This is a genomic window from Halomonas sp. KHS3, from assembly GCF_000830495.1.
Taxonomy (GTDB): Bacteria; Pseudomonadota; Gammaproteobacteria; order Pseudomonadales; family Halomonadaceae; genus Vreelandella; species Vreelandella titanicae.
Window position 1 is genome coordinate 345,358 of the sequence record NZ_JWHY01000001.1, and the last position, 56,967, is coordinate 402,324.

At 55.3% G+C, this 56,967-nt stretch carries 55 protein-coding genes (2 of these 55 cut by a window edge); 20 read left to right on the forward strand and 35 right to left on the reverse strand.

Features of this window, described 5'->3' with window-relative positions; genetic code table 11:
* Positions 1–64, forward strand: partial view of a copper chaperone PCu(A)C gene (locus RO22_RS01635; RefSeq protein ID WP_041157424.1) — the 3' end only. Its footprint begins 431 nt before the window's first position; only the last 64 of its 495 coding nucleotides appear in the window; its start codon lies beyond the left edge, outside the window; its stop codon occupies positions 62–64.
* 92 nt (positions 65–156) lie between these two features.
* Here RO22_RS01635 and RO22_RS01640 read toward each other — a convergent pair whose 3' ends face one another.
* From RO22_RS01640 to RO22_RS01670, 7 genes are all read right to left on the reverse strand, one after another.
* A complete protein-coding gene (locus RO22_RS01640) occupies positions 157–507 on the reverse strand; it encodes a hypothetical protein (RefSeq protein WP_022521112.1) in 351 nt (116 codons plus the stop codon).
* Between the two features lie 477 nt (positions 508–984).
* Complete coding sequence (locus RO22_RS01645; protein ID WP_022521111.1) at positions 985–1,287, reverse strand: hypothetical protein; 303 nt, start codon at positions 1,285–1,287, stop codon at positions 985–987.
* Positions 1,288–1,938: 651 nt separating this feature from the next.
* Positions 1,939–2,253, reverse strand: a complete 315-nt coding sequence (locus RO22_RS01650) for a hypothetical protein (RefSeq protein ID WP_041157425.1) — start codon at positions 2,251–2,253, stop codon at positions 1,939–1,941.
* Positions 2,254–2,564: 311 nt separating this feature from the next.
* The gene (gene phoR / locus RO22_RS01655) at positions 2,565–3,851 is read right to left on the reverse strand and encodes a phosphate regulon sensor histidine kinase PhoR (protein ID WP_022521109.1); all 1,287 of its coding nucleotides are present in this window, start codon (positions 3,849–3,851) and stop codon (positions 2,565–2,567) included.
* 2 nt (positions 3,852–3,853) lie between these two features.
* Entirely contained in the window at positions 3,854–4,543 is a 690-nt protein-coding gene (gene phoB / locus RO22_RS01660) for a phosphate regulon transcriptional regulator PhoB (protein WP_009286297.1), read from the reverse strand.
* A gap of 125 nt (positions 4,544–4,668) precedes the next feature.
* Positions 4,669–5,559: a 4-hydroxybenzoate octaprenyltransferase gene (ubiA, locus tag RO22_RS01665; protein ID WP_009286298.1), complete on the reverse strand. Its 891-nt coding sequence runs from the start codon at positions 5,557–5,559 to the stop codon at positions 4,669–4,671.
* Between the two features lie 35 nt (positions 5,560–5,594).
* Positions 5,595–6,170, reverse strand: a complete 576-nt coding sequence (locus RO22_RS01670; RefSeq protein WP_022521107.1) for a chorismate--pyruvate lyase family protein — start codon at positions 6,168–6,170, stop codon at positions 5,595–5,597.
* Positions 6,171–6,307: 137 nt separating this feature from the next.
* On the opposite strand from RO22_RS01670, the gene RO22_RS01675 reads away from it, so the two are divergent.
* The 4 genes from RO22_RS01675 (at position 6,308) to RO22_RS01690 (ending at position 9,268) form a co-directional block, all read left to right on the forward strand.
* Complete coding sequence (locus tag RO22_RS01675; RefSeq protein WP_027958721.1) at positions 6,308–7,498, forward strand: NAD(P)/FAD-dependent oxidoreductase; 1,191 nt, start codon at positions 6,308–6,310, stop codon at positions 7,496–7,498.
* Between the two features lie 108 nt (positions 7,499–7,606).
* Entirely contained in the window at positions 7,607–7,879 is a 273-nt protein-coding gene (locus RO22_RS01680) for an HU family DNA-binding protein (RefSeq protein ID WP_007112276.1), read from the forward strand.
* On the forward strand, positions 7,879–8,235 hold the full coding sequence (locus tag RO22_RS01685; RefSeq protein ID WP_022521104.1) for a hypothetical protein: 357 nt from the start codon (positions 7,879–7,881) through the stop codon (positions 8,233–8,235). Before RO22_RS01680 ends, RO22_RS01685 begins: the two co-directional genes overlap by 1 nt.
* A gap of 121 nt (positions 8,236–8,356) precedes the next feature.
* Positions 8,357–9,268, forward strand: a complete 912-nt coding sequence (locus RO22_RS01690; RefSeq protein ID WP_235270460.1) for a LysR family transcriptional regulator — start codon at positions 8,357–8,359, stop codon at positions 9,266–9,268.
* Here the strand turns inward: RO22_RS01690 and RO22_RS01695 are convergent.
* From RO22_RS01695 to RO22_RS01715, 5 genes are all read right to left on the reverse strand, one after another.
* Complete coding sequence (locus RO22_RS01695) at positions 9,247–10,797, reverse strand: aldehyde dehydrogenase family protein (protein WP_022521102.1); 1,551 nt, start codon at positions 10,795–10,797, stop codon at positions 9,247–9,249. The two genes, RO22_RS01690 and RO22_RS01695, sit on opposite strands and share 22 nt — an antisense overlap.
* Positions 10,797–11,699: an NAD(P)-dependent oxidoreductase gene (locus tag RO22_RS01700; RefSeq protein WP_041157426.1), complete on the reverse strand. Its 903-nt coding sequence runs from the start codon at positions 11,697–11,699 to the stop codon at positions 10,797–10,799. The genes RO22_RS01695 and RO22_RS01700 overlap by 1 nt, the downstream gene beginning before the upstream one ends.
* Before the next feature lie 101 nt (positions 11,700–11,800).
* The gene (locus RO22_RS01705) at positions 11,801–12,958 is read right to left on the reverse strand and encodes a M20 aminoacylase family protein (RefSeq protein WP_041157427.1); all 1,158 of its coding nucleotides are present in this window, start codon (positions 12,956–12,958) and stop codon (positions 11,801–11,803) included.
* 10 nt (positions 12,959–12,968) lie between these two features.
* The gene (locus RO22_RS01710; protein WP_041157428.1) at positions 12,969–13,463 is read right to left on the reverse strand and encodes an ABC transporter ATP-binding protein; all 495 of its coding nucleotides are present in this window, start codon (positions 13,461–13,463) and stop codon (positions 12,969–12,971) included.
* Positions 13,450–14,268 (reverse strand): DUF3100 domain-containing protein, encoded by an 819-nt coding sequence (locus RO22_RS01715; protein ID WP_041157429.1) that lies wholly within the window; start codon positions 14,266–14,268, stop codon positions 13,450–13,452. The genes RO22_RS01710 and RO22_RS01715 overlap by 14 nt, the downstream gene beginning before the upstream one ends.
* A gap of 171 nt (positions 14,269–14,439) precedes the next feature.
* Between RO22_RS01715 and yccS the strand changes: the two genes are divergently transcribed.
* Complete coding sequence (gene yccS / locus RO22_RS01720; protein ID WP_041157430.1) at positions 14,440–16,644, forward strand: YccS family putative transporter; 2,205 nt, start codon at positions 14,440–14,442, stop codon at positions 16,642–16,644.
* 9 nt (positions 16,645–16,653) lie between these two features.
* Here the strand turns inward: yccS and recG are convergent, their stop codons facing one another.
* Entirely contained in the window at positions 16,654–18,732 is a 2,079-nt protein-coding gene (recG, locus tag RO22_RS01725) for an ATP-dependent DNA helicase RecG (protein WP_041157431.1), read from the reverse strand.
* Entirely contained in the window at positions 18,729–19,658 is a 930-nt protein-coding gene (locus RO22_RS01730) for a hydrogen peroxide-inducible genes activator (RefSeq protein ID WP_022521096.1), read from the reverse strand. The genes recG and RO22_RS01730 overlap by 4 nt, the downstream gene beginning before the upstream one ends.
* A gap of 217 nt (positions 19,659–19,875) precedes the next feature.
* On the opposite strand from RO22_RS01730, the gene RO22_RS01735 reads away from it, so the two are divergent.
* Positions 19,876–20,757, forward strand: coding sequence for an SDR family oxidoreductase (locus tag RO22_RS01735; protein WP_041157432.1), 882 nt, complete (start codon positions 19,876–19,878; stop codon positions 20,755–20,757).
* Here RO22_RS01735 and RO22_RS01740 read toward each other — a convergent pair.
* The 4 genes from RO22_RS01740 to gmk all read right to left on the reverse strand — a co-directional run bounded on the left by RO22_RS01740 (position 20,754) and on the right by gmk (position 24,426).
* A complete protein-coding gene (locus tag RO22_RS01740) occupies positions 20,754–21,143 on the reverse strand; it encodes a RidA family protein (protein ID WP_022521094.1) in 390 nt (129 codons plus the stop codon). The genes RO22_RS01735 and RO22_RS01740 overlap by 4 nt on opposite strands.
* Positions 21,144–21,240: 97 nt before the next feature.
* A complete protein-coding gene (locus RO22_RS01745; RefSeq protein WP_041157433.1) occupies positions 21,241–23,385 on the reverse strand; it encodes a RelA/SpoT family protein in 2,145 nt (714 codons plus the stop codon).
* Positions 23,386–23,417: 32 nt separating this feature from the next.
* Entirely contained in the window at positions 23,418–23,675 is a 258-nt protein-coding gene (rpoZ, locus tag RO22_RS01750) for a DNA-directed RNA polymerase subunit omega (protein WP_007112267.1), read from the reverse strand.
* Between the two features lie 118 nt (positions 23,676–23,793).
* Entirely contained in the window at positions 23,794–24,426 is a 633-nt protein-coding gene (gene gmk, locus RO22_RS01755) for a guanylate kinase (RefSeq protein WP_022521092.1), read from the reverse strand.
* A 148-nt stretch (positions 24,427–24,574) separates the two neighbouring features.
* Here gmk and RO22_RS01760 point away from each other — a divergent pair, with 148 nt between their 5' ends.
* A complete protein-coding gene (locus RO22_RS01760) occupies positions 24,575–25,270 on the forward strand; it encodes an extensin family protein (RefSeq protein WP_022521091.1) in 696 nt (231 codons plus the stop codon).
* Between the two features lie 15 nt (positions 25,271–25,285).
* Here RO22_RS01760 and RO22_RS01765 read toward each other — a convergent pair whose 3' ends face one another.
* The 4 genes from RO22_RS01765 to RO22_RS01780 form a co-directional block, all read right to left on the reverse strand.
* Positions 25,286–25,537, reverse strand: coding sequence for a hypothetical protein (locus RO22_RS01765; RefSeq protein WP_027958727.1), 252 nt, complete (start codon positions 25,535–25,537; stop codon positions 25,286–25,288).
* Positions 25,538–25,658: 121 nt separating this feature from the next.
* Positions 25,659–26,870: an MFS transporter gene (locus RO22_RS01770; protein ID WP_022521089.1), complete on the reverse strand. Its 1,212-nt coding sequence runs from the start codon at positions 26,868–26,870 to the stop codon at positions 25,659–25,661.
* Positions 26,871–27,028: 158 nt separating this feature from the next.
* Positions 27,029–27,349, reverse strand: a complete 321-nt coding sequence (locus tag RO22_RS01775; RefSeq protein ID WP_022521088.1) for a helix-turn-helix transcriptional regulator — start codon at positions 27,347–27,349, stop codon at positions 27,029–27,031.
* The gene (locus tag RO22_RS01780; protein ID WP_411905951.1) at positions 27,346–28,692 is read right to left on the reverse strand and encodes a type II toxin-antitoxin system HipA family toxin; all 1,347 of its coding nucleotides are present in this window, start codon (positions 28,690–28,692) and stop codon (positions 27,346–27,348) included. Before RO22_RS01780 ends, RO22_RS01775 begins: the two co-directional genes overlap by 4 nt.
* A gap of 147 nt (positions 28,693–28,839) precedes the next feature.
* On the opposite strand from RO22_RS01780, the gene RO22_RS01785 reads away from it, so the two are divergent.
* On the forward strand, positions 28,840–29,466 hold the full coding sequence (locus RO22_RS01785; protein ID WP_027958729.1) for a DNA-3-methyladenine glycosylase family protein: 627 nt from the start codon (positions 28,840–28,842) through the stop codon (positions 29,464–29,466).
* Between the two features lie 3 nt (positions 29,467–29,469).
* Here RO22_RS01785 and RO22_RS01790 read toward each other — a convergent pair whose 3' ends face one another.
* From RO22_RS01790 to RO22_RS01805, 5 genes are all read right to left on the reverse strand, one after another.
* A complete protein-coding gene (locus RO22_RS01790) occupies positions 29,470–30,345 on the reverse strand; it encodes a pirin family protein (RefSeq protein WP_041157434.1) in 876 nt (291 codons plus the stop codon).
* Positions 30,346–30,591: 246 nt separating this feature from the next.
* The gene (locus tag RO22_RS01795; RefSeq protein WP_041157435.1) at positions 30,592–31,632 is read right to left on the reverse strand and encodes a zinc-dependent alcohol dehydrogenase family protein; all 1,041 of its coding nucleotides are present in this window, start codon (positions 31,630–31,632) and stop codon (positions 30,592–30,594) included.
* A 61-nt stretch (positions 31,633–31,693) separates the two neighbouring features.
* The gene (locus tag RO22_RS23995) at positions 31,694–31,849 is read right to left on the reverse strand and encodes a hypothetical protein (protein ID WP_235270461.1); all 156 of its coding nucleotides are present in this window, start codon (positions 31,847–31,849) and stop codon (positions 31,694–31,696) included.
* A gap of 422 nt (positions 31,850–32,271) precedes the next feature.
* Entirely contained in the window at positions 32,272–33,150 is an 879-nt protein-coding gene (locus RO22_RS01800) for a YicC/YloC family endoribonuclease (RefSeq protein ID WP_041157436.1), read from the reverse strand.
* Positions 33,151–33,255: 105 nt separating this feature from the next.
* Positions 33,256–34,272, reverse strand: a complete 1,017-nt coding sequence (locus RO22_RS01805) for a substrate-binding domain-containing protein (RefSeq protein ID WP_041157437.1) — start codon at positions 34,270–34,272, stop codon at positions 33,256–33,258.
* Positions 34,273–34,572: 300 nt separating this feature from the next.
* Here RO22_RS01805 and RO22_RS01810 point away from each other — a divergent pair, with 300 nt between their 5' ends.
* From RO22_RS01810 to RO22_RS01830, 5 genes are all read left to right on the forward strand, one after another.
* Entirely contained in the window at positions 34,573–35,556 is a 984-nt protein-coding gene (locus RO22_RS01810; RefSeq protein ID WP_039857817.1) for a substrate-binding domain-containing protein, read from the forward strand.
* A gap of 76 nt (positions 35,557–35,632) precedes the next feature.
* On the forward strand, positions 35,633–37,120 hold the full coding sequence (locus RO22_RS01815; protein WP_041157506.1) for a sugar ABC transporter ATP-binding protein: 1,488 nt from the start codon (positions 35,633–35,635) through the stop codon (positions 37,118–37,120).
* The gene (locus tag RO22_RS01820) at positions 37,113–38,111 is read left to right on the forward strand and encodes an ABC transporter permease (protein WP_041157438.1); all 999 of its coding nucleotides are present in this window, start codon (positions 37,113–37,115) and stop codon (positions 38,109–38,111) included. Before RO22_RS01815 ends, RO22_RS01820 begins: the two co-directional genes overlap by 8 nt.
* Positions 38,108–39,100: an ABC transporter permease gene (locus tag RO22_RS01825; protein ID WP_041157439.1), complete on the forward strand. Its 993-nt coding sequence runs from the start codon at positions 38,108–38,110 to the stop codon at positions 39,098–39,100. Before RO22_RS01820 ends, RO22_RS01825 begins: the two co-directional genes overlap by 4 nt.
* 13 nt (positions 39,101–39,113) lie before the next feature.
* Positions 39,114–40,670: an FGGY family pentulose kinase gene (locus RO22_RS01830; RefSeq protein WP_041157440.1), complete on the forward strand. Its 1,557-nt coding sequence runs from the start codon at positions 39,114–39,116 to the stop codon at positions 40,668–40,670.
* 122 nt (positions 40,671–40,792) lie between these two features.
* Here the strand turns inward: RO22_RS01830 and RO22_RS01835 are convergent, their stop codons facing one another.
* On the reverse strand, positions 40,793–41,677 hold the full coding sequence (locus RO22_RS01835) for a D-alanyl-D-alanine carboxypeptidase family protein (RefSeq protein ID WP_041157441.1): 885 nt from the start codon (positions 41,675–41,677) through the stop codon (positions 40,793–40,795).
* A 705-nt stretch (positions 41,678–42,382) separates the two neighbouring features.
* Here RO22_RS01835 and rph point away from each other — a divergent pair.
* Positions 42,383–43,105, forward strand: coding sequence for a ribonuclease PH (rph, locus tag RO22_RS01845; RefSeq protein ID WP_170834128.1), 723 nt, complete (start codon positions 42,383–42,385; stop codon positions 43,103–43,105).
* Between the two features lie 127 nt (positions 43,106–43,232).
* Here rph and RO22_RS01850 read toward each other — a convergent pair whose 3' ends face one another.
* Positions 43,233–44,000, reverse strand: coding sequence for an exodeoxyribonuclease III (locus tag RO22_RS01850; RefSeq protein WP_009286323.1), 768 nt, complete (start codon positions 43,998–44,000; stop codon positions 43,233–43,235).
* 141 nt (positions 44,001–44,141) lie between these two features.
* Here RO22_RS01850 and pyrE point away from each other — a divergent pair, with 141 nt between their 5' ends.
* The gene (gene pyrE / locus RO22_RS01855) at positions 44,142–44,807 is read left to right on the forward strand and encodes an orotate phosphoribosyltransferase (RefSeq protein ID WP_039857831.1); all 666 of its coding nucleotides are present in this window, start codon (positions 44,142–44,144) and stop codon (positions 44,805–44,807) included.
* Here pyrE and RO22_RS01860 read toward each other — a convergent pair whose 3' ends face one another.
* A complete protein-coding gene (locus tag RO22_RS01860; protein ID WP_022521067.1) occupies positions 44,808–45,278 on the reverse strand; it encodes a tRNA (cytidine(34)-2'-O)-methyltransferase in 471 nt (156 codons plus the stop codon). It abuts the gene before it with no gap.
* Positions 45,279–45,400: 122 nt separating this feature from the next.
* Here RO22_RS01860 and rep point away from each other — a divergent pair, with 122 nt between their 5' ends.
* The gene (gene rep, locus RO22_RS01865; RefSeq protein ID WP_041157443.1) at positions 45,401–47,470 is read left to right on the forward strand and encodes a DNA helicase Rep; all 2,070 of its coding nucleotides are present in this window, start codon (positions 45,401–45,403) and stop codon (positions 47,468–47,470) included.
* 106 nt (positions 47,471–47,576) lie between these two features.
* Here rep and RO22_RS01870 read toward each other — a convergent pair whose 3' ends face one another.
* Both RO22_RS01870 and RO22_RS01875 read right to left on the reverse strand, forming a co-directional pair.
* Positions 47,577–48,452, reverse strand: a complete 876-nt coding sequence (locus RO22_RS01870) for a c-type cytochrome (RefSeq protein WP_041157444.1) — start codon at positions 48,450–48,452, stop codon at positions 47,577–47,579.
* Between the two features lie 184 nt (positions 48,453–48,636).
* Positions 48,637–49,587, reverse strand: a complete 951-nt coding sequence (locus RO22_RS01875; protein ID WP_022521065.1) for a GNAT family N-acetyltransferase — start codon at positions 49,585–49,587, stop codon at positions 48,637–48,639.
* A 169-nt stretch (positions 49,588–49,756) separates the two neighbouring features.
* Here RO22_RS01875 and RO22_RS01880 point away from each other — a divergent pair, with 169 nt between their 5' ends.
* The 3 genes from RO22_RS01880 to RO22_RS01890 all read left to right on the forward strand — a co-directional run bounded on the left by RO22_RS01880 (position 49,757) and on the right by RO22_RS01890 (position 52,550).
* Positions 49,757–50,437, forward strand: coding sequence for a response regulator transcription factor (locus RO22_RS01880; RefSeq protein ID WP_041157445.1), 681 nt, complete (start codon positions 49,757–49,759; stop codon positions 50,435–50,437).
* Complete coding sequence (locus RO22_RS01885) at positions 50,434–51,819, forward strand: ATP-binding protein (RefSeq protein WP_022521063.1); 1,386 nt, start codon at positions 50,434–50,436, stop codon at positions 51,817–51,819. Before RO22_RS01880 ends, RO22_RS01885 begins: the two co-directional genes overlap by 4 nt.
* 131 nt (positions 51,820–51,950) lie before the next feature.
* On the forward strand, positions 51,951–52,550 hold the full coding sequence (locus tag RO22_RS01890; protein WP_022521062.1) for a CBS domain-containing protein: 600 nt from the start codon (positions 51,951–51,953) through the stop codon (positions 52,548–52,550).
* Between the two features lie 89 nt (positions 52,551–52,639).
* Here RO22_RS01890 and nhaD read toward each other — a convergent pair whose 3' ends face one another.
* From nhaD to glmU, 3 genes are all read right to left on the reverse strand, one after another.
* Positions 52,640–54,106 (reverse strand): sodium:proton antiporter NhaD, encoded by a 1,467-nt coding sequence (nhaD, locus tag RO22_RS01895; protein ID WP_022521061.1) that lies wholly within the window; start codon positions 54,104–54,106, stop codon positions 52,640–52,642.
* 157 nt (positions 54,107–54,263) lie between these two features.
* Positions 54,264–56,090: a glutamine--fructose-6-phosphate transaminase (isomerizing) gene (gene glmS / locus RO22_RS01900; RefSeq protein WP_041157446.1), complete on the reverse strand. Its 1,827-nt coding sequence runs from the start codon at positions 56,088–56,090 to the stop codon at positions 54,264–54,266.
* Positions 56,091–56,279: 189 nt separating this feature from the next.
* Positions 56,280–56,967, reverse strand: partial view of a bifunctional UDP-N-acetylglucosamine diphosphorylase/glucosamine-1-phosphate N-acetyltransferase GlmU gene (gene glmU / locus RO22_RS01905; RefSeq protein WP_041157447.1) — the 3' portion only. Its footprint extends 683 nt past the window's final position; only the last 688 of its 1,371 coding nucleotides appear in the window; the start codon falls outside the window, past its right edge; it ends in the stop codon at positions 56,280–56,282.

Here is a 56,967-nt window from a genome sequence, read left to right on the forward strand (position 1 = left end):
CATCGAGGTCTGGATACAGAGCGCCCAAGACGGTAGCGAAGCTGCTGATGGGCATCACCACTGATGTCGTTGGCTTTTAACACATAGCAAAAACCCCACCGAAGCGGGGTTTTTAGCGAGTAACGCTTACATTAGCAGTTACACTTATCCTATTATTTACCAGTCGGTGCTATCACCTTCATCCCGGTTGAGTTCTCCAGGAGTGTAACCCTCTTGGCGAGAAGTAGGCCCTTTTTCAGCCGTAGAAGGACGGCTACTGGAAGGCGAAAAGTCCAAGCTATCAGCTTCGTCACGGTTCAAGTCGCCCGCAGAGACATGAGATGGTTTGGAAGCTGCATGCGACTCAGGTTTGTTAATGACATCCTGACCAGCGGTGCGGTCTTGGTTCAGTTCAATAGATGAGTGCGCCATCGCCATGGGGCTCGCGACCAAACCAAAAGCAATACCTACTATGGCGACTTTTTGGCTCATTTCTTTTAACAGCAAGATGTTCTCCTCATTATCCATGGATTCCGTTCATCGATGATTAGAACGGCTATTACGCTTTGCGTTGCATATTAGGCGTCAAAAAAGTTAGCTCACCCTTTACGGTCAAAATGATTGTGAGACCGGATGCCTGAGACATAACCCACCGGCAGGCTGATGATGGGCAGTGTATAAATAGCGACGCAATGAAATTAGGCTCCGCTAGAAAGCCGTACCTTAAACTAAAACAAGAATAGTGTGGGAGAGGTGTTGGATGCCACAAAAAATCAGACCCCGCATCAGCAGGGTCTAAGGACACAAGACTTTGACAATGACTAGCGCTAGCTTCCTTTCCTTTTGCGGGGCTGCTCCAACCTTGGAATTTAACCCTGACCAACGCTCTGATTGTCGTTTGATTCATTCCTTGAATCGATATGCATCAGTATCGGTGTGACACGCTTTCGCGTGTTTAGCTCACGTGTTAATCGTAATATATTTCTTCAGAATTGCAAATTTTTGTTACCAAACGTTTCCATCACCTACGTCTTGGGTCAAATCTTTTGCTGTGTACTCCGCTTGAGCGCTAGTGTGATGCGACTCTGCCTTGATGACTCGAGGGCGGTCGCCTTCGTCATACATCAAATCAGAGGGGCTAAATTTAGCCTGACCTGAGGTATGATGTGATTGAGCTTGAATAGGCTCATCGTCAACGGTCAAATCTTGATTTGCTTCGATGGACATATGGGCAAAGGCAAGCGGGCTTGCCAGCAAACCAAAAGAGAGACCTACGACGGCTGCTTTTTTAACAAAATCGTTAAACATACTATTTACTCCTGGTGACCGTTTGATACCGCTGAAGTGAAGTGAGAAGGGCTCTCTGGCCAGATCTCACTGCGGCTAGCTTCACTACCTCTAGATAGCATATGTAATGCCAACTCTCTTATAAAAATAAAATACTTATATAAATCAATAATTTAAAATAAATACATTGCGCACAATTATACGCCGCTAAAAACAAAAGCACGCTAATTACATGTGCACTAATGACACATGCGCAAAACTGTCTGTGCCTTTATGACACACTCAGCAAAATAAAAGGCTCGATGCCAACAAAGCGCTACGGCATCAATTCATAAAAAACAAAACATGGCATTGGATAGAGAGGCGCAAAGAAAGATCGGCGGAAAAGATAGGGGAGAAAGTAGCGGGGGAATAAGCGAGATAAAAAGTAGGCAGCAAAAATTAGGCCCCGCATTGCGGGGCCCGATATCAGAATTGGCTATAGGTAATAACTAACGCTAGCTTCCACTCCTTGTGCGGGGCTCCAACCTTGGAATTAACCCTGACTAGTGTTCTGATTGCCTACTGATTCATCCGTGAATCTTAAAAGCATTCTTGCTTTTGTAACATCCTGTTAATCGCTTATTCATTCTCTGAAAAAGCTTTTAATGATATCTAAAAGGTCATTGATAATTAGCTACCGCCATTTTCTTCTACAAGCTCATCCTTGTCATACTCAGCATCGTCTGAGTGACTGCTTGATTGCGGATCCATGTCGCTGGCACCATCACCTTCGTCATGGGTTAAATCGTCAGTCATGTCTGTTGTATCACTGCCAGTTGAACTACCGGTACCTTGGGAATCCATCGGTTGCTCCTCAGCGGTAATACCTTGGTTTTCGTCAATCGCCGAATTTTCATCAGTTTGTGCAAAAGCTAATGGGCTTGCCATCAGACCAAAAGATACACCTAAAATGCCAGCTTTCTTGAGAAAATCCTTGGACGTCATATCCTACCTCCGATCGCTGTTTAGTACCGCTTAATGAAGAAAGAAAGGCTTACTGAGAAGCCAGCAATTCCTGCGGTCATCTTCCTTCAATCTGTACTCTGCAGAAGGCATGCCAAAAAACTGAAGAATATAAATAAAAACAACAAAATCAAACTCTTACTTAAAAATAAGTTATGCCAAAAAGGCATCAACTGAGTCACGACACAACGCTTTGAGCTGTGTAAAAATGGCACATGGGTAAAGCTTTACCAACCTTGCATGCCAATATTGCACATTGTTACAAATATTATGCGATGGAATGACTTGCTAAATTAAACAAGACGCGAGGGGGGGAAGGCGCAGCGAAACAACGCACCCTTGCCGGGAAGGGACTCAATTTGTAGTTGCGCATCGTGGCGCAACAGCACGTGCTTAACGATCGCCAAGCCTAAACCTGTGCCGCCAGTCGCAGTGCTGCGCCCCTTATCAACCCGGTAAAAGCGTTCTGTTAGTCGGGGAATATGAACGGGATCAATCCCTTCACCGTTATCTTCCACATCGATATAGCCGCCACCAGTAGCGCTAGCTTTCCAGCGCAGGGTGATTTGGCTGCCAGCAGGCGTGTAGCGAACCGCATTAAAGGCAAGGTTAGAGACGGCGCTGCGAATCTCCTGTTCACTGCCTAACAGTCGGGCATCGCTCTCAAGGGCGACGGTAATGGTATGACGTTGATGCGATAGGGCCAGCGCATCATCACAAACGCTTTGCAGTAAAGGCTCGAGTGGCAGTGGATGATGATCTTGGCCGCCCTGGTCAATTTCCAAACGCGAGAGCAGCAATAAATCGTTGACCAGATTCTGCATCCGCTGGGTCTGTTCCTGCATTTGCTGAATACTACGTCCCAAGCGCGGCGGAAGCTGGTCGGAGATATCACTGTAGGTTTCCAAATAGCCGGAGAGAACGGTCAGCGGCGTACGTAACTCATGGGAAACGTTGGCGACAAAGTCGCGCCGCATCTGCTCAAGACGATGCAAGCGGGTGATATCGCGAGCCATCACTAAGCGTTCGTCGTCACCGTAGAGGGTAATTTGATACTGCAGGATTCGCCGTTCATCAATCGGTGAGGTGAGCGTTAACGGCTCACTGTAGTTACGCGAATTAAAATAGCTGATAAAGCCCGGGTCGCGCAGTAGGTTGGTAATGTGTTGACCACGATCATGGGCGGTTTGTAGCCCCAGCATGGCGGTGGCGGCGCTGTTCCACCACTCCAAATCACCGTGGCGATCAAGCATGACCACGCTATCACGCATTGCTTCAGACGACTCTTGAATACGTGCCAAAGTAGCCCGCAGACGGCTTTGGGTGATGCGCTGACTTTTTTGATAGCGGTATAAACGATCGAATAGCTCGCCCCACATCCCGCGAGCGGCAGGCGGTTCATCGTTAGGGTGGAGGGTGAGCCACAAATAGAGTTCGCGTAACTGTCGTAAGTGGTAAAACAGGCATCCCGCAAGCCCTGCTGCGAGCCCCAGCCCAGCCGAGCCCAACAGCCAGCCCAAGCAAGTGCCCAGCGTGGCCAGCCACGCTATTCGCCACAGCTCACGACTCCATAAACGCACATTTACACCCGTGCAGAGAAACGGTAACCGGTACCCCGAACCGTTTGGATCAGGTTTTGATGCACGTCACCCAGCGCTTTACGCAAGCGGCGGATATGCACATCGACCGTGCGCTCTTCAACGTAAACATTGCCGCCCCACACTTGGTCAAGCAGCTGGCTACGTGTGTAAGCGCGCTCTTGGTGAGTCATAAAAAACTGCAGCAAACGGTACTCGGTGGGGCCCATTTCCAGCGCTTTGCCGTGGGCACTTACCCGGTGGCTCACCGGATCAAGCAGCAGGCCGTTAATCTCAATCGGGTCTTCAACGCCACGTGGCGTCGCACGGCGCAGCACCGCTTTTAGCCGTGCCACCAATTCCCGGGGTGAAAAAGGCTTGGTGATATAGTCATCGGCACCGGCTTCAAGCCCTTGAATTTTATTATCCTCTTCGCCTTTCGCGGTGAGCATAATAATCGGGATTTCAGCGGTGGTTTCTTCACGCTTTAGGCGTCTCGCCAGCTCAATACCGCTAGTGCCGGGCATCATCCAGTCCAGCAGCAGTAAATCGGGTTGGTGGTCGACCACCATGGCATGGGCATCCTGGGCGTTATCCGCTTCGAGCACGCGATAGTCAGCCATTTCCAGCGCTACCGCGATCATCTCGCGAATCGACGCCTCATCATCGACAATCAGAACGGTCTTGGCGGTCATACCAGAGCCTCACGGTGTTCAAAGAAACTAGTTCAAAGAAAAACAGTTCAAAGATAAACAGATCAATGACATGTCAGTGACGATAACACCATGACTTGATGACAATTACATGACAATCGCCTCGATCAGCCAGCCGCAGGCCACCAACTTAGCGCGATACCGGCAAAAATCAGCAGTCCCGACCAGTGATTATTGAGAAACGCCTGGAAGCAGGCATCCCGCTCCTGGTCGCGAATTAAGCGCTGCTGATGCAGAAAAGTCGCTGCCATTGCCGCTAGCCCTAACCAGAAGAAACCACCTAAACCAACCCACCAGCCTACCCAAGCCAGCAACCCCAGGGTGGCTAGCTGGAGTAAGCCGATAATCAAACGATCCGCATTTCCAAACAGCACGGCCGTCGATTTAATGCCAATTTTTAAATCGTCGTCGCGATCGACCATGGCGTACTGGGTATCGTAGGCCACTGTCCAGCACACATTAGCGCAGAATAGCAGCCATGCTTCCAGCGGCACGTGGCCGAGCACGGCGCCAAAAGCCATCGGAATTGCCCAGGAAAAAGCCGCGCCCAGCACCACCTGAGGAAAGTGGGTATAGCGCTTCATAAACGGATAAATAATCGCCAGCAGCACCCCGCCCAGCGAGAGCAGCACCGTAAACCAGTTGGTCAGTAATACCAGAATAAACGCAGCGGCCACCAGGGCGATAAACAGCAGTTGAGCTTCGGTTTCGCTGATACGGCCCGTCGCTAGCGGACGTTGTTTTGTGCGTTTCACATGCCCATCGAAGTGGCGATCCGCATAGTCATTGACCACGCAGCCCGCAGCGCGCATCACATAAACGCCGGCCACAAAAATCAGCAGCACATTTCGCCCTGGTACACCTTCCGCAGCCACCCATAATGCCCACAGCGTCGGCCACATCAAAAGCCATGTGCCTATCGGCCGATTCAAGCGCATCAGCTGTAAAAAATCTGCCACGCGAGCCCATCCCTTCGGCCGCAACAGTGAACGATCCATGCTTACCTCACGAAGAATAAGATGCAGGCGCTAGCCTAGCGCGAAGGCAGGCCAAGATCATCCGCCATCGCCGTCAAAAAATACTCTTGCACTAATAATGACAGACTGCCGTGCTTACAGCCGTGATAAAAAACAGAGCGCCTTCCCCAGGCACAGCCTTCCTGTATGCCGTTGACGCTAGCAAACTGGGGGGAATGCGTCGTTACTTCCAATGGCCCACGCACTAAACCCGGCTGGCGAAATAGCCAACTACCTAGCGAGCGCTCGCCCAAGCACTCTAGCCGTTGGCCCTTTACCTGTGAGAGCGGGGCGACCGAGCGCGCCACCACCCATGGCGTTCCATCTAAGCACAGCGCCACTTCCCGCAGCCAGGCGTAACGCTTGGCACCAATGCCCAGCGCCTGAGCCTCATCCTGGCGCGGCCAACCAACCCCCTGGCGCAGCAGTCGTACTCGAAACGGCTTCTCGCCACCTGCGACCATTAAGCGGGCGGTTAACGAGTCGGTGGAGGCAACCCACTGCCACCAGGAAGCACTCATCGCCGGGCGCGCCGCATCAATCGGGCGCCAGCGGGAAAATAGAGGAGTTTGCCGAAAAGCAGCAGCCGTCACCGAGTTCTCCAGGGCAATTAACGGGTTGGCTAGTGTAACATGGGCACTGAAAGGCTTTTGTTTCAGCAACTTTTTTAACGACTCGGTTTAGCGCTTCTTTTTTCGCAATCTTATTTAGCAACTTTTTTGGTGTCTGCATGCCCGCCACCCAAACACAAAAAACGTCTTCTCACGCTGCGCTAGTGATTATTGGCACTGGAATGGCAGGGGTTGGCCTTGCCCGGGCGTTGCGCCGATTGGGCGACCAACGCTCAATCACGCTGGTGAGCGCTGACAGCGGCGATGATTACAGCAAGCCGTTGCTCTCCACCGGCTTCGCCAAGGGCCTCGCGCCCGAACAATTAGCCCAGCGCAGCGCTACTGACCTGGGCGAAGAGCTAAATGCCCAAATGGTTATCCACACCCAGGTAACCGCACTGGATGTGGATAACCAAACAATTCTGCTTGAAGACGGCATGGTGCTCGGCTACGACACACTGGTACTGGCCACTGGCGCTGCACCACGGGCGCCCTTCAGCATTGAGCCCAGCGTAGCCCCACGCTGCTTTACCATTAACGACCTGGATGACTACCGCCGCTTTCACACGGCGCTAGGCCATGGCCCTGCACGGATGGCGATTGTTGGCGCGGGGCTGGTCGGCTGTGAATTTGCCAACGACCTCCACGCTGGCGGCCATCGTGTCAGCCTCATTGCCCCAGAAGGAACCCTACTTCCTCGCTTGCTGCCACCGCCCTTAGGGAACGCCCTAGGCGATGCCTTTAGCGAAGCAGGTATCCATCTTCACCTTGCACGTTCGATTGATTCGATAGCGGCCGAAAGCGGCGAAGATATCGTATTACGTCTGGATAACGGCGACGCTGTCAGCGCTGATCTCGTGTTGATGGCAACCGGCCTTGCACCTCGCACAGCACTTGCCGAATCGGCTGGTTTAAACGTATCACCTGGCGGTATAGTCGTTGACCGCCAGTTGCGTACATCGCACCCCAATATCTACGCCCTAGGCGATGCAGCCTGCGTAGACGGTGTTAATGCCATGTACGTGCAGCCACTACAAGCCAGCGTTAAGGCGCTGGCGGCAACCCTTTCAGGCGCGCCCACGCCGGTTAGCTTCGGTGCTTGGCCGGTAGTGGTTAAAACGCCGCTGCTACCAGTGGTGGCCTACCCGCCAACGAACACGCCTGAGCACTGGCGAATTGAAGGCGAAGGCGGGGATATCAGTGCCTTGGCTGAAAATAAAGACGGTCGTTTGATTGGTTTTGCGTTGACAGGCGGCTGCGTGAGAAGGAAAGTGGAGCTTTCCAGAGCAGCACCTGCACTGCTAGGCTGATTTTCGTCGCGTTCACGACTAGGCTAGAGAAGTTAACCTAATCGGCTACGCACCCAACAACATGCATTTGTTTGATGTTTGATTTCTTTTAAAAAGGGGAGATTCCTTATGCGCAAACCTGAACTCGCTGCAGCCATCGCTGAAAGTGCCGACCTATCCAAAGATAAAGCTGGCCAAGTGCTGAACGTTATTCTGGATGAGATCACCAACAGCGTTGCTAAGGGCGAAGATGTCGCTTTGATTGGTTTTGGTACCTTCACGGTACGTGAGCGCGCAGCACGTACCGGCAAAAATCCGCAAACCGGTGCCCCGCTGCAGATTCCGGCCAGCAAAAACGTTGCCTTTAAGCCAGGCAAAGGACTTAAGGACGCCGTTTCTTAATGAAGCTCAAGCTGACGCTGTGGCTACTGGGCGTACTGCTCAAACGTGCCCTGCGCCGCAAGCCGCGCTTTCGTGAACAGTTAGAACGCATGCGCGGCCTGGACTGGGGGATTGCCACGGAAGATCTAAGTATTGCCCGCCACTACCGGATGACACCGAAAAGTATCAGTACCGGCAAAGGGCTGCCTGTGGACTTAGATCTTGAGCTACGCTTCCGTGATCAGAATACCGCCTTGAAAGTGCTCAAAAAGCCAACACAGCAGGCCTTTCTCGACGGCATGATAAACGGCGACGTGCGCTTAGTGGGTGATTCCGCCGATATGAATAAGCTGCAAAAACTACTCAAGTATTTGTAGCGGTTTACGATTGGCATAGGGTAACGGCTTAGATTAAATAAATTTAGGCTGAACAAGGTAGAGGTATAAAAGCTATCGATGGACATACCTCATCAACGCCTCGTTTACTTTCGCGTTACCCTTGAGTCTGGCTCCGTGCGCCGCGCAGCGGCGCGCAGCGGCGCGCTTGGATATTGCTCCCTCGGCGGTAAGCCGGCAAATTGCTTTGCTGGAAGAAGCCTTGGGAGCGACGCTTATGGAGCGTCAGCGCGACGGCATTTCGCCTACTCCGGTAGGCGAAATGCTGCTTGAGTACTGCGAGCGCCGCGGCGCCCTTGATGAAGGGTTTATTGCGTCACTTGAATCCTACCAACGCATGGAAACCGGCAAGATATCGCTTACCGTCGGAGAAGGGTTTGTCAGTGACCTAGTAGCCTCCCCACTGCATGAATTTACCCAACGCTATGCGGGCATTCAGCTCGATATCCATACCGCAGGCACCTCGGGCATTATTGACGCTGTTGTCGGCGATCACAGTCATATCGGCTTGATGTTCCATGAGCGTACCCATCCCCAGCTGCGTTTCTGGTCATCTACTCCTCAGCCACTCATGGCCATTCTGCCGCCCGACCACCCGTTAACCAGCCAAACGGCGCCGCTCACGCTTACCCAGCTTAGCGACCAGCCCATGGCCATGTGGGACACTACCCATGGGGTGCGTCAAATGGTTGACCAAGCCTTTCAGCAGTCGCGTATAGCCCCGCGCATGGCGATGAATACCAACTCAATGGTGATTCTGGCCCAATATGTGCGCAGCGGTATGGGGATTACACTGCTACCCGCCTTTGCCGTCGCCCACGATTTAGAGCTCGGCACGTTAGTGGCGCGCCCGGTAGATAATCCGCTTTTTCAGCGCTCCCAGGCCCACATGGTCACGCGGGTAGGCCGCCAACAGCCCAAGGCCAGCATTCTGCTGCTACGCCACCTGCAGCGCTGGATGCAGGCGTTTCGCGCCCCAGGCTCGGTAAGCGATCAACCAACACCACTGCCGTAACCGAACGCCACACTGGCTTCAGGGGCTGTTTCCACCCAGACGCTTTGCGGCACCGTATATTCGCGCAGGCCATCCAAGCCGCTGGAGCGACCGAAGCCGCTATCGCCAAAGCCACCAAACGGTGACATCACGCTGATCGCCTTATAGCTATTGATCCATACCGTACCAGCACGCAGTTGCCCAGCTACGCGATGCGCTCGCGCTACGTCCTGGCTCCAAACGGCGCCAGCCAAGCCAAAGCGGGTCTCGTTGGCGAGCTGAATGGCCTGATTTTCATTGTCAAAGGCCATGGCCACCAGCACCGGACCGAACACTTCTTGTTGAGCAATCTCCATATCCGGCGTGACATCGACCAGCACGGTAGGGGCGATAAAGTAGCCCTGAGCCTCGGTAGGTAATCCCTCTGGCCGTTTACCGCCCGTTAACAACGTTGCGCCAGCGGCTACCGCCGCGTCGATCATGCGTGTGACCTGCTCAAATTGGCGGTGATTCTGCAAAGGCCCCATGCGGGTCGCTTCATCGTTAGGCAGGCCCACCGAAATCTGTTCCGCCGCCCGCGCCAAACGGCTGGTGACTTGCTCAAACACCGGGCGCTCGATCAACAGCCGCGAGCCCGCCACACAGCTCTGGCCGGCGGCGGCAAAAATGGCCGCCTGGGCACCCGCGACAGCTTCATCCAGCTTGGCATCGGCAAACACAATATTGGCGGATTTGCCCCCCAGCTCTAACACGCTGGGCACCAACCTCCTCGCGCCCGCTTCAGCAATCATGCGACCACTCTGGGGAGAGCCCACGAACACCAGTTTGCTGATGGCAGGGTGGTCGGTCAGCGCTGCGCCGGTCGACTTGCCCAGCCCGTTGACGATATTGATCAGCCCTTTAGGAAGTCCGCCGCTTTCAAGTAGCTTGGCAATCACCACCGATGAAAAGGGCGTCAGTTCGGAAGGCTTTAGCACCACACCATTGCCCGCCGCAATGGCAGGGGCTAACTGCCAGGCACAGGTGAACATCGGGGCATTCCAGGGGGTAATCTGCCCCACCACGCCGTAAGGTACATGGCGCACATAGTTAAGATGCGAGGTAGGCACTGGAATCACTTCGCCATGCTGCTTGTCGCACCACCCCGCGTAGTACTCGAACATCTCGCGTACTTTGCCTACTTCAGCCCGGCAGTCACGAATCGGCTTACCGGCCACCACACTTTCCAGCTGAGCCAGCGCCTCTTCATGGCCCGCCAGGCCGCGTATGGCGGCATTCATGCGCCGTCCACGCTCGCTGGCGGTTAGCGCCATCCATTCGCGTTGGCCTCGCTGTGCCGCTTGGGTAGCACGCTTAATCAGTCCAGCACCCGCATCGCGATAGCTCACCAGCGTTTCGCCGGTGGCTGGATTGGTCAGGGTGATCACGTCCCCCTCTCCTGCCACTAAACCGCCATCAACCCAGTTGCTCAGCAGCGTGGTGGCCGTTAATCCAAAACCTTCGAGTAGCGTGGCAAGGTGATCTTGGGCATGTTGGCTAAGTGCGTTCATTACTGCTCCTCCGCCTGGCTGGCACGCGCTAATATCGGCGTGGTGATATGGTTAAAGTCATCGCTATCGGTTGGTTGTTCGGGGTTCGCGTGCCAGGCATCGACCACGGCTTGTAACAGCGGCGAGGGGATATCCAGTTGCTCAGCGGCATCCCGGGCCAAACGTAAATCCTTACGCATCAAACCGGTGGTAAAGCCTGAGTCGAAACGCTCACTCAACACCCACTCTGGGAAGTTCACCTCGCTGACCGCGCTGCGCCCCGAGCCACTGTTAAGGCCCGCCAAGCAGGCCGCGGGGTCAACGCCCGCCTTGACTGCCATAGCAACGGCTTCGGCGGTGGTTAACAAGTGCGCGGCACACAGGTAGTTATTGGCAAGCTTGACCACATGGCCGCTGCCCGGGCCGCCCACATGGGTACGCTTGGCCGACATGGCTTCCAGCATCGGCAATACCCGCTCAATGGTGGCGACATCGCCTCCTAACAGCATCCCTAGCTTGCCGCTGGCAGCGCCTTTCGGGCCGCCGCTGACCGGGGCATCCAACCATAGAAGGCCCGCTGCGGTTACTTTTTCGGCCAGTTCACGCGTCACGGCGGGGTCACTGGTGGAGGTATCGACAATCACGCTACCTTTCGGCGCAAGGTCAAGCAGGCCTGGCGATTGCTCGATCACCTCACGCACATGGGCAGAGGTGGGCAACGACAGCAGGTAAACGTCGCTAGCGGGTAATTCTTCGGGAGCCACAACGGTTAGTCCTTGAGCAGCAAGACACGATCGCGCTTGCTCAAATACATCGCTACCCGTTACTTCAAACCCTGCTGCTTTGAGGGTGAGCGCCATATTGCCGCCCATCTGCCCCAAACCAATGACGGTAATCGATAAAGGGGTGGTGACTAAAGACATAGTAAAGCTCCTTTAAACGTCATGAAGACGCTATGTTCCGGGTAGACGCTCCCCTACCCAGAGGGCATCAGAGAGCGAATAACGTGTATTAAGTCAGGAATTTAGACGAGTAACGCCCTTACCAGCTCCACCCAGTAGCGCGTGCCCAGCGGCAGCAAAGCGTCGTTAAAGTCATAGCGGGGGTTATGCAGCGAAGCGGACTCCTCGCCATTGCCCATCCAGATATAGGCACCTGGGCGCTCGGCCAGCAGGAACGAGAAATCCTCAGAGGCCATACTGGGCGGCGGGTTGCGCACCACATTGTCGCTGCCGAGTAAGCTTTCCAGCACCGAGGCGCAGTGCTGGGCATGTTCAGGGGTATTGATAGTGGCGGGATAGCAGCGCTGGTAATCCAGCTCAACGGTTAAGCCGTGAAACTCTGCCAAGCTGGCAATCGCCTGCTTAAAGCGTGCCTCCAAGTGCTCTTTAAGCGCCATATCAAAACAGCGCAGCGTGCCGCGAAGCGCCACCTGTTCGGGAATCACATTGAAGGTATCCCCCGCGTTAATACTGGTAATACTCAGCACGGCAGATTTGTCTGGCGGCGTTTCGCGGCTCACCAGCCCTTGCAGTTGGCTGATCAGTTGGCAGCTCGCCAACACCGTATCAGTACCTAAATGGGGCATCGCCGCATGGCAGCCCTTGCCAGTCAGCGTCAGGCTAAAGATATCGAAGGCGGCCATGACGTCGGTATCGTGCACCGCGGCTACGCCTACGGGCAGACCCGGCCAGTTATGCAAGCCGTACACGGCATCCATGGGAAAGCGCTCAAACAGGCCCTCTTCAACCATCACCCGCCCGCCGCCTGCGTTCTCTTCGGCGGGTTGAAAGATGAACACCACCCGGCCTTTGAAATCCGGCTGCTGCTTTAACGCCCAGGCAGCGCCCAACAGCATGGTGGTGTGTCCATCGTGGCCACAAGCGTGCATTTTGCCCGGCGTTTGCGACGCGTAGGCAAGCGCAGTCTCTTCACGAATATCCAAGGCGTCGATATCGGCCCGCAGGCCGATGGTTTTACCTTCACCTTGTTGACCATCCAACGCGGCTACCACACCCGTTCCGGCAATCCCGGTGGTTACCTCAAAGCCCCACTCAGTCAGCAGCTCGGCAATGCGTGCGCTGGTGCGGTGCTCTTCAAAAGCCGTTTCCGGGTGCTGGTGAAAATCATGGCGCCACGCTTTTAGTTCTGCGTGATCCGGTAAGTCTACTGAAGCAGTCATCGTCTTATCCTTAAAGCATCACATGGGCGACAACAGCAGAGCCAATAAAGGTACCGGTAAAGACCAGCAGGGCCACAATCACCAGCTTCCAGCCAGTCTGCTTGAACATGGCAAACTCACGACCGGTAAGCGCCAGCCCTGCGTAGGCCAATACCGGCGTGACCACTGCCAGGAAATCCACCTCGGCCAACCGTGCGATGATCCACCCATTACCCGGGAAGAACGGCAGCGTCGCGATAATACTCACCAGCGACACCCAGGCCACGCTGGGCAGGTAAAAAGGGCAAAACCGCCCAACCACCAAGCCGATAATGACCATGGCATACAGAATCAACATGCCGGGCAGCGCATCTAATAAAGGTGAACCGTTGACGATATTGCTAAACCACGCCGCCACACAGACTGCTGCCAGTACCAACGCGGTTTTACCCAGCTGATTTTCCGGGCGTAGCTCTTTTAACGCCTCAGCATCGAACTGATCGATTGGGCTCTCATGAGTTTTCATGGCTAACCTCCTGGCACGAGCCTTTTAAGCGCTTGTACATCCACTCGGTGATCGGTAGCGCGATAAATAGTGAGATATACAGACCGGTGGCGTAGGTAAGCAGGTTGCTTGCCCCGGCAAAGGCGAGTAGTTCGTCTTTGGATGCGGGTACCGCTTCGGCTAAAGCTGCTGAACACGCTGCCACCATACTGCCACTGCCCACCCCGCAGGCCATGGCCAAAGCACGAATATCGAGAATATCCAGCGAGGCGATATAGCCCGCCATTAAGGCGAAGTAGAGCGTACCGAACATGGTGCCCACTACGTAAACGCCCATAATGCCGATACCTTCAGGACTTCTCAGCCCGTAACGATCTGAAATAATGGCAATATTGGGCTCACGGGCGATAGAGTAAGTGGCACCGATCGCTTCACGTCCCATTTTGAGGACTAATACTGCAAAGGGGAGCGCTATGAGCATGGTGCCCAGATTACCCAATTCCTGGAGAATCAGTGCAGGGCCGGCGGCGATGATCTGCTCGATCGCTGGGCCAATGGTGGAACCGAATTTGGCGATAAACGGCAGGATGGCGATTAGAATAATCGGGCCAGCCGCATTGCTGACCGGCTTGGGAATGACTTTGCCCATTGCCGAAAAAAGATGAGGGTTGAACAGAACGCCAATCACAAAGGCATAGAGCAGCGGTAATAACAACAGTGTTCCAGGCCCGAGGGGGATGCGTACGATGCCGACCCACTCGGCAAACATCGACGTCACAATCACCGTAAGGTGAAGACGCCAGTCCAGCAGCAGTTTGATATCCATAGGAGTGTCCCTGTTTTTTTTAGAGTCACTCCGAGTATCGAAAGGTTACTGTTTCAATCATAGGGCTTTAGTGCGCTATTTTTTAGAACACCCAAACGTTGAGTGCTGAGTAGCGACATCCAACGCCTACGCATTTATACTAAAGTCTAACAACCATCTATAAGAGCTTTTATGCCCCTATCTTTGCCGCTACGGCGCCTTTGGACTCTCGATAAATTCGCCTACAGCCTGCGCGTTTTTATAGCGTTCAGCGGTGCGTTGCTATTTAGCGGCTTAATGGGCGATGTAGCGCTGGTCATTCCGCTTTTCCTCGGCATTATCGCCTGCGCGCTGTCTGAAACTGACGATAGCTGGCAAGGCCGTCTTCAAGCGCTGCTGGTAACGCTAGTGTGTTTTACGTCAGCGTCCTTTATCGTGCAGTGGCTATTTCCCTGGCCGTGGCTATTTGTAGTGGGCCTGGGGCTTTCGACCTTTTGCCTGATTATGCTCGGAGCAATCGGACAGCGTTATGCCACCATCGCTTCCGGCACGCTAATACTCTCGATCTACTCGATGATCAACATCGAGCAGCACGGCGGGGTGGATGAAGACGTGGCGGCGCGCCAACTGCTGCTGTTGGCTGGAGCGGTGTGGTATGGGCTAATTTCGGTGGTGTGGTGCGCACTGTTTTCGCGCCAACCGGTCAAGCAGAGCATGGCACGGGTGTACAAAGCGCTGGGTGAGTTTCTGATACTGAAATCGGCGCTGTTTGAACCGGTGCGCGGTGTCGATGTGGAAGCCCGCCGGGTGGCCTTGGCGCGCCAGAACGGCAAAGTCGTCGCTGCGCTCAATCAAGCCAAAGAGATGATTTTTAGGCGACTGGAAGGCCAGCGCGGCGACCAAAAACTCAACCGCTACCTACGCATCTACTTTATTGCCCAGGATATTCACGAACGCGCCAGCTCCACCCATTACCCCTACAGTGCGCTCAGCAAAGCCTTTTTCCACCATGATGTGCTGTTTCGCTGCCAGCGGCTACTGGATCAACAGGGGCGCTCCTGCCGTCAGCTAGCCAAATCGCTGCTACTCAATAGGCCGTTTGATCATCAGCAGAGCGAAGAGGCGCTGGCCGACCTGCACGCCTCGATTGAGAACCTGCGCGGCCGTGGCAAGCCCGAGTGGCGCCCACTGCTTTACCCATTGAGCGCGCTGGCAGAGAACCTGGCCACCCTGGAAAATCAACTCGCCAGCGCCCACAACCCCGGCGTCAGCGATGAGCGGCGCGACAGTTCGCTGTATGACCGCTCGCCGTCGAGTCTGCAGGAAGCGTGGAAGCGGGTGCGCCTAAACTTTACTCTCGGCTCCCCCACTTTTCGCCATGCAGTGCGGCTCTCCATTGCCCTCACGACCGGCTATGGGCTGATGCAGTGGATCGACCCCGAGCAGGGCTTTTGGATTCTGCTGACCACGCTGTTTGTTTGCCGACCCAACTTTGCCACCACGCGGCGGTTTTTGTCACAGCGGATTATGGGCACGATATTGGGCCTGACAGTAGGGTGGGCGTCGATCAGCCTCTTTCCGCACCCGCTGGTGCAGAGCATGATCGCCGTGGCCGCGGGGGTGTCCTTCTTCGCCAACCGCGAAAAGCACTATGTAATCGCTACTGCCTCTATCACCCTGCTCGTGCTGTGCAGCTTCAACCAGGTAGGCGACGGCTATAACCTGATCCTACCGCGGCTGCTCGATACCCTGCTTGGCTCACTCATCGCCGGCTTAGCGGTATTTTTTATTCTACCCGACTGGCAGGGTCGCAGGCTTTATCGCGAAGCCGCCAACGCGCTCAATAACCACCGCCGCTACCTGGAGGAGATTATCCACCAGTACGAGGAGGGCAAGCAGGATGACTTGGCCTATCGCCTGGCGCGGCGCAATGCCCATAACGCCGATGCAGCGCTCTCCACCCTGCTCACCAATATGCTCCATGAGCCGGGGCATTACAGGAAACTGGACGCGGACAACGGGCTGCGCTTTCTGGTGCTCTCCAATACCCTACTCAGCCACCTCTCTGCACTGGGCGCCCATCGCCACCAGTTGGCAGACGATGAAGACGATGCCACGCTAGTGCCGGTAGCAAAACGTATTGGTGAGCTGCTGGGACAAATCGCCGAGCGATTAAACCAGCGCCAGCCGGTTGAGCCACTAGCGGATCAAGCTGCCGAGTTATTAGCCCAGCTAGAAGAGAAAAGTGCGCTATCCGCAGATGAAAAAGCCGTCACGCTCTACCGCCCTATCCAAAGCCAGCTACGCCTTATTACCGAGCAGCTCGCCCCGCTGGGTGAAGCTGCGAATCGTCTGGTGGGAAGTGAAGAGCATACGCCAAGTACCGCTAGCGTCTAACCAAGCTAACTACACCTGCCCATAGCGCCCTGCCGCCTCGCCAAGCCAGCGGCGCACCAGGACAGCGGTAACCTCTGGGCTGCCCTGCAGCGTTTGGGCCATGGCCGTTACCCGCTCTAGCAGGTCGGCATCGCGCTCCAGGTCGGCGATTTTCATCTGCGCAAGGCCGGTTTGGCGGGTGCCGAGCACTTCACCGGGGCCGCGGATTTCCAGGTCTTTCTCGGCAATGCGGAAGCCGTCGGTGGTTTCGCGCATGACCGCCAAACGTTGGCGGGAGCTTTTCGACAGCGGCGGATGGTAGAGCAGCACACAGAAGCTTTCCGTGCTGCCACGCCCTACCCGGCCGCGTAGCTGGTGCAGTTGGGAAAGCCCCAGACGCTCGGGGTTTTCGATAATCATCAGGCTGGCATTGGGTACATCTACCCCCACCTCTATCACCGTGGTAGCCACCAGCAAATCCAGCTCCCCCGCTTTGAAGGCGGTCATCACCTCGGCTTTCTCGCTCGACTTCATGCGCCCGTGAACCAAGCCCACCGCCAACTCGGGCAACGCTATGGTTAGCTCATCGCGGGTAACCTCGGCCGCCTGGCACTGCAACGCCTCGGATTCATCAATCAGCGTGCACACCCAATACGCCTGACGACCTTCGCTGCAGGCCAGCCGAATACGCTCAACCACTTCAGGGCGGCGTTCGTCGGGCACTACCACGGTTTTTACTGGCGTACGGCCAGGGGGTAGCTCGTCGATCACCGAGACATCCAGATCCGCGTAGGCGCTCATGGCCAAAGTGCGGGGAATCGGCGTGGCGGTCATGATCAACTGGTGCGGGGTTAGCCCGCCCGCTTCGCCTTTCTCACGCAGCGCTAAGCGTTGATGCACGCCAAAGCGGTGCTGTTCGTCAATGATCGCCAGCCCTAAACACTGGAAGTGTACGTCGTCCTGAAACAGCGCGTGGGTGCCCACCACCATCCGCGCACGCCCGTCGGCAATCGCCGCCTTGGCATCCAACCGTGCTTTGCCTTTGAGCTTGCCCGCCAGCCACGCCACTTCGATGCCCAATGGTTCAAACCAAGCTTTAAACGAGCGGTAGTGCTGCTCGGCGAGGATCTCGGTCGGCGCCATGATCGCCGCCTGGCAGTTGCCCGCCAGAGCGCTCAGCGCGGCCATGGCGGCGACCACGGTTTTTCCCGAGCCAACATCGCCCTGGATCAGCCGCAGCATCGGCGCTGGGCGACTTAAATCGTGGCTAATCTCCTCCAACACGCGGCGCTGGGCGCCGGTCAGTGCAAACGGCAGTTGGGCCAAAAAGCGTGCCTGTAGGCTGCGCCCAGAGGGAAGTGTGGGCGCGCCATCCGCCTGAATACGCAGGCGAACTTCACGCAGGCTTAGTTGGTGGGCGAGCAGCTCTTCCAGCGCCAGCCGCCGAGTGGCCGGGTGCTGGCCACTGGTCAACTGCTCTATATTCACATCGGGAGGCGGCTGGTGCAGCAAGTGCAGGCTGGCGTGTAGGCCTGGCAACTGAAAGCGTTGAAGCAGGGCATCGGGTATTACATCGGGCAAGGCCTCGGGGGCGCTGTCCAGTAAACCGAGCGCCTGCTGAGCCAGAGCACGCAGCCGCGGCTGGTTCAACCCTTCGGTGGTGGGATAAATAGGCGTGAAATACTCCTCCACCGGGGTCTCACTACCGCCACTGAGCCGGTATTCCGGGTGGTAGATCTCTAAACCGGTCGCCCCAGCCCGCGCTTCGCCAAAGGCGCGCACGGTCGCACCTGGGCGCATCTGTTGCTGCTGGGCCGGTGAGAAGTGGAAAAACCGCAGACTCAAAATACCGCTAGCATCACGCAGGCGCACCAGCAGGCTGCGGCGGCGCCCTTTGACTACGTCGCAAGCGGTCACTTCGCCCTCTATCACCGCCTCCTGACCTGCACGCAGCAGGCCAATAGGCGTAAGCCGCGTGCGATCCTGATAGCGCAGCGGCAGGTGGAACAACAGGTCGCTTACCTGCTCGATACCCAATCGACCCAGTTTCAGCGCCAGCGCTTCGCCTACGCCCTTCAGCGCGGTGATGGGCGCGGAAAGATCACTCATAGGGCGCTTTTCACGGCTTTAGTAGGTTGGCGGCAGTGGCTGATCGCTTGAATCAGCGCCTCAATAGCCTTAGGACGGGGAAAGCTCGCCCGCCAGGCGATCGCCACGGTGCGCGACGGCGCTGGCTCCACAAATGGCCGACTGGCCAGCATGGCATTTTCATACTGGTCGGTGCCCAGCGCAGACTGCGGCAGCACCGTAATACCTAATCGAGAGGCCACCATATGGCGAATGGTTTCCAGCGACCCGCCTTCGGCGATCAGCGTATTGTTGGGGCTGTTGAGTTTTTGGGTAATCGCCGGGCAGGCTTCCAGAATTTGATCGCGAAAACAGTGTCCTTCGCCGAGCAGCAGCAGGCGCTCTTCGAGTAAGTCCTCTTTATTGATCGCTTCCCGCTCGACCCATGGGTGGTTAGCGGGAATGAGAACTTCAAAGGCTTCGTCGTAGATTGGCTTGGTGACCACATCGGTTTCAGTAAACGGCAATGCCACAATAATCACATCCAGCTCACCGCTTCTTAGCTTGGCGCGCAGCGTACCGGTCATGCCCTCTTCAATATAAAGAGGCATTTGCGGGGCCGCGTTCGCCAGGGCAGGCACTAGATGGGGAAACAGGTAGGGCCCAATGGTGTAAATCGCCCCAATGCGCAGCGGGTTGGCCAACTGATCTTTACCCGCACTGGCGAGCTCAAAAATCAGGCTGCTCTGCTCCAGCACACGCTGGGCCTGGGCGACGATTTTTTCACCCAGCGGGGTAACCTGGACGGTGGACTTGGAACGCTCAAAGAGCGGCGTTTCGAGCTCTTCTTCCAGCTTTTTCACCGCCACCGAGAGCGTGGGCTGTGAAACGTGGCAGCGTTCCGCCGCACGGCCAAAGTGACGCTCCTGGGCAAGGGTTACGATGTAGCGAAGTTCTGTTAAAGTCATAGCGGTGCCAGTGGCATCCTCTCGTAGCAGCTCGTGACTAGGGCTTGTATGAAAAAAGTGATGTATGCAAGGCCTTGCATCATGACAGTCAGCGAGACGGAAAAGGACAAGCAAGCTCTGCCGTCGGTCTTCTCAACCGACAATATCTCGGTTCAATGTCATCGTTGGTAGAGACTTTGCATCTAATAGGGAATATTAATCAAGAGGAGTGAGCACGGTGAAGCTAACCGTACTGATTATCGGCTGTGGCGATTTAGGGATCAACCTTGGGCGCGAGCTGCTTGAGGAAGGGCACCAAGTGATTGGCCTACGCCGCAACGTGGAAGCCTTAAAAGACACCGGTATCAAACCGCTGGCGTTAGACCTGGATAGCCTTGAAGAGGCCGATGCCAAAAGCCTGCCCCAGGCTGACTATGTGGTCTACACCGTCAGCGCTGACCGTTTCGAAGAGAGCGCGTATCAAAGCGCCTATCCGGAAGGTTTAAAGCGCGTGCTGAGCGTGATGGAGCAGCACAAAACGCCTCCACGTAGGGTGTTTTTCGTCTCTTCAACTAGCGTGCATGGCCAGCAGGAGGGCGAGGTCGTTAACGAAGAGAGCCCCACCGACCCCACTAGCTTCTCTGGCACCCTAATGTGCGAGGCTGAGCAGGCGCTGATCAATCACCCCCTGCCGGGCACGGTGATTCGCTTTTCCGGCATTTACGGCCCTGGCCGCGATCGACTGATTCATCAGGTTGCTGAAGGCCGCGTGGCTGCGATCACTCCTGTGGTCTACTCCAATCGCATCCACCGCGACGACTGCACAGGTATTATTGCCCACCTGATTCGCTATCAGGAGCGCGGTGAGACGCTGGATGATATCTACCTGGGCAGCGACTGCGAACCGGTCACCATGCATAACGTAATGATGTGGCTGGCCGAGCAGTTAAAAGTAGAGGCCACAGAGACCATGCAGTCCCCTTTACGTCGGCGAACGAGCAAACGCTGCGATAACCAGCGCATATTGAGCACTGGTTATCAGTTCCGCTTTCCTAGCTACCGCGAAGGCTATGCACAGGTACTCAAAGAGGGCGGCTTTCTAGAGCTAAACAAAGCCTAGTCACCGATAACCATCACCGCTTCCGCTTCCACCTGGCTGCCTTTGGGTAGTGCTTTGACGCCAACGGCGGCGCGGGCGGGGAAAGGAGCGGTGAAGAACTCCTCCATGACTTGGTTAACAATCGCAAAGTTATCCAAGTCCACCAGGTACAGATTCAGCTTCACGATATCGCTTAGCGAGCCCGCCGCTTCTTCGCACACTGCCTGAAGGTTGGTGAAAACTTGGCGTGCCTGAGCTTCGAAATCCTCAGACACAATCGCCATGGTCGCGGGATCCAGCGGGATCTGGCCAGAGAGATAAACCGTGTTGCCCGCTTTAATGGCCTGGGAGTAAGGACCAATAGCCGCGGGGGCTTTGCTGGTGTTGATAACGGCCTTATTGCTCATACGTTGTTTCGCTCCTGTAATGGGTAACACTTAATTATTTGATACTGAAAAATAGCGATCGCTGCCGATTTATATCAGCCTGTTGTTATGTATAGTATTAATTAGCGAGTCGGGTAATTTTGCCAACGTTGGGAAGGTTACGGATGCGTTTAATGATGCGTGCCAGATGCACACGACCTTTCACCGACAGCGTCAGATTGACGGTGGAAAGGTGGGCATCGCGCTCTTCAATACCAATCCGCTCAATATTGGCATCGGCATCGGTGACCAGCCCGGCAAGCTCTGCGACTAGCCCACGACGGCTCTCAATTTCGATACGCAGCGCGACCGGGAAATCTTCATCAATGGTGTCCGACCACTCCAGCGCGAAGAGCTTATCAGGGTCATTTTTATCGGCGAAGTTCTTATCCACCACGTTTTTACACTCAGCGCGATGCACCACCAACCCTTTGCCTGTGGAAAGGTGGCCCACCACGGGGTCGCCTGGTAGCGGATGGCAGCAGCGCGCAAAGTTAATCACCATGCCTTCGCTGCCGCTGATCATGACGGCTTTGCTACCCTCCCCGCCTACAGGGTGCTCATAGCTTTCGCCATGCGCCGCAGCCACTAGGCGGCGTGCCACCACGTGGGTCATGCGGTTGCCCATCCCGAGCGACTCCAACAGAGCATCCTCAGAAGAGACATCCAACTCTTTGAAGGCGCGCTTAAGGGCGCTCTCATCCAGTTCTTCCAGGCTGGTATCGAATGGCGCCAGGGCTTTATTGAGCAACCGTCGTCCCAGCATGACCGCTTCGGTCTGCTGCTGATATTTAAGCGCGTGACGGATTGCCGAACGCGCCTTTGCGGTGGTCACAAAATTTAGCCAGGTAATATTGGGCTTCGCACCGGGGGCGGTGATAATTTCCAACGTCTGACCACTTTCTAAGCGCGTCGAGAGCGGCGCCAAATGGCGATCAATGCGGCAAGCGATACAGTTATTGCCGATATCCGTGTGCACGGTGTAGGCGAAGTCGATTACGGTAGCGCCCTGGGGCAGCTCCATAATATCGCCTTTAGGTGTGAACACGTAGATATCGTCGGGGAACAGGTCGTTTTTAACGTGCTCGATAAACTCCAGCGAGTCGCCAGCGTGGCGCTGCATTTCCAGCAGGCCCTTAACCCAGGCGCGAGCACGTGCATGGCTGCCCTCGGCAATCGGATGGGAAGTCTGCCCCGCTTTATAAAGCCAGTGGGCAGCGATACCGTTATTGGCCATGGCCTCCATTTCACGGGTGCGTATCTGCACCTCAATGGGCATACCGCGGGAACCAAACAAGGTGGTATGCAGGCTCTGGTAACCGTTAGCTTTGGGAATCGCAATGTAGTCTTTAAAGCGCCCCGGTACCGGCTTATAGAGGTTATGCACCACGCCTAGAATACGGTAGCAGCTGGCCACATCTTCGGTAATGATGCGAAAGCCAAACACATCCATAATTTCGACAAAGGGCTTACGCTGGTCGCGCATTTTTTTATAGATCGACAGCAGGTGCTTTTGGCGTCCAATGACGGTGCCATTAAGCCCGTCATCGTCCAGGCTTTTTTGCAGGGAGGACTGTATTTCGCGCATAGCACTACGCCGGTGCCCCCGCGCTTTAGCAACCGCACGCTTGATGCGCTCCGAGCGCATGGGGTGAATCGCCTGAAAGGAGAGATCCTCAAGCTCGATACGAATCGTATTGATACCCAGCCGCCCGGCAATTCGCGCGTAAATTTCCAACGTTTCACGGGCGATGCGACGCTTTTTATCTGGGCGTAGGGCGCCCAGGGTGCGCATGTTATGCAACCGGTCAGCCAGCTTGACGATGATAACGCGAATATCCCGCGACATCGCCAGCACCATCTTCTGAAAATTTTCCGCCTGGGCGACGGCTTTGTCTTCAAAGGTGATTTGGGTAAGTTTGGATACCCCATCTACCAGCTCTGCTACCGGCTTGCCAAACTGAGCCTCCAGGGCTTTTTTGGATACGCCGGTGTCTTCGATAACGTCGTGCAGCATGGCGGCCATCAGGCTTTGATGATCCATGTGCATATTGGCAAGAATATTCGCTACCGCCAGTGGGTGGGTAACGTACGGCTCGCCGGAACGCCGCCGCTGGCCGTCGTGGGCCTGCTCAGCATAGTAAAAGGCGCGTTTGACCTGCTGGATCTCATCCGAGGGTAAATAGCCGCCGAGTCTATCGGCCAGGTCATCAATGGTGAACATCTACCGCGCCTCTATCGGTTTCGTTGAAAACGTTAGTCGTCGATATGAGTAGGCGCCATAGCCGGGCGCGGACGAACAGCGGCTTCAACGGGCTCGTCCAGTACAGTGTGATCGACCAGGCCTGCGGCAATTTCACGCAGCGCCATCACCGTAGGTTTATCATTTTCCCAAGGAAGCAGAGCATCGCGGGAGCCGCGCGCCAGCTGGCGAGCGCGCTGAGTGGAAATCATCACCAGCTTGAAACGGTTTTCAACATTTTCAAGACAATCTTCAACGGTTACGCGAGCCATGGGAGCCTTCCTGTTATGACGGAACCGGGCCGACACCGTAGAGAACGGCGCCGACCCAGTGAAAAAATGGTGCGACAAAAATAGTGCAACGCAATAGAAAGTAGTAGAACCGTATAGATTACTCGACCGTAGGCGTCTGTGACAAGAGCGCAGCCAACAGCGGCGCGTGGCGCTCGGTCATTACCGGGCGACTTAAGCGACGGCTGATCACCAGTGACTGTAACTCCTGCAGCGCCGTGGTGAAGTCATCATTAACGACGAGGTAATCATATTCGTGGTAATGGGACATTTCACTCACCGCATCGCGCATCCGCCGGGCAATCACCGCATGCTCATCGGTGCCACGGCTAGCAAGACGTCGCTCCAGCTCCTCGCGGGAGGGCGGTAGAATAAAAATCGACACTGCATCAGGCATTTGTGTGCGTACCTGCTGAGCGCCCTGCCAGTCGATTTCCAGAATGACGTCCTGACCTGCCGCTAGCAATACCTCTACTGCCTGGCGCGAGGTGCCGTAGTAATTATCAAATACTTTGGCATACTCGAAGAACTCACCCTGCGCGATCATCGCTTCAAACTCGGCTACATCGGTGAAATGATAATTGACGCCATTCACCTCACCCTCGCGCTTGGCACGCGTAGTGTGCGACACCGACACTTGAATCCCATCCAGGCTTTCGATTAGCTCGCGCACCAAGCTAGTCTTGCCAGCACCTGAGGGGGCAGAAACGATAAACAGCGTACCTTGGGACATGAAGTACTTTCCCTTCAGTTAGCAAAATAAGTAGCGAAAAACGTAGTAAACGCAAGTAAAGCGACTGCAGCAGAGCAGCAAGGCTGCGCAGTATCGCACACCCAGCGCGACGACTGTAGCGTTGGTGGTGACATACAGGGAGGTAGGCATGCGCAGTACGCTATTTATTTTAGCCCTGATTGCGCTGGGCGTAGCCCTGCAAAAAGGCATCATTGAGATTCCCCGCCACTGGGCACCATGGGCTCCGCTGCATATTGACGACCCCATTACGCCGGTCACACAGCTTAAGTTAAGCCGCTTGGCAGACGACCGCGCAGGCTGTTTAGCTGCGTTAGATACCGTCCCCGAGGGCGAGCTGCGCTATACGCCATTGGCCGATTACGCCCCCACGGCGAGCTGCCCGCTTGCCAATATCGTGCGCATGCACTCTAGCGGCGTCGCGTTCAATCAGAGTTTCGTGGCCTCCTGCCCGATGGCGCTGGCGTGGGTCATGTATGAACGCCACGCGTTACAGCCTGTCGCCGAGGAGATTCTGGGTAGCCGAGTGAGCCAGGTTAACCACGTAGGTAGCTTTGCCTGCCGTAACGTTTATGGCCGCGAAGCCGGCAGGCGCAGCGAACACGCCACCGCCGAAGCGCTGGATGTAGTGGGATTTCAGTTTGAGAACGGCCAGCGTATTACGCTGATCAATGACTGGGATGATGAAGGCGAGGTAGGTGAGTTTTTACGCGCTGCGCGGGATGGCGCCTGCCATACCTTCGGTAATGTATTGGGGCCCGATTACAACGCCGCGCATGCGGATCACTTTCATATGGGCATGCGCGGATTTAGGCTGTGTCGCTAAGAGATCAACCATTACTTATTCGAGATTGATGTCATCTGCATCGGTGGCGGCACCGGTGGCAGCACCAACGCCACCGCCGATAACGGCGCCTTGAACGACGCTACCACCGGTTACGGCTGCGGCACCCGCGCCAATGGCAGCACCGACACCCGCGCCGCTAGTAGCGCGCTCGCCAGTGGAGGTACCGCAGCCCGCCAAGCCAACGGTTAACGCCACCACCGCGCCGAGGGTCAATATACGTGTCGAATTCAATACCTGAATGTGCATGGTCATCTCCTTATGGGTTACTACCCTTACACAGTAGAGAGAATTCGACTTTTTAGCCATGTTAATTATCACTGTTCGATAACTAGGCAACTGGACAATCGTGACGCGACGTTAGCCAACGCTAGGCTCGCTGGGCCACGGCGCCGTAGGTGCGCTTTTCCAACCATCGCCCAGCGGCAAAAATCACCAAGCCACAGAGTGCCAATCCCGCACCGACCAAGCCCGTGCTCGACCAGCTAAAGCCAGCGCTGATTGCCAAGCCAGCAAGCCACGCCCCTAGGGCATTGGCACCGTTAAAGGCCGCGTGGTTGAGTGAGGCCGCCATGGTTTGGGCATCTTCCGCCACATCCATCAAGCGGGTTTGTAATGAAGGCGCTAGTGCCATACTGGTGCCCACCAGGCCAACAAACAGCAGCCCCGTCCAAACGTTATTCGCCGCAAAGTAAAACAACCCTTGTACCACGCCACACCAGAGCAGAATGGTAGGTATGGCACGCATCAGGTTTTTATCCGCCATGCGCCCGCCGATTAAGTTACCGGCAATAGAGCCCAGGCCGAAAATGACCAGCACCAACGGCCCCAGCGCTTCGCTCATACCCGCCTGCTGGGTTAATGTCGGCATCACATAGCTAAAAATTGCGAACATGCCGCCGCAGCCGATGCAGGCAAGCGCCAGGGTAACCAACACCCGCTGCTTAAGCAGCGCTGAAAGCTCACGCACCGGGCTTGCTAGAGTATCGACGGGCTGCACCGGTACATAGAAGCGGATCAACAGGGCGGTGAGCAACGCAATACCACCGACACCCGCAAAGGCGATCTGCCAGCCCAACAGGTTACCCGCCCAGGTACCCAGCGGCGCACCGATCAGAATCGCCACGGTTAAACCCATCATCACCCGGGAAACAGCCCGCGCCCGTTGGTCTATCGGCACGGCTCCCGCGGCCACCAGTGCGGCGATGCCAAAATAAGCGCCGTGAGGTAAGCCAGCCAGAAAACGCAGCCCTACGAATGACCAGAACCCTGGTGCCATGGCACTAGCAATATTGCCCACCGCAAATACCAGCATCAGCATAATCAACAGCGACCGCCTAGGTACTCGCGCGGCCAGCGCCGAAATCAGCGGCGCACCGACTACCACGCCCAAGGCGTAGCTGCTTATTGCGTAACCCACTTGCGGTACCGTTACCGCTAAATCACCCGCCACACGGTTCATCAGGCCCATAATGACGAACTCGCTGGTGCCGATTCCAAAGCCGCCCAGCGCCAACACAAATTCGGCCAAACGCGGGTTGCGCGCCAGCCCTTGAGACGACGATGCTGTCGAATCCTGCATGCTTAACTCCTTGGGATACCGCCCGGTTGGTATCACGATGGCGCAAATGATCGCAGGATTAGACGAAAGTAGAAACATGCTGCGTTTAAAAAGTTAGCGGGCGAACACAATCGTTAAGTTGGGTTGAATAGGAAATGTTTGGATAAGGTGTTTGGCGGTCAGGCGCTAGGGGATTCCACTGAAAGCAACCGCTCACGCAGATGACGGTTACGCGGCACCAAGCCGGTTTGCAGGCCCAAGGGGCGGAATACTTGGTTTAGCAGCGCCAGTGTAGGGCTTGCTTTATCGGCTTCCAGATCAGACAAGGTGCGGCGACTGATACCCACCAGCTCGGCATATTGTGTCTGCGACATTCCCAATACTTCGCGGCGTAGTTGACGCAGCACCTGCCCTGAGCTGATCTCTTCCCGCAGCAGCTGGGACAATAGCGCCATAAGTAGTGCCTCGCGCTCAATGCTAGAGAGTTCTTTGCGTTTCATACCAGCCCCCAGCGGCGCAGCTTAGCATCCAGATAATTTAACCCCACCGCATTCGATGCTAGCAACGCTTCCGGCACTCCCCGCGCAGCAAGTCGTTCTTTTAGCCCGACTAACCGCCTCCCCAGCGCTTTTAGCTCTGCCATCAACTGCTCGGCTGGCACATAGGCATTTAAATTCTCCGTAATGGCTACCCAGCTGAATTCAGGACCCTCTTCAAACGGCGCGCCCCAAGTGGTGGTGCGAATAATACCTTCTGGGTCAGCCTTCATGGGCGCAAAATCGTAGACTGGCGCCAGCCAGATTCCCTGAGGCGTTTTCAACAGCGCCGTATTGCGGCCATGGTTATCGCTATTAGCAAAAGCGACATTAAGCAGATCACGTTTCACCCACTCGCTCACGAAACGCGCCGTATCAAAATGACCTCCTAACTCGCGAACGCGGTATTGCTGGCTCAACAGGCCAACCAGTGCCTCAATCACGTCAAAATGGTTTAAGAAGCTTCCCGGCTGACGCTTCATCGCGGAATAAACCGACTCCAGCCCATACAGCGTTCGCTTCCCAGCGGGGTAATCAACATCAAAGCGGGGCAACCACAGCGATGGATAGCGCTCGCCTTCCAGTAGCCGCATCCTTTGAGTGTCGATCGTCGCTATGCCGAGTGACGCCAGCTCATGATAGAAATGGTATTCGGCGCGAAGGATATTGTTATCAAGCTCGGTGCGCTGGCCGCGAGGAAATTTCACCAGATAGTGCTGGTCGGTATTCGCCGGGTCATCCTGATAGGTATCGATCCAGACCTGATCGTTTGGCGAACAGCGTAGCAGTAGCTTAGGCGCTTCACCGCCAGCTCCGGTCGCACCACCCCCAGCGGCTCCCATTTGCTGCGCATAAGCAAGAAAATCGCTATCTCGATCCACAACATCGCGTAAGGCAAAGCGCTGCTGCTCTAGCGTGCTACCTACTGGACGCTCGGGAAGGGCCTCTTTAATACGTAAATTACCCACCGGAGCAATCGTCCCTTTAGCCAATAGGGCGTAATCTTGTTCAGCCTCAGTAAGCGCCGATATCCCCAACTGCGTGACCCAGTAACGGCGGCTGGCCCCAGAAGGCATGATATCGTCTAAAAAAGCGAACCAGCGTGGCGATTGATGGGTATTCATTAGCTCAATCGGCAAAAGCAGGCTGCAAGCATGCTCATCATCGCGATCCAACCATTCAAGGGCATAGTCGGTGATATAGCCCAAGCGCGCAGGCCCTCGGCGACCTTGCGCTGGATGCTCAATCACCAGCTCAGCGGCATCGTGCCACTGGCCATGATGAAATGCCTGGATGGTTAGCAACATGGGCCACCTTAATTGAGCAGTTAATGACTGAGCAGCTTAATGCTCAATAGTGTAGTTCAAGACACAGTAATGTGCATTTTAATGCTCATAAATATATAAAAACCCAATTATTGAGCAATATAATACTCATTTTAACCAGGAGTAATAATGCCAGCTGATGACCCATCTTTTAACACGATCGAACACGCCATGGCTGAACTCGCCAAGGCCGACACCGATATCGCCCGTGCCCTGCCTCTAGTGGGGGCGCCATCCCCCCGGGAGCGCGATAAAGGCTTTGCGACATTCTTCTCCACCATCGTTAGCCAGCAGCTATCTACCGAAGCGGCTCGCGCGATTATGGGTCGTGTAAATACACTGCTGCCCGAGCTTCACGCCAAGGCAGTGATGGAGGTAGAGGGCCAAGCGCTGCGCGATGCGGGGCTTTCCTGGCGCAAGATCGAGTACGCTAAAGGGCTGGCAGAAGCAGAGTTGGCAGGCACTTTTAGCGCCGAGGGGCTGGAACAGCTAAGCGACGACGAGGCGATTGCCGCGATTACCGAGCTACGTGGCTTTGGCCGTTGGAGTGCCGAGATCTACCTGATGTTCTCGCTGCAACGCCCAGATATTTTCCCCGCCGATGATCTCGCCCTGCGGGTGGCGCTGGGTCGCTTAAAAGGCATGGACGACAAACCCACGCCTAAACAGGCCCGCCAGTTGGTGGAACACTGGGCGCCCTGGCGCAGCGTGGGTTCGCTGTTTCTGTGGCACTACTATCGCGGCGAGCCGCTTTAAATACTAAGCATCCAGACCGCCGAACTTACCGTTCTGGTAGTCCTCGACCGCCTGAACGATCTCTTCACGGGTATTCATTACAAAAGGGCCGTGGGAGTAGACCGGCTCATCGATCACATCGCCATGACCAAACAGCAGCCGCGCATCGCTACTGGCTTCGATATCGAGGCTGTCACCTGTGCGATCTACTTCAATTAGGTGATGCGGCTTGACTGGCTCGCCACCCACCGTGACATCGCCATCCACCACGTAGAGAAACACCTGCCGTCCTGACGCCACGGGCAACTGTTCGTGGCTACCGGCAGGCAACCGTAGCGTTGACATAAACACGCCAGTCAGTGAGTTGATAGGGCCAACGCTACCCTGCCACTCACCAGCGATCAGATTCAGCTCACCGCCACCCGGCAACGCGATAGCGGGAATAGATTCTTGTTGCAGCCCTACGTAGCGCGGCTCGCTCATTTTCAAGTGCGACGGTAGGTTGACCCACAGCTGCAGAATCTCCAACGGGCCACCATCGCGTAGAAACTCCTCTGGCGAAATTTCCGCATGCACAATGCCGCTGCCAGCGGTCATCCACTGAACCCCACCTTTATGGATCACGCTTTGATGCTTGGCGCTGTCCGCATGGGCCAGTGAACCTTCCAGAATAAAAGTGACCGTTTCAAAGCCCCGGTGCGGATGCGGGCCAAAAGGTAGACCCTGATTGTTAGCCGGGTAGGTTTGAGGGCCATGGTGATTAAGAAACAGAAACGGATCGAGCTGTTCAAGCTGCGGCCCCGGCAGCGGGCGCCGGGTAACTAAATCGCCGATATCATCGCGCTTGGCTGGATGCTGGGCGATCACGCGGCGTGCTGATTGAATAGTGTCTGATGGCATAACTTACTCCTTATCAATACCGACCAGCGTAAAACCTCAACCCACAGATGAGGAGCGAATAATTTGCCTCGTTTCGTTGAAGGAAATTGTTACCAAGCGTCTCAAAGAGGCTCTGATTAACGTGATGAGCGCAGACCAGACAAGGCAAAAATCAACGAAAAAGCGGAGTTTACGGGTTGTAAATGAGCATTTTGAGGCGATTTTTAACGCCGTATGGTCAAGCGCAATAGTTAATCAGCGGTTTCCTCAAAACTCGGTCACCACCGTCACGCCCGCCCCTTCGAACTTATCCATGTTCATTAGCGCATCAATCGACTGCTCAAGATTGATTCGTTTGCCGATAAGCTTTTCAGGCGCCAGCTTCCCAGACTCTATCATCGCCAGCATGGCGTCGTAACGGTGGGCCTGCATGCCGTGACTACCCAGTATTTCAAGCTCATGGGCAATGACCTTGCTCATGGGAATGGCGGGCGTGCTGTTCTCAGCCAACATCAACCCGACCTGAATATGCTTGCCGCGTTTACGCAGATTGCTGATCGAGTTAAAGCAGGTCGTCGGGTGCCCTAGCGCATCCAACGACACGTGAGCACCACCTCGGGTTATTTCCGCAACTGCTTCAACCACATTGGCCGCCTTGGCGGCATTCACAGTGGCAACGGCGCCCAGTTGACGGGCCAGAGTAAGCGCCTCCTCCGAAATATCGATGGCCACAACGTTGGCACCGATGGCGTTGGCAATCATTACGGCGGATAGACCAACACCTCCGCAGCCGTGAATGGCCACCCACTGCCCAGCCGATGTTTGGCCCTGATCGACGACCGCCCGAAAGGAAGTGACAAACCGACACCCCAGGCTGGCCGCCGTCGCGAAGTCGAGTGTCTCTGGCAGCGCAACCAAGTTCACATCGGCATAGTGAATACTCACATACTCAGCAAATGAGCCCCAGTGAGTGAAGCCGGGCTGAAACTGACTATCGCACACCTGATGGTTGCCCGAGTGACACTCTGGGCAAGTGCCACAGCCACCCACGAACGGCACCGTGACGCGGTCGCCAATGCGCCATTGCGTTACATCTTTACCAACGGCTTCGACTACGCCTGCCAGCTCATGGCCCGGCACATGGGGAAGCTGGATATCGGTATCATGCCCTACCCAGCCATGCCAGTCGCTGCGGCAAACTCCTGTCGCTATCACTTTCACCACAACGCCATGCGGCTCAGGGGTGGGATCAGGTAATTGCTGGACGCGAGGAGGGGCGGAAAATTGCTCAAAAACAACGGCTTTCATAAAGAGTTCCTAATCTATATCGGTTTTTACTTTATAAAGTCTCATGTGGATAAGAAGCAAATTATTGGCCGCTAACGCTTAACCGCCCCACGACCTGCAACGATTCATCCATTGGACGCACCACGATCATCTCACCCGAGCCAACGCTGCCACCAATCAGTGCGGTGATATTTACCTGGTGGGTAACCAGCAGCAAATCCCCCGGTTCCTGTGCCATGCAGCGATTTGCTCTTGAGCGGCTTGAGTGGCAGCGATAGCGTCATTGATGACCCGTGGAAGGGCTTGCTAGGGGATGAAGACTAACAATGGAAAGGCGGGGTAAATGGATCGATTGAGCATTCTGCGGCAATCACCAGCTTACGACATTGTGGCTACCAGTGTGTATGGAAAACGAGCGCACCACCGCGTTCAATTTAGCAGGCCAAAAAAGCCGATACTCCCTGGCGCTCAATCAAACCTAATTTGGATAACACCCTTGATAAAGCCCGCACCCTATGGCCGCAGGCTCTGGTGGAGTTGCCCATGCACGACCCCCACAAACAGGCCCAGCGCGAGCATTGACAACACCTACATGCTGATTTTCGCCTAGCTGATTCCCCTACCTAGTCGCTAATCATGCTCCTCAGGTGCTAGATAACTTCACTCAATATTCTGAATCTGCTCCCGCATCTGCTCAATCAGCACCTTCAACTCCACCGCACAGCGGGTCGTCTCTGCCACCACGGATTTTGATGAGAGCGTATTGGCTTCGCGGTTGAGTTCCTGTATTAGGAAGTCCAAACGGCGGCCTTTGGGGCCTTTCTGGGCGAGCTGGTGGCTCACTTCTTCTATATGCGCGGTCAGGCGGTCTAGCTCTTCATCCACATCGGCTTTTTGCGCCACCAGCACCAGCTCGGCTTCCAAGCGCTGGGGGTCGAGTTCAGTTTTGGCAACCTCCAAGCGTTCCAGCAGCTGGGCGCGTTGGCGCTCTAAAATCTGCGGTAGCAGGCTGCGTACGGTGGCGACCTGCTCACTTACCGCCGTCAGGCGGGTGGTGATCATCTCGGTGAGCTTTTCACCTTCACGGGCACGGGCGTCAATCAGTTCATCCAGTGCTTGGTCAAACAGCGCTTTGGCGGCGGCCTTGATGGCGTCTTGGTCAAGGTGCTGGGTTTCCATCACACCGGGCTGGTTGAGTAGCGCAAGTGTGGTGGGCGGCACGGCGCTGGGCACTTGCTGCTGAATGGCGGTTAGCGCATCAGCAATGGCGGCTAAGCGGGCGCTGTTAACAGCGGGGGCTTGGGCGGTTTCGGCGCTCTCAAAGCGAACACTGCATTCGACTTTGCCACGGGCTAAACGGGTGCGCAGCGCTTCACGCAGCACTGGCTCTAGGTCACGCAGGCTTTCATGCAGGCGGAAGTGAGGCTCTAAATAGCGCTGGTTCACCGAGCGAATTTCCACCTGCAGCGTGCCAAACGGGGCAGCCTGCTCGGTGCGGGCAAAGGCGGTCATGCTGTGTACGCGGCTGGAAGTGGCCATGTTTCATCCTGGTAGTGAATAACGGTGTATAAAGCATTGCCAACAGTCGTGTCTAAATGGCTAGCCTATTCATTCGATTCAGTAAATGCTGTGCGAAAGAGCGTATCAAACACCCATTATTTCTGGCTGAACCTCTATGAGCAGATGCGGATCCCGCGGTGGAGTATCAATCAGCTCGAAGACGCGGTCGATCATCTCGATCACATTTTGCCGAACCATCATCAAACGCGGATGAAAGGCAGCGGCAAGGGGATCCCAGTCAAAACAACCAAAAATAATGTCATCTAGATAATAGCCATTTAGCTGTAACCCACGAACGATGCCCTCAAGAGAAATCGTGGAGTTGACGAACATAGCGCTGGGCAGAGTAGACCGGTTACGCATGTATGTTGCCAACGCAGCCTGGGCCTTATCGGCAGCATAATCGCAGGGGAGGATATTCTCTTCCGCCGTCGCCAGCCCCACCTCCTCTCTCGCTTGCTTGAAGCCGGCAATACGCTCGCGGGTATTGTGATCCTCATCACGGCCGCCAATAAATAGCACAGGGTCATCACTGCGCTTCTCTTCAGCAAGGCGGTTGAGGATGGCATGGGTAAGCTGTCGCGCGCCATCACGGTTATTGGAAATCACCGACGGTGCCTTACTGCCAGGAAGATCGAGATTAATGCTTTGCACGCCGCTCTCTGCACACATCTGTGCAATCGTATCCGGATCCGTTGCGCCGGTGCATACCAGGCACTCAACACGGTAAGCCAGCATCATACGGGCTGCTTCGCACTCTTGCTTGGGATCTCGATTCGTACACGAAACAATCGCAAACAGCCCCCGTCGACGTGCTTCTGATTCGAAGTGTTGGGCTATCGAACTGAAATAGCGGTTGTCGTACAACGGCAGGATCATGCCGATGATACCTGAGCGTTCGCGCCGCAAGGCACGGGCCTGCATGTTGGCCGAGTAGCCTTCCGACTGGGCGAGCGAAAGAATTTTGCTGGCAAGTTTCTTGCTGATGCGACGGCGCTGCCAAGTGCCGTTGAGCACGGCACTGACGGTACTGGGCGATGTTTCTGCCAACCTCGCCAGGTCGTAAATAGTCAGCCGCTTGGATGAAGAGTCGCTAACCACGTGGCAGCTCCTTGCGATTAGATAAAAGTAGCATTGACGTGATGATGCAATAGATCAATCCTACGCTATGCACAACCGATTGTGCATTCTCGACTAAATGACAATAACGATAGCGATGACGCATCGCTTAGGCACCACTCAACGTATCCAGCACTGTGTAAAGCTCCTATGCATTGTGAGGTTCGGAAGCGTCTGCGCCATTTTATTTGACCATGACGCAACGTACAGCAGCACTATTAAAGCGCTTCAATGCACTCTATTCCACTGACTGGGTCAGCCAACAGCAAGCAGGAAATCACAATGAAATACAAAGCACTTCTTACCGCAGCTACGCTAACAGGCATTATCGGCAGCACCGGCGCAATGGCTCAGGAGTCTCCTACTATTGCCGTGGTCGCCAAGGTGGGTGGCATCCCCTGGTTCAATGCCATGGAAATGGGCATCGAACAAATGGGTGAAGAGCTTGGAGTAGAAGCCTATATGGTAGGCCCCACCAGTGCTGACCCCGCCCTGCAGGTACGCGCGATAGAGGATCTGATCAGCCGTGGCGTTGATGTCATTGGTGTTGTCCCGAATGATCGCGAGGTTCTTGAGCCGGTATTGGAACGAGCACGTGATCAGGGAATTATCGTACTGACCCATGAAAGCCCCGAATCGGTCAACATCGACTACGACTTTGAAATGATTTCAGCGCAGCAGTTAGGTGAAGAGCACGCCAAACTATTGGCTGACACCACCGGCTGCGAAGGCTCTTATGCCGTTTACGTTGGCGGTCTCAGCGTGCCCGCTCACAACGCCTGGGCAGATGCTGCCGTGAGCTGGCTCGATGATAACTGCTCGGGCTTGACCCAGGCCGCTGATCGTTTTGGCGTGGCCGAAAGCGTCGATGACAGCCGCAACACCACCCTGGACTTGCTGCGTGCCCACGAAGATTTGGCCGGCATCATGTCATTTGGTAGCCAGGGAACCATCGGCGCTGCTCGGGCCGTGAAAGAGCGGGGGCTGGAAGGGGATGTGGCCGTTATGGGCCTGTTCTCTCCTGGCCAGGGGCGCCGCCTGGTACACGAAGGTGTGATTACAGGTGGTTTCCAGTGGAGCCCTCTAGACGCAGGCAAAGCGTTCGTTGCCCTGGGTGAAATGCTCTATAACGGCGAAGAGATTACCGATGGTGCCGAATTGCCGGTACTGGGTGAAATTACCCTGGACGGCAAGACGATCTTTGCCTCACAGCCACTCAAGCTGAGCAAAGATACCGTGGATGAGCTGGCAGAGCTCGGCCTGTAAGACTGCGCTTATTGATCGTGTAAAGGCTGCCGCGCTCCTGATGAGCGCGGCAGTGATGTTGAGAGAGGAGCCTCCAATGGGCGATATCGCGATTCGAGCGCGTCACGTTAGCAAGATTTTCGGTCAAAGCCGGGTGCTCGATGATGTCGAATTCGAACTTCGCCGGGGTGAGGTGCTTTGCCTTGCAGGTGAAAACGGTTGTGGCAAAAGCACGCTCATTAAAATTATTAACGGCGTATACACGCCTGAAGAGGGGGTAGAGCTTTCGTTTGGCGATGAAACGCTCTCTGCCATTAGCCCGATAGAGGCGCGCAACCGGGGCATCCATGTGATCTGGCAAGATCTCGCGCTGTTCCCGCACCTGACCGTCGCGGAAAATATCGTCTTCGATGACTACGTTGCCAAGCCTTGGCGGCCTATTTCCTACAAAGATGCGCTGACGCAATCCCGCGAGATCATTCAGCAGTTTGGCCTCGACCTGGATCCGATGGCCCGTGTTGAAGACCTTTCGATTGCCCATCGTCAACTCGTTGCGATTTGCCGCGTGCTGCGTGCAGGGGCCAGTATCATTTTTATGGATGAGCCCACCGCCTCGCTTACCTATAAAGAGGTGCAGACACTGCTGGGCATTACCCGCTCACTGGCGGCGAAAGGCATTTCCATTGTCTTGGTCAGCCACCGGCTGGTGGAAGTGTTGGAGGTGTGTCAACGCGTCACCGTGCTCCGCAACGGGAAGTTGGTCGGCACCTACCCCACCGAGGGGATGACCCAGGCACGACTTTCAACCCTGATGACCGGACTGGAACTTGAGTTTACCCCCCGTGCTGAAATGCACAAAGGCGCCCCGGTACTGGAGCTTAAAAACTTAAGTCGTGAAGGGGAGTTTGAAAATGTCTCTTTCACCCTGCATCGCGGTGAAATTCTCGGCCTGACGGGCTTGCTGGGCGCGGGGCGTACCGAAATAGCCCACACGATTTTTGGGATGACCCAGCCCACTTCAGGGCAGCTGCTAAAAGAGGGGCAGCCGCTGACGCTACACTCCAATCGCGATGCCGTGCGCCATCGCATTGCCTACCTCTCTGAAGACCGGCTCAATCTTGGCTTGGTGCAAAACCAGTCCATCAATATGAATACCGCAGTGACAGTACTACCAAAACTGGAAAAACCGCGCTTCTTTCTCTCCCCTCAGCGCATCAAGGCACTGACCGCCCACTGGATTGAGCAGCTTAAAACCAAGGTGAGTGATGCCGAGCTTGCGGTCTCCTCATTATCCGGTGGTAACCAGCAACGCATTGCACTCGCCAAATGGCTAGCCACTGAACCCGAGGTTCTCATTCTTGATTGCCCGACGATTGGCGTCGATGTAGGCGCAAAAGCCGGTATTTTCGACATCATCAGAAATCTTGCCGACCAGGGCATGGCCATCATTCTGATTTCGGATGAAGCAGGAGAAATCTGGATGAACGCAGATCGTGCGCTCGTATTGCGCGACGGGCGCATCTACTCCGAGGTTATACCTGCGGAGACCACGGAAGAAGCGCTGGAGGCGATCATCAATGCATAAACGACTGCTAAACAGAAGGATCGGCACTGAAGGTACGCTATTGAGCATCCTCATGCTGCTGTGCGTGGTGTTAGCACTTGCGACCAACAGCTTTCTCACCTTTCAGAATCTGTTCGACCTGCTTAACAATCAGTCGGTCAATATCATCTTTGCAGTGGGCCTGGTCGTCGTTCTGATTGCGGGTGGGATAGATATTTCCTTCGCAGTGGCGGCATCCGTGGTGCAGTACGTGGTGCTGTCACTGCTGATGAATTACCTGGGCGGGGGCAACTGGTTGCTTGGCATCCTGCTTTCGATGCTGGTTGGCATGCTACTGGGGCTCTTCAATGCGCTGCTGATCCATCGCTTCCGAATAGTTTCGATCATCGTCACCATCGGCACATTTAACCTGTTTTTCGGCCTCTTGATGTATTTCACCAGCGGGGTGTCCATCTACGATATCCCCGATTGGCTCTACTACTCCGTTCCGCTGCTTGACCTACCCGCCGAACGCGGATCAGCCACGCTCTACTTACCCGCGGCAGTTATGGTGGTGATGGTCATACTCACTTGGTTCATTCTGGCCCGCACCGGTTTTGGTCGCGCGATCTACGGTTTCGGATCAAATCCCGAGTCCGCCCGCCGCTCTGGCGTTAGTGTCTGGAAGATCCATGCCTTTGCCTACGGCTGGCTGGGTCTATGCGCGGGGGTGGCGGGCCTGATGCAGGCACATATCGTACAAGAGGTCGTGCCCAACGCCTTGATAGGCCAGGAGTTGCCAATTCTGGCGGCTGTCGTGCTAGGCGGCGCCACCCTGGGTGGTGGGCGCGGCTCAGTGCTCGGCGCCGTACTGGGTGTGCTGCTTCTCGCCGTCGTCCAAAACGGCCTGAATCTGCTGGGCGTCACTCCTTACGCCTTCCGCATGATTGTCGGGCTGATTATCTTGATTGCGATCACCACCAGCAACCTAGGCAACCTGTTGCCCCGCACCACCAAGGCGAGGAACGTATGAATAAGCGCCTGAATAAACAGCCCTCCACGGCCGGACTCCGCCTGGGGGGCGATAGCATTGAAGTGGCCGCCATGACGGCTCTGCTCATCGGCAGTATTGGACTCTTCTCGCTATTGGCACCGGGCTTTCTGACCGCCACTAATTTTGGCTCGATGTCGATGCAGCTGCCGGAGCTGGGGTTACTCTCACTGGCGATGCTGCTACCCATTATTTCCGGCGGCCTGAACCTCTCGGTTACCTTTACCGCCAATATCGCAGGGCTGATGACCGCCTGGCTGGTACAGGGGTTGCTGGCGGGCATGGGCATACTAAGCGTTCCCATGGCGATTATCGCCGGGCTTGCCGTCGGCGCTGCCGCAGGCTTTTTGATTGGCGTTATCGTTGCCTATGTGGGCGCCCACCCCATTTTGGTTTCCCTTGGGGCAATGATCTTTCTGCAGGGTGTGGGTGAGTTTTTAACCCGCGGTGGCGGTATTTCAGGCATGCCGGAGGTATTTCAAACCATCGGCAGCGGCAGTTTTCTGGGCATACCAATCCCCATGCTGATCTTTCTCGCCGCTGCCGCAGGGTTGATCTACATCATGCATTTCACCCGCACTGGCTTTTCGATTTATATGCTGGGCTCCAACTCTCGGGCGACGGAGTACTCGGGCATTAACGTCAAGCGCGTGCTGATCACCGTCTACACGATTTCCGGCATTTTGGCAGGGTTAGCGGGCATGGTGATGCTCGCCCGCTTTAACTCTGTACGTGTAGGCCACGGCGAGAGCTACCTACTGATTACGGTTTTGGCCTGTTTTCTGGCCGGGGCAAACCCCTTTGGTGGCTTTGGCCGCGTACTGCCACTGGTGCTGGGCTTGATGAGCCTGCAGGTAATCGCTTCCGGCATGAATCTGATGGGCGCCAGCCAGCATCTAGCCACCGCGGTATGGGGGGCTTTTCTAATTATTGTAATGGCACTACGTATGCCATTTATTAAACAGTCGTGAGTAAGGTTTTCCCATGAGTCATCAAGAACATGTTCTAGGCATTGATATCGGTACGGGCAGCGCCCGAGCAGGCATTTTCACGCCGGATGGCGTGATGCTTGCCGAAGCGAAAACACCCATTGCAATGCATCGCCCTGCCGAGCATCACGTGGAGCAAAGCTCAGCGGATATCTGGCGCGCGGTATGCAGCGCAACCCAGCGCGCCCGCGAGGCTGCCGGTGTAACGTCCGATTCCATCACCAGTATGTCGGTGAGCGCCACCTGCTCGTTGGTGCTCCTTGATAAGCAGGATAAGCCGCTAGCACTCTCACCGGGTGATGAAGCGTGGAATATCATTGTGTGGATGGATCACCGGGCAACCGCAGAAGCCGCTGAGTGCACGGCTACCCAGGCAGCGCCGCTGCGCAACCTGGGTGGTGTCATGTCTCCAGAGATGCAGATGCCTAAGCTCATGTGGTTGAAGCGGCACCGGCCCGAGCTCTATGCAAAGATCGGCTACGCTGGTGATCTAGGCGATTGGCTGGGCTTTAAATGCACCGGCTCTCTTGAACGCTCGGTCTGCATGCTCTCCTGCAAGTGGACGTTTGACCCACGCCCTGGTCATGGCTGGGATCACGACTTTCTAAAGCAGATAGATATGCAGGATGTACTCGAGTGCGCCCGATTACCCGACCAAGCCCTTCCCGTGGGCGTAGCACTTGGGCAGTTGACCGAAGAAGCCGCCGATGACTTGGGACTGACGACTCGGTGTACCTTCGCAGTGGGCATGATTGATGCCTATGCCGGTGCGCTTGGCACGCTAGGCAGAAGCCTCGCTGATGCTCCCGAGCGCCGCCTTGCCGTGATTGGCGGCACTTCCACCTGCCATATCGGCGCCCAGCCGGTGCGGCGAGAGGTACCCGGCGTGTGGGGTCCTTATCCGGGGGCGCTATGCGACGGCTTTGTTGCCAACGAAGGGGGGCAAAGCATTACCGGTGCCCTTCTAGATCATCTGGCGGCACTATTTTCAGCCAGCAGTGAATTCGGCGACGATCTTCACGGCGCGTTATCAGACCTTCTACTCGAACGCTTGGCATCCGGCGACCCAGCTCCTGACACCCATGTTTGTCCAGACTTCATTGGCAATCGCTCGCCATTGGCGGATCCGGAAATTCGCGGCACCATCACGGGATTGACCCTTGATACGCCTCGCGAGAGCTTCATCAAGGTCTATTGGGCGGCAGCCACCTCGCTGATTTACGGCACCCGTGCCATCATAGAGCGTATGAACGCCCATGGTTATGCCATCGATACCCTGCACCTCAGCGGAGGGCATGGACGTTCAGCACTGCTGCGCAAGCTCTATGCCGACGGTACCGGTTGCCGGGTTGTGCTGGCGGATGCGCCGGAACCCGTACTACTTGGAGTAGCCGTGGCGGCGCTCGCTGCTCAGGCCAATGGTGAGGTGCTCAGCGTTGCCAATGGCCTCACCCCAGGCGAACAAACATTAGAGCCCGACCAGGCAATGCAAGCGCTGCACACTGCGCGTTATACCGCTTTCAAGAAACTTTACGAAGGGCGTCTCAATTGACGCAACCAACCTACTTCATTGGATCATTACATGAGTAGCGCGTAGGTGTCCGAAATCCGTGAACAAAACATAAACATCGTTCCCACCCGGAGCGATGATTATTAGCGGTGCAAGGTACAGATTCAAACGGTGCCGCGTGCTAATTCATTACTGAGGTCAACCAATTTCAAATAGTCGTGGTATCGATCCTCTACTGTTGGTGATCCAAGCGATACTGAGACGCAGATCCCTCCGCTATTAGTTGCCGAAACAGATGCCAGGTTGAATATAGATGGCCACAGCGTGCCCGTTTTCCCACCAAGATATTGCGGAAGCGAGAATTCCGGTACAGCCCGGTGCGTTGAGGAGTGAAAAGCAGACTTTAAAACCAGCCTGCGCGGCACCGATCCCGTTATCCCAATAGCAAAAGCCTTGATCCCCCAAACCCTCGTAATCGGGCCATATATCAGACATTTCTTCACCAGCAATGATAAATCTCGGGCGGTAGATCGTTGTCCGCGTACCGCCAACCCGTGTGGGTTCAGGAATTGCGTTTTCGTCATCCCAAGATTTCGAGCGGTCGTGTTCATTTCCGCAACGAAGCGCTGCACGGCGTCGTGACTTGTGCCTGTCTTCGATCCCAGCATCATTTGACCAAATGTCCGCGCAATCAGATTGGCTGCTACATTTGATGACGGCACCAAAAGGTTAGCAATGCTGTCGCCGAGTGAAAGGCGGTCTCCTGCATGAAGGTTACGACCTGATCCTTCGACATCATCTTCAGAAACTATCTCTAGCTTGAAGCTTTTCGGCAACTGGAAATTACTTGCCATCTCGATGGCAACGACGGCCGTCATCAGTTTGACGATTGACGCAGGCGTCATTGCCTTGTCGGCATCCTTCTCATAGATGATGACATCAGAGCCAGTGGAGTTGCGAGGCAACTGCAAACAGATCGCACTTTTCGCGGCGAGATCGGGCGTAGGGCCTATTGATTTGCGTTCATCATACGGAGCGTGATTAGCCAATTCCGTTATTCCCTACTGTTGTCGTCAACGGTCACGAGGATTCAGATGACAAAGATGTCGTCTGCGCTCAGCGACGACGAATTTGTCAAAGTTGCAAACCAGATAGCAGTCATCTCTCCGTTGCCATCCGGGTCGTAGGATAGGTGGTTAGCCCATGTCACGTTATCATTTGTGATTGCATCCGCGATTTCTTCAATTGTGGCGACGTAGTTTGGATCGAATGACATGATCTGTTGCCTCTGCTGCGAAATCGATAATGACCATACCAAAGCTGATTTTGCGCAAGGCTGGTTGCTTATGCAATGTTGGATAGGCGACGTTTCCCGCATTTTCTAGGGCGTAGTGGCTTGGCGATTTCCTTTCCCTTGGCTCCAAGCAAATACCACCAGAGGCCCATAAATCTTATAGCCACCGATTTCCTGCTCACCGAACACATCGCAGATATGGTGCTTTGTTGCCAATTTTGAGCCGCACAGCAGCTTCTATTCCTTGTTGCGTGAGACGGAAGTACCATCCGTCCATAAGTTCCTATTTCGCTAACGTATTTCGGACGCCTACGTACTACTCTTGAAACGCCCCTTTCAAGACGCTAGCTGGATGTTAAGCCCATCAGCGCACTCCCAGACGTGTACAATGGACGGCTTTTCCCAGTTACGCGTTTATCGAGAGGTAATATTTGTGAGCAGTGCTAAGCGTCCTGATGTTGTGCGCCCCAGTGGTCGCGAAGCCGACCAGCTCCGTGAGATTCGCCTGACCCGCGATTACACCCGTCATGCGGAAGGCTCCGTACTGGTGGAGTTTGGCGATACCAAAGTGCTGTGTAATGCCAGCGTAGAAGCCGGTGTGCCGCGCTGGCTGCGCGGCAAGAATCAGGGCTGGGTCACCGCTGAGTACGGCATGCTGCCCCGCGCCACTCACACCCGTAGTGGCCGTGAAGCGACCCGCGGCAAGCAAGGCGGTCGCACGCTGGAAATCCAGCGTTTGATTGGCCGTAGCCTGCGCGCCGCGGTGAATTTGAAGAAGCTGGGTGAGTTCACCATTACTGTGGATTGCGATGTGATTCAGGCCGATGGCGGTACCCGTACCGCGGCGATTACCGGGGGCTGCGTAGCACTGATCGATGCGATCCGTTATCTGCAACGCGAGAAGAAGATCAAGGGCGATCCCTTCAAGCAGTTGGTGAGCGCCATTTCCGTGGGTATTTATAAAGGCGTGCCGGTGCTGGATCTGGACTACCCGGAAGACAGCAAGGCCGATACCGACCTGAACGTGGTAATGACCGAAAGCGGCGAGCTGATCGAAGTACAGGGAACCGCCGAGGCCGGCGCCTTCACCCGTGCCGAGCTAAATGACATGCTCGACTTGGCCGAGAAGGCAGGCGATGCGTTACGTGATCATCAGCGTGAAGCGCTGGGTATTCGAGGGTAATGAAGGTGAGGTGTGAAGAGTAAGGCGTATAAAAACAACAGGCCAGCTAAATGCTGGCCTGTTGTTTGTCACCCCGGCTAATCAGCAAGGGTGACAGGCGACGCGGGAAAAGTTCGTTGCCTAGCGCCTAAAGCGCTAGGTCGTACTCAACGATTAGCGGTGCGAACTCTGAGAAGGTCGCATCGTAATCGATCCACGCGTCGACCACGTGGCGGCGGAAGTTGGGGCCGACTAACTGATAGTCGATCCGCCAGCCTTCCTGGCGCTCACGAGGCACGTCTTGGTCAAGCTTCGGCCACCAGGTGTACTCACCTGCATCGCGGTTAATTTCGCGGAAGGTATCGATAAACCCGGTGGGACCAAGCACCTGATCCATCCAGGCGCGCTCTTCCGGGCGGAAGCCTGAGGTCAGTTGATTATCCGACCAGTTAGCCAAATCGACGGTTTTATGGGCAATATGCCAGGTACCGCAGAGGATGTATTCGCGGCGTTTGCGCGACATCTTCGTCAGGTACTCTTGGTACTGCTCCATAAACGCCTGTTTGGCTTTTTGGTCACTTCCATCAGGCATCAAGAAAGAAACGATACTGAAGCGTTCATAATCCGCCTGCAGAAAACGTCCTTCATGATCACACTGAGGGAACCCCAGGCCATACATAATCGCCTTGGGAATTTTGCGGCAATAGAGTGCCACACCGGAGAAACCGTCCTCTTCGGCATCCAGGAAATAGCCTTCATAGCCTTCCGGATACAGAATGTGGTCACCCAGTTCAAAACTTTTTGCCTTGATGTTCTGCACGCAGACCACGTCGACATCCTGCTGAGCCAGCCAGTCCAGGAAGCCACGATCGACGGCATCACGAATACCATTGACATTGATGCTGGCAATTTTCATAAATCGTCCCTTTTGCGTCGCTGCTGTATGATACCCGACGTTTAGACGTTTGGGTAAAGGCAGCTAGTAAAACTTGCCATTTACCCCACTTTTATTGTTGCTTTCGTACTGATTTAAACCTACCGCCTAGTGAGGAATGCCGTGGCCACCACTCTACAACCCTACCAGCGCGATTTCATTGCCTTTGCCATTGAGCAAGGCGTGCTTAAGTTTGGCGAGTTTACGCTTAAATCTGGCCGCGTTAGCCCCTACTTTTTCAACGCAGGGCTGTTTCAAACCGGTCGTGCGCTGGCCAAACTGGGGCGTTTTTACGCCCAGGCGATTGTCGATAGCGGCTTAAACGCCGATGTGTTGTTTGGCCCGGCGTACAAAGGTATCCCACTGGCGGCAGTCACCGCGGCGGCACTGGCCGATCATCACGACCGGGATATGCCCTACGCCTTCAACCGCAAAGAGGCTAAAACCCACGGAGAAGGCGGCAATATTGTGGGCGCACCGCTTGCTGGCGATATTTTGATCATTGATGACGTGATTACCGCGGGCACCGCGATTCGCGAAGTGATGACGCTGATTGAGCAGAGCGGTGCTCAGGCCGCCGGGGTAATTATCGCACTCGACCGTCAAGAGCGCGGCCAGGGCGAGCAGAGCGCGATTCAGGAAGTGCAGGCTCAGTATGCCATGCCGGTGGTCAGTATCGTTACCCTGGAGCAAGTGCTCACTTATCTGGAAGAGCATGCCGGTGGCGAAATGCTCGCCTACGCTGAAGCGATCAGGGCTTATCGTGACCGCTATGGGATTGCTGGCTGATTAGACCTGCAACGCGCCAGCAAAACCTTGCTGGCGCCACGCCTCGTAGCTCACAATAGCCACGGCGTTGGACAGGTTTAGGCTACGGTTGTTCGGCTGCATGGGCAGGCGCAATTTATGCTCCGAAGTTAGCGCTTCATGCACCTGGGGTGAGAGCCCAGCGGTTTCAGAGCCAAACAGCAGTACATCGCCTGGGGCAAAGTCCGCATCGCTGTAGGTGCGCGTGCCTTTGGTAGTGATCGCCCAGATGCGCCGCCCCTGCATGGTTTGCTGAAAGGCGCTAAAATCGGCGTGGCGAGTGACGTTGTCGAGGTCGCGGTAATCCAGCCCGGCGCGACGCAGCTTCTTCTCTTCCAGGTCGAAGCCAAGCGGCTCAATCAGGTGTAACCGGCAGCCATTATTGGCCACCAAGCGCATGATATTGCCCGTATTGGGCGCCATACGCGGTTCAAAAAGCGCTACTTCAAACATCTCCACCTGCCTGTTTATTATGCATTCGCCAAGCGGACGATTGTACTTGAAACCGTACTTGAAACCGTACTTGAAATCGTAATTGAAACCGCCTGCAACTCTCGTAGAGGACGACCGACGCCATGACGCCCGCAACGCCCAAGAGCATTCTTAGCCGCATCAAAGGGCTAAACCCGCGCCAACAGGAAGCCGTGCGCTACATTGATGGCCCTTGCCTGGTGTTGGCGGGTGCAGGTTCCGGTAAAACCAGCGTTATCACCACTAAAATTGCCTATTTGGTGCAAGAGTGTGGGATGAGCGCGCGCAGAATCGCCGCGGTGACCTTTACCAATAAAGCCGCCCGAGAGATGAAAGAGCGCGTGGGCCAGATGCTCCACGGCAAAGAGGGCCACGGGCTGACGGTCTCTACATTTCACACCCTGGGGCTGAATATTATCCGTGGCGAGCTTAAAACCTTGGGCTATAAACCGGGCTTTTCGCTATTTGACCCGGAAGACGCCAAAGCACTGCTGCGCGATTTGATGAATAAAGACGCTCAGGTGGACGCCGAGCAGATCAACGCCGTGCAGAGCAAAATTTCCACCTGGAAGAACGACTTGGTGCTGCCCAGCGATGCGCTCTCGTTTGCGGCTGATGACGATGAGCACTTTGCCGCTCGGGTGTATGAAGCCTACGTACGCCATTTAAAAGCCTACAACGCGGTGGATTTCGACGACCTGATTCTGCTGCCGGTGGTATTGCTCAAGAACGATCCGGAAGCGCTCGAGCGCTGGCGGCGCAAAATCCATTACATGCTGGTGGATGAGTACCAGGACACCAACGTCTCCCAGTACCTGTTGGTGAAACTGCTAATGGCGGAGCGCTCCACATTCACCGTAGTGGGCGATGATGACCAGTCGATCTACGCCTGGCGCGGTGCACGCCCTGAAAACCTGATTACCCTGGGTGAGGATTTCCCACGCCTGAAAGTCATCAAGCTGGAGCAAAACTACCGCTCTACCGCCACGATACTGCGCGCAGCCAACACACTGATCGCCAATAACCCCCACGTTTACGAGAAGACACTATGGTCTGATATGGGCGACGGCGCGCCTATTCGAGTAATCGTGAATCGTCATGAAGAGGCGGAGTCTGAGCGGGTCGCCAGCGAAATGCTCACCCGGCGTATCAAGGAAAAGGCCGAGTGGCGGGACTTTGCGGTGCTTTATCGGGGCAATTTCCAGGCCCGCTTGTTAGAGCTTAAGCTGCAGCACTACCAAATTCCTTACAAGCTCTCCGGTGGTACGTCGTTTTTCTCGCGCAACGAGATTAAAGACACCATGGCTTACCTGCGCCTGCTGATTAATCCCGCCGACGACAACGCTTTTTTGCGCATTGTGAACGTGCCACGCCGCGAAGTGGGCCCTGGAACGGTAGAGAAGCTCGCCAACTATGCTACAGAACGCTCAATTTCGCTGTTTGCCGCCTGCCATGAGCTTGGGTTGGAGCAAGTATTACCGACCCGAGCCGTGGAGCGGTTGTCGCGCTTTACCCACTTTATCGACGGCGTGCGCAAGCGCATGGATCAAGGCGATGCCATTGCCGCCATTCGCGACATGCTGTGGGATATGGATTACGAAGCTTGGCTGTATCAAAACGCCAGCGCGCCCACCGTCGCCGAACGTCGCATGGCCAACGTGTGGATTCTAATCGACCAGCTAGAAAAATCCCTCAACCGCGACCCAGAGGACGATACCGATTCCACCGAGACCGAAACCGACGGCGTAGAAGCAGCTATTTCACGCTTGGTACTGCGCGATATTCTGGAGCAGCAGGCGGAAGAGGATGACTCGGATAGAGTACAGCTACTCACCATGCACGCCTCAAAAGGCCTGGAGTTCCCCCACGTCTATTTAATGGGCTTGGAAGAGGATCTACTGCCTCACCGCAACGCCATCGAAGTAGGCACTGTGGAGGAGGAGCGGCGGCTGGCCTATGTGGGCATTACCCGGGCGCGGCGCACGCTAACGCTGACGCTTGCCCGCCAGCGCAAAGCCTACGGTGAACTGATGGACTGTACGCCCAGCCGCTTTTTAGATGAGCTTCCCGGGGAGGATTTGGAGTGGGAAGGTCGTGCCGATAAAGAGGATCCGGATAAGAAGCAGGCCCGCGGTAAAGACGCCATTGCCGGGCTGCGTTCGCTGCTGGGGTGATAAAGTGGGAGTTATAAAATTAGGCTTTTAAAAAAAGAATATCCACAGGGCGGCGACTAAAACACCCTGTGGATAAATTTACCAAGCTAAATCATTGCTGCTTACTTTACTGGGCTTCAGCCATTAAATAATCGACAACAGCCATCACTTCTTCATCGGAAAGATTGGGATTACCGCCTTTGGCTGGCATAGCACCGATACCGTTAATGGCGCTGGCGTAGAGCTCATCAGCCCCCTTCTCTAAACGCGCCGCCCAAGCTTCTGAATCGCCAATTGTCGGTGCGCCAGCAACGCCGTTATCGTGACATGCCACACAGCCAGAACTTGCGTAGAGAGCTTCACCGTCTAAGTCGCTGCCACCGCTGGCTTCTTCAACTGCTGCCGCGTCTTCTTCACTCGCTGCATCGTCGTTAGAAGCCATTTCTTCAGTTGCCGCTTCACCTTCAGCAGCGGCGGTCTCTTCGGTAGCGGCCTCATCGGCGGCACCTTCGTCGCTAGAAGCTTCGGCCTCTGCAGCAGCTTCATCACCGCCACTCAACTCGGGCACTTCCATAACCGGCTCAACCATATAGGCGACCGCCGCTTCCACTTCTTCATCGGAAAGGTTGGGGTTACCGCCTTTCGCCGGCATGGCGCCAATACCGTTAATAGCGTGATCTAGCAGCGTGGCGAAGCCTTGTTCAGCACGTTCAGCCCAGGCCTCTTCATCACCACGAATAGGTGCGCCCGCAGCGCCTGATTCATGACAGGCGCTACATACATTACCGTAGATGCCCTCACCGTCGATATCACCGCCACTGCTACTATCGCTAGAAGGTGCCGCTGCGGTGCCACAGTCTTGGCCTTGTAAACAGAGTTGACCCACCGGCGCCAAACGCTCGGCAATCGCATCACGTGCGGCGTCATCTTGGGCATAAACACTGGATGTGCCCGCCATGAAGCCGAGGGCCGCCAGCCCGCTCATGATCAGCTTAGCTTTCACTCTCACCACCTCTTGAGTATTGTCATCAAACTTTTATCCTCAACCCCTGTGCGTGGCAGCGCCAATATCGACGGTGCGCAGCTGAGACGCCAAGACGTGCATATAGGACTAGTATAACGGCAACGCAAAGCGCAAGAAAATGCTACTAAGCGCGCCTATTCAACCGTTGACTACTATTGGCAGCTTAATTTGGCAAACTCCTCCTCTCACCACTGCCTTTCCAGGCGAATAAACGTTGCTGCGCATAGCGTATGAAACCCGCCTGCTGGTAAAGCCGTTTAGCCGGTAAATTTATGTCATCTACCGCCAGCGTGACCTCCTGCACGCCAGCCTGCTGGGCAAGCGCGAGGCCTTTATTTAACAACGAGCGCCCCAAGCCTTTGCCACGCCAATTCGGTGTTAGTCCCATTAACATTAGCTCCCAACGGCCTAGCGCAGGGCGCGGCGCAAGCAGTAGCACACCCACCACAGCCTCGTGATAGCCCACTGCGTACCAGTGCTGTGGCGCTTGGGGATCCTGCTGATAAAACCCATTCAATAACTCTTCCACTGAGAGTACGTCGCGCAGGGGTCGGCTATCCAGCGAACCCTGACCCACTGCGGCCAGAAGATTCAGCTGTTCCGCCCAAGAAAACTCGCAAAGCGGCTGCAGTGAAAGCGGCAGCGCTTCATTCATCGCTAAGCGGTAGCGGCTACTGCCGGTTAAATGATCCAAGCAAGCCAAACGCTGCATGCCATGCTCACGTAGCAGCGCTTCTGATACGGGCGCCTGGGATGACAGCTCCAAGTGGCACAAGCGAATATTGTGGGCTTCTACCCATGCATTGGCCGCACGCAATAGTGCGCTAGTATGCACACCCTGCTCGCTGGGCAACGGCTTGGGTAACCATAGCTGCGCCATATTCATGGGCAGAGGTTGTACCCAGATGGCGCTCACTAACTGGCCTGCCTCAATAGTTATCCATAGCCCATCCCACTGGACATCTGGTTGATTGTACATTGCCTTTACGGCAGCGCTCAGTGCCGCTTGCTGTTCAGGGTCATGAGCAGCAGCCAGCTGCAGCAGTGCCTCGCGACGCCGTGCTGGCGGGCAAAGTACTACCTCTGGGCTATTTGAGGGGTCACTAGACGTCATGGCTGATCAATCAAATGCCGAGCTCCGAAGAAGTAATAAAGCGTGCTACGTTATTAGCCTACAATTTATAACCTCATCCTGACGGCCTAAGCCTTTGCACGCCACCCTTATCCGTGCTTATTTCAAAGGTTAATGGCAGCGAATGATTTAAAGGAGTAACCATCCCGCCATGCGTATATTGTTGGTAGAAGACGATCCGAGCTTAGCCTCGGGCATTCGCTTGGCATTAAAGCCCGAGAATTTCACGGTGGATCACCTGAGTGATGGCGTTAGCGCCTTGGCCGCGTTAAAGGAAGGTGAACCTTTTGATGCGGTCATTCTCGATCTGGGGCTACCGCGTATGGATGGTATGCAGGTACTGGAAGCCGTGCGGCGGCTGGGCAATCGCGCGCCCATTTTGGTATTAACCGCTCGCGATGCCGTCGATGAACGTATCGCCGGGTTGGATGCAGGTGCCGATGATTATTTAACCAAGCCGTTTGAGGTCGCTGAATTAAAAGCCCGCCTGAGAGCCTTGTTGAGACGTAGCAGTGACCAGGTAAACAGCGCCCTGGAGTGCCGAGGTATTCGCCTTGATCCGTTAACCATGCAGGTTAGCTACCAGGGGAAACCCGTGGTGTTATCACGACGGGAATTAACCCTGCTGCAAGAGTTTATGAGTCACCCTGGGCGAGTGTTCACCCGCGATACCCTAACGCGCTTGGTCTATGGCTGGGATGAAGATGTAGAAAGCAATGCCATTGAAGTACATGTGCACCACCTTCGGCGAAAATTCTTTCCTCACCTGATTCGCACACTACGCGGCATTGGTTACGTAATGGATAAAACGGACCAGGATCAGCACTCATGACCTCTATCCGCCAACGCACTCTGGGGCTAGCGCTGCTGGTGTTTGGCATTAGCATGCTGGTGATTGGCTTTATCAGCTATCGCTACGCTGCCCATGAAATTGAAGCACTGTACGATGCCAGTCTTGAACAAAATGCGCGCTTATTAGAAGGCTTGTTGCAAGCACCGCTGCCAGATGAGGCCCGGGGAGTACTGCTCAACAGCCTAGAAAGCGCTCTAGGCAAAACGGCGAGATCTGATCGACGCTTTGCAGGTTACCGGGCGGATAGCCAGCTGGGCTTTCAGCTATGGGAACGGAACCGCCTCCTGTTGCGCTCAGCTAATGCCCCTGAGTCGCCGTTGGCCGATCTCCCTTTGGGTTTCACTAGTCAGTCTATTGATGAGATCCAATGGCGCATTTATGTACTCGACATCCCCAACTCCATACAGCGGATTGTGGTTAGCGAGCGCGAAGACGTTCGCGGGGAGCTGATCAGGGCGGTAGCATTGCGCACGTTACTGCCCGACCTGATTGGCCTGCCGCTACTCACCGCCCTGCTGTGGTGGTCGATTGGCTGGGGCTTGGTACCACTGTTGCGCATGGCCGAGCAAATTCGCAATCGTGATCCGCATAATTTACAGCCCCTCACCCTCAGCCCACTGCCCCAGGAACTAGATACTATCGCCGGTGCGCTCAACCGGCTGTTAGAGCGAATCCGCATAATGCGCGTGCGTGAAAAGCGCTTTATTGCCGATGCCGCCCATGAATTACGTACCCCGTTAGCAGTGCTTGATCTACACGCCCAGAATGCCCTGACTGCCGACAATCTTGAAGATCGTCAGGAGGCACTCAGTCACCTTCGCGGCGGCGTTGCACGGGCCACGCGCTTGGTTACCCAACTCTTAACGCTGGCTCGCCTGGAGCCTGAAGAGGAGTCGCAGCCTGAATACCGCACTAGCCAGTTGCTTAGTGAAGTGCGTGAGACCCTTGCTAAGCTTTCGCCGCTGGCCGCTGAGCGCGAACAGCAACTGCTGTTAAATGCAGATGAGCAGGCAGATTGGTCGATATTAGAAGAGCCCGGTGCCATTGAAACCCTGGTACAGAATCTAGTCGGTAATGCTATCCAACACTCGCCTAACCATAGTGTCATCAGCATCACCCTAGCGACGACGCCACAAAGCTTTCAATTAACGGTGGATGACCAAGGCCCGGGGATACCAATCAATGAACGCAAAAAAGTGGTTGAGCGCTTTCAACGCTCGGGCCCCAGTGCTGGTTCAGGATTAGGACTTTCCATCGTTGAGCGGCTGGTCACACGCCATGGCGGAACCCTTCAGCTTGATGATGCCCCCAGTGGGGGATTGCGTGTGCGTATTGTTTTACAGCGCCTAAAAGAGGAGTAGCACCCTCTTTTCTTGCTAAACTGAGTTTTATGAGTCTCTTAAGGTTGCGATAAGAATTGCGTGCAACTGTGGAGGTGCAAGGCGAGCCAGACACCCACGGCTCCCTCTTTTCTCCACATGGAGGTACCCTGATGAACCAAGTGACTTTTTCACCTAAACCCTTAATTCAACTAGGCTCAGCACCACTGCTAGCCAAGCCAACTGCGCGGCGGCTACTGCCTACTAGCCCAGCGATGACGGTACTGACCGACTTTTCCCAAGTCATGCCTCAATCCGTTGATGCCGACACGCCTATCGACGAGGCGCATCTCAAGATGCGTTATAGCGGTGTAAGACTGCTGTTCGTGATGGATCACCAAGCGCACTGCATCGGAATTATTAACTCAAAAGAAGTGATTGGTACGCGGCGTATCAACATCGCCATGCAGCAGCGTAACCTCAGCCGCGAAGAAGTGACCGCTGAAATGATCATGACCCCGTGGCACAAGCTTAGCGCCATGACCATCACCCAGCTGGCATCGCTGACCATTGAGGATCTGGTGCTGTCGATGGAAGCCGTGACCGATCAACACCTGTTAATCACAGAGCAAAACGATAACCACGAACTTAGAATTCGCGGCATTATCTCAGCCAGTGATATACAGAGCGCGGTAGGTAAAGAAATCAACCCGGTGCCTATGGCGAAAAGCTTCGCTGATATTTGCCAAGTCATAACTGGCCACGATCTATAACGACTGATCGTTAACCCATTTAATTTACATCTAGAAACGCCCCTCACTGGTTACTCAGTGAGGGGCGTTTTCAGTTTGCTATACAGCGTTTAAAACAACGCGCCGTTAATCCAAAGATGCGTCGCAATGCTGGCGGCATAGCCCAGCAATATTGCCGGTACCCAGCGAAGGTGTACGGCAAAGGTATAAATACCTCGCGCCTGCCCCATAAGGGCAACCCCCGCGGCTGAGCCCATAGAGAGCAAACTACCCCCCACGCCTGCGGTTAAGGTAATCAACAGCCAGTTACCCTCCGTCATATCCGGGGCCATGGAAAGTACTGCGAACATCACCGGGATGTTGTCCACGACTGCCGAGATAAGCCCCAGCACCACGTTCGCCCACACCGGGTTCCAACTGCCGTAGAGCGTTTCGGAAAGCAGGCTGAGGTAGCCCATAAAGCCAAGGCCACCCACACACATTACAACCCCGTAGAAGAACAGCAGCGTATCCCACTCGGAACGAGCGATACGGCTGAAAATATCGAAGGGAACCACGCTACCTAGCTGCTCCAGCTTCTTCCAATCGCCCCGGCGGGAGTAGCGCTCACGCTTGCGTTCAAGCGAACGCGGCAGGCTGCGGCGTAGGTAGTAACCAAAGAACTGCAGCAGGCCTAAACCAAACATCATGCCCATGGCAGGCGGTAAGTAGAGGATAGAATGGCACAGTACCGAGATGGCCACGGTAATCAAAAACAGTACGATAATTCGCCGTGCGCCGCGCTTGAGCCAGACATTCTCTTTAAGCGAAGCAGGCTGACGATTGACGATAAAGAAATTCATGATAACCGCAGGTACCATGAAATTAACCACCGCCGGAAGCAGCAGCGCGAAGAAGCCTTCAAATGGTACTTGGCCCGCCTGCCACACCATCAGCGTGGTGATATCGCCAAATGGGCTAAAAGCACCACCCGCGTTAGAAGCTACCACCACATTGACACAGCAAAGGCCGATAAACTTATTATCACCCTCGGCCACTTTGAGTACCACGGCGCACATCAGCATGGCGGTGGTCATATTGTTGGCAATCGCCGAAATACCGAATGCCATGACACCGGTAATCCAGAACAAGGAGCGATAGCTGAAGCCTTTACGCACTAGCCAAGAACGTAGCGCATCAAATACCCGACGCTCTTCCATGGCGTTGATATAGGTCATTGCCACCAGCAAAAACAGCAGTAGCTCAGCGTATTCAAGCAGTGTTTCACGGAAGGCGGTTTCCGCCTCTTCCGGCATCCCCGCTTGTACATAGACCCAGGCCACTAGCGCCCAGATAAGCCCTGCCGCAACCAGCACCGGCTTAGACTTACGCATATGCAGTAGCTCTTCACTCATCACCAACGCATAGGCGAGCACGAAGATCACGACAGAAGAGATACCGGCAAGTGAAAGAGTAAGATCAAGGGGCCCAGCGGCGGCATAAGAGAGGGAAGGAAAGACAAAAAGCGTGCAGGCGAGCAACAACCAAGCGACCCGGCTAGCATAATGCCGGGTTACGTGGACGTTTGGTGGTTTCATGGCGATGTTATCCAATCAGAAGGGAAAAAGACCGCCACGATCATAAGCACCCTAATGACATGCTGCAACGCAACGGTTGCGCATAAGATGCGACTTATTGCCGCATCTCGTAAAGCATTTTTATTAGTTCAACTACTCACAAGGTTTGGCGTCGTCGTCACTCCACCGTCACACTCTTGGCCAGATTACGCGGCTGGTCAACATCGGTACCTTTGAGCACGGCCACGTGGTAACTCAATAGCTGTAGCGGCAGGGTATACAGCAGCGGCGCCAGCGCTTCGTGCACGTGTGGCAGGGTCAGCACACGAATATCTTCCTGGACGTCGATACCCACGCTTTCATCGGCGAACACAAACAGTTTGCCGCCGCGGGCACGGACTTCCTGAAGGTTGGATTTTAGCTTTTCAAGCAGATCATCGTTGGGGGCGACCGATATCACTGGCATTTCGCTATCCACTAGCGCCAGCGGGCCATGCTTTAACTCCCCTGCGGGATACGCCTCGGCATGAATATAGGAAATCTCTTTGAGCTTTAACGCCCCTTCAAGGGCAATCGGATAGTGAGCTCCGCGCCCCAAGAAGAGCGCATGATGTTTCTCTGCAAACGCTTGGGAAAGTATTTCGATCTGGCTATCCAACGCCAACACCCGCTGACACACCTCCGGCAACGTGCGCAGCGCAGCGATAATACCCGGATACTCAACCTGATTTTTGGCTTTACTGACCGAAAGCGTCAGCAGCATTAACGCCACTAACTGGGTAGTAAAGGCTTTGGTAGAGGCCACGCCAATTTCAGGGCCCGCGCGGGTCATGAGAGACATATCCGACTCCCGCACCAGCGAACTACCGGGCACGTTACAAATCGCCAGCGAACCCACATAGTTGAGGGTTTTAGCAAAGCGTAACGCGGCCAGGGTATCGGCGGTTTCGCCGGACTGGGAGAGGGTGACAAACAGCGTGCCTTCGGGCACGACCGGGTGGCGGTAGCGATATTCAGAGGCCACCTCGACCTGCACCGGCACCCCCGCATAGCGCTCCAGCCAATAGCGCGCCACCAGCCCCGCATGGTAGCTGGTGCCGCAGGCAATGATATGCACGTGGCGAGTGCGCTGGAAAAGCGCCAGCGCATCGGGGCCAAAGCTCTCTATTAACACGCTTTGAGCGCTCAGCCGCCCCTCTAGTGCCGCCTCAATCACCGTTGGCTGCTCGAAAATCTCTTTGAGCATATAGTGGCGATAATTGCCCTTACTGGCCGCGCCATCGCCGTGCTCAAAGGTATGGATAGGGCGCTCGACGTCGTTACCGTGGCGATCCACAATGCGAATGGCACCCTGCTCGCGCAGCTCGACCAAATCGCCCTCTTCAAGGTAAATAAAACGATCTGTGACCGGCAGCAGCGCCAGCGGGTCAGAGGCTAAAAAGGCCTCATTAATCCCCACACCGACCACCAGCGGACTACCCTGGCGCGCGCCAACCACCACGCCAGGTTCTTGAGCACACATTACGCCCAGTGCGTAGGCGCCGCCTAAGCCGTTAACGATCTGCTGGGTAGCATCAAACAGGCTGAGCCCATCAGCCAGCTTTTCGAAGAGTAAGTGAGCAATTACTTCGGTATCGGTTTCTGAGCTAAACGCATAGCCACTGCGCTGGAGGCTCTCTTTTATAGCCTCGTAGTTCTCAATGATACCGTTATGCACAACGGCAACCTGATCGCTACTGTGGTGCGGGTGCGCATTGGCCTCAGAGGGTTTACCGTGGGTTGCCCAGCGGGTATGCGCGATACCCGAAAAACCCGGTAGCGCGGCCTTATCCAATTGAGCGGTAAGCGCCGCCACTTTTCCAAGCGCACGATGGCGGGTTAATACGCCGTCGTTGAACACCGTCATACCGGCTGAATCGTAGCCGCGATATTCCAGGCGTTTTAGTCCTTCTAATAGAATTTCTTGGACGTTGCGCTGGGCAACGGCGGCCACAATGCCACACATAATCACTCTCCTAGTTTATTAACCAGAGTTCTTCACAAACGCTACTCGACCAACCCGCTGAACGGTAGAACGACGGCCATTGATTATGAATACGTCTTTTTAATGATTCTTAGCACCATTTTAAAAACGATTTTAAGTGCTGTTTTAAAGACTGACTCAAGAGCCCTCTTTAATTGCTTCCTTCTCGCCCTATGGCTTTGTCACTTTACTAGGACGCAGCCAATCAATTTTTTCTAGCTGACGGCCTCGCGTAACGGCCAACGCGTAGTCGGTGACATCTTTAGCAATCGTAGATCCAGCCCCTATGGTAGCGCCTTTGCCTACCGAAACAGGTGCGACCAAGGCGGTGTTCGAACCGATGAAGGCGTTATCACCAATATCGGTGTGGTGCTTGTTAGCGCCGTCATAGTTACAGGTGATCGTGCCTGCCCCCACGTTCACGTCACGCCCCAATCGGGCATCACCGACATAGCTTAAGTGATTGATCTTACTGCCCTCACCCACATCGGCGTTTTTGGTTTCAACGAAATTTCCCACCTTGGCTTTTACTGCTAGCCGCGTCCCTGGGCGAAGTCGCGCAAAGGGGCCAACCTGGTTCAGGCCAGCTGCCACGGTGCCGTCTATCACGCTGTGGGGCTCTATCACGCTCTCTGCACCAATGGTGCTGTTTTTGATCACGCAGTAGGGGCCTATGCGCACGCCCTCGCCTAGTTCAACTTCGCCTTCAAATACACAACCCACATCGATAAACACATCGTGACCGCAGGTCAAACGTCCGCGCACATCGAGCCGTTCGGGGTCGGCAAGTGCCACTCCTTGTGCCATTAACTTATCGGCAAACTGGCGTTGATAAACGCGCTCCAAGCGGGCCATTTGC

What these genes read in the sequence shown, in the direction of transcription:
- RO22_RS01640 (WP_022521112.1), bottom strand. Translation starts at nt 507, where the DNA reads ATGGATAATGAGGAGAACATCTTGCTGTTAAAAGAAATGAGCCAAAAA.
- RO22_RS01645 (WP_022521111.1), bottom strand. Translation starts at nt 1,287, where the DNA reads ATGTTTAACGATTTTGTTAAAAAAGCAGCCGTCGTAGGTCTCTCTTTT.
- RO22_RS01650 (WP_041157425.1), bottom strand. Translation starts at nt 2,253, where the DNA reads ATGACGTCCAAGGATTTTCTCAAGAAAGCTGGCATTTTAGGTGTATCT.
- phoB (WP_009286297.1), bottom strand. Translation starts at nt 4,543, where the DNA reads ATGACCGCCAAGACCGTTCTGATTGTCGATGATGAGGCGTCGATTCGC.
- ubiA (WP_009286298.1), bottom strand. Translation starts at nt 5,559, where the DNA reads ATGGATCGTTCACTGTTGCGGCCGAAGGGATGGGCTCGCGTGGCAGAT.
- RO22_RS01675 (WP_027958721.1), top strand. Translation starts at nt 6,308, where the DNA reads ATGCCCGCCACCCAAACACAAAAAACGTCTTCTCACGCTGCGCTAGTG.
- RO22_RS01680 (WP_007112276.1), top strand. Translation starts at nt 7,607, where the DNA reads ATGCGCAAACCTGAACTCGCTGCAGCCATCGCTGAAAGTGCCGACCTA.
- RO22_RS01685 (WP_022521104.1), top strand. Translation starts at nt 7,879, where the DNA reads ATGAAGCTCAAGCTGACGCTGTGGCTACTGGGCGTACTGCTCAAACGT.
- RO22_RS01695 (WP_022521102.1), bottom strand. Translation starts at nt 10,797, where the DNA reads ATGAACGCACTTAGCCAACATGCCCAAGATCACCTTGCCACGCTACTC.
- RO22_RS01700 (WP_041157426.1), bottom strand. Translation starts at nt 11,699, where the DNA reads ATGTCTTTAGTCACCACCCCTTTATCGATTACCGTCATTGGTTTGGGG.
- RO22_RS01705 (WP_041157427.1), bottom strand. Translation starts at nt 12,958, where the DNA reads ATGACTGCTTCAGTAGACTTACCGGATCACGCAGAACTAAAAGCGTGG.
- RO22_RS01710 (WP_041157428.1), bottom strand. Translation starts at nt 13,463, where the DNA reads ATGAAAACTCATGAGAGCCCAATCGATCAGTTCGATGCTGAGGCGTTA.
- RO22_RS01715 (WP_041157429.1), bottom strand. Translation starts at nt 14,268, where the DNA reads ATGGATATCAAACTGCTGCTGGACTGGCGTCTTCACCTTACGGTGATT.
- yccS (WP_041157430.1), top strand. Translation starts at nt 14,440, where the DNA reads ATGCCCCTATCTTTGCCGCTACGGCGCCTTTGGACTCTCGATAAATTC.
- recG (WP_041157431.1), bottom strand. Translation starts at nt 18,732, where the DNA reads ATGAGTGATCTTTCCGCGCCCATCACCGCGCTGAAGGGCGTAGGCGAA.
- RO22_RS01730 (WP_022521096.1), bottom strand. Translation starts at nt 19,658, where the DNA reads ATGACTTTAACAGAACTTCGCTACATCGTAACCCTTGCCCAGGAGCGT.
- RO22_RS01740 (WP_022521094.1), bottom strand. Translation starts at nt 21,143, where the DNA reads ATGAGCAATAAGGCCGTTATCAACACCAGCAAAGCCCCCGCGGCTATT.
- RO22_RS01745 (WP_041157433.1), bottom strand. Translation starts at nt 23,385, where the DNA reads ATGTTCACCATTGATGACCTGGCCGATAGACTCGGCGGCTATTTACCC.
- rpoZ (WP_007112267.1), bottom strand. Translation starts at nt 23,675, where the DNA reads ATGGCTCGCGTAACCGTTGAAGATTGTCTTGAAAATGTTGAAAACCGT.
- gmk (WP_022521092.1), bottom strand. Translation starts at nt 24,426, where the DNA reads ATGTCCCAAGGTACGCTGTTTATCGTTTCTGCCCCCTCAGGTGCTGGC.
- RO22_RS01760 (WP_022521091.1), top strand. Translation starts at nt 24,575, where the DNA reads ATGCGCAGTACGCTATTTATTTTAGCCCTGATTGCGCTGGGCGTAGCC.
- RO22_RS01765 (WP_027958727.1), bottom strand. Translation starts at nt 25,537, where the DNA reads ATGCACATTCAGGTATTGAATTCGACACGTATATTGACCCTCGGCGCG.
- RO22_RS01770 (WP_022521089.1), bottom strand. Translation starts at nt 26,870, where the DNA reads ATGCAGGATTCGACAGCATCGTCGTCTCAAGGGCTGGCGCGCAACCCG.
- RO22_RS01775 (WP_022521088.1), bottom strand. Translation starts at nt 27,349, where the DNA reads ATGAAACGCAAAGAACTCTCTAGCATTGAGCGCGAGGCACTACTTATG.
- RO22_RS01780 (WP_411905951.1), bottom strand. Translation starts at nt 28,692, where the DNA reads ATGTTGCTAACCATCCAGGCATTTCATCATGGCCAGTGGCACGATGCC.
- RO22_RS01785 (WP_027958729.1), top strand. Translation starts at nt 28,840, where the DNA reads ATGCCAGCTGATGACCCATCTTTTAACACGATCGAACACGCCATGGCT.
- RO22_RS01790 (WP_041157434.1), bottom strand. Translation starts at nt 30,345, where the DNA reads ATGCCATCAGACACTATTCAATCAGCACGCCGCGTGATCGCCCAGCAT.
- RO22_RS01795 (WP_041157435.1), bottom strand. Translation starts at nt 31,632, where the DNA reads ATGAAAGCCGTTGTTTTTGAGCAATTTTCCGCCCCTCCTCGCGTCCAG.
- RO22_RS23995 (WP_235270461.1), bottom strand. Translation starts at nt 31,849, where the DNA reads ATGGCACAGGAACCGGGGGATTTGCTGCTGGTTACCCACCAGGTAAAT.
- RO22_RS01800 (WP_041157436.1), bottom strand. Translation starts at nt 33,150, where the DNA reads ATGGCCACTTCCAGCCGCGTACACAGCATGACCGCCTTTGCCCGCACC.
- RO22_RS01810 (WP_039857817.1), top strand. Translation starts at nt 34,573, where the DNA reads ATGAAATACAAAGCACTTCTTACCGCAGCTACGCTAACAGGCATTATC.
- RO22_RS01815 (WP_041157506.1), top strand. Translation starts at nt 35,633, where the DNA reads ATGGGCGATATCGCGATTCGAGCGCGTCACGTTAGCAAGATTTTCGGT.
- RO22_RS01820 (WP_041157438.1), top strand. Translation starts at nt 37,113, where the DNA reads ATGCATAAACGACTGCTAAACAGAAGGATCGGCACTGAAGGTACGCTA.
- RO22_RS01825 (WP_041157439.1), top strand. Translation starts at nt 38,108, where the DNA reads ATGAATAAGCGCCTGAATAAACAGCCCTCCACGGCCGGACTCCGCCTG.
- RO22_RS01830 (WP_041157440.1), top strand. Translation starts at nt 39,114, where the DNA reads ATGAGTCATCAAGAACATGTTCTAGGCATTGATATCGGTACGGGCAGC.
- RO22_RS01850 (WP_009286323.1), bottom strand. Translation starts at nt 44,000, where the DNA reads ATGAAAATTGCCAGCATCAATGTCAATGGTATTCGTGATGCCGTCGAT.
- RO22_RS01860 (WP_022521067.1), bottom strand. Translation starts at nt 45,278, where the DNA reads ATGTTTGAAGTAGCGCTTTTTGAACCGCGTATGGCGCCCAATACGGGC.
- rep (WP_041157443.1), top strand. Translation starts at nt 45,401, where the DNA reads ATGACGCCCGCAACGCCCAAGAGCATTCTTAGCCGCATCAAAGGGCTA.
- RO22_RS01875 (WP_022521065.1), bottom strand. Translation starts at nt 49,587, where the DNA reads ATGACGTCTAGTGACCCCTCAAATAGCCCAGAGGTAGTACTTTGCCCG.
- RO22_RS01880 (WP_041157445.1), top strand. Translation starts at nt 49,757, where the DNA reads ATGCGTATATTGTTGGTAGAAGACGATCCGAGCTTAGCCTCGGGCATT.
- RO22_RS01885 (WP_022521063.1), top strand. Translation starts at nt 50,434, where the DNA reads ATGACCTCTATCCGCCAACGCACTCTGGGGCTAGCGCTGCTGGTGTTT.
- RO22_RS01890 (WP_022521062.1), top strand. Translation starts at nt 51,951, where the DNA reads ATGAACCAAGTGACTTTTTCACCTAAACCCTTAATTCAACTAGGCTCA.
- nhaD (WP_022521061.1), bottom strand. Translation starts at nt 54,106, where the DNA reads ATGAAACCACCAAACGTCCACGTAACCCGGCATTATGCTAGCCGGGTC.
- glmS (WP_041157446.1), bottom strand. Translation starts at nt 56,090, where the DNA reads ATGTGTGGCATTGTGGCCGCCGTTGCCCAGCGCAACGTCCAAGAAATT.